General features: G+C 66.0%; 45 protein-coding genes and 1 riboswitch (1 of these 46 running past the window's edge). Of the genes, 30 read left to right on the top strand and 15 right to left on the bottom strand.

The window, feature by feature from the left end:
- The 10 genes from ACE3QM_RS11275 to ACE3QM_RS11230 form a co-directional block, all read left to right on the top strand.
- Positions 1-2065: the 3' end of an SDR family NAD(P)-dependent oxidoreductase gene (locus tag ACE3QM_RS11275; RefSeq protein WP_374421915.1), read on the top strand. The gene continues 4784 nt to the left of window position 1, outside the view; 2065 of the gene's 6849 nt are visible here — the last part of the coding sequence; its start codon lies off the left edge, out of view; the stop codon is at positions 2063-2065.
- A 295-nt stretch (positions 2066-2360) separates the two neighbouring features.
- A complete protein-coding gene (locus tag ACE3QM_RS11270; protein WP_374421913.1) occupies positions 2361-6671 on the top strand; it encodes a beta-ketoacyl synthase N-terminal-like domain-containing protein in 4311 nt (1436 codons plus the stop codon).
- Complete coding sequence (locus ACE3QM_RS11265; RefSeq protein WP_374421910.1) at positions 6672-9764, top strand: PfaD family polyunsaturated fatty acid/polyketide biosynthesis protein; 3093 nt, start codon at positions 6672-6674, stop codon at positions 9762-9764.
- Complete coding sequence (locus tag ACE3QM_RS11260) at positions 9761-10525, top strand: SDR family NAD(P)-dependent oxidoreductase (protein ID WP_231461342.1); 765 nt, start codon at positions 9761-9763, stop codon at positions 10523-10525. The genes ACE3QM_RS11265 and ACE3QM_RS11260 overlap by 4 nt, the downstream gene beginning before the upstream one ends.
- A gap of 222 nt (positions 10526-10747) precedes the next feature.
- Entirely contained in the window at positions 10748-12004 is a 1257-nt protein-coding gene (locus ACE3QM_RS11255) for a thioester reductase domain-containing protein (protein WP_048410695.1), read from the top strand.
- Between the two features lie 211 nt (positions 12005-12215).
- Positions 12216-12848 carry a hypothetical protein gene (locus tag ACE3QM_RS11250; RefSeq protein ID WP_048410694.1) on the top strand — a complete coding sequence of 211 codons (633 nt, stop codon included), beginning with the start codon at positions 12216-12218 and terminating at the stop codon, positions 12846-12848.
- Positions 12830-13609 carry an amidohydrolase gene (locus ACE3QM_RS11245; protein ID WP_048410693.1) on the top strand — a complete coding sequence of 260 codons (780 nt, stop codon included), beginning with the start codon at positions 12830-12832 and terminating at the stop codon, positions 13607-13609. The genes ACE3QM_RS11250 and ACE3QM_RS11245 overlap by 19 nt, the downstream gene beginning before the upstream one ends.
- A 94-nt stretch (positions 13610-13703) precedes the next feature.
- The gene (locus ACE3QM_RS11240; protein ID WP_048410692.1) at positions 13704-14651 is read left to right on the top strand and encodes an ABC transporter ATP-binding protein; all 948 of its coding nucleotides are present in this window, start codon (positions 13704-13706) and stop codon (positions 14649-14651) included.
- On the top strand, positions 14644-15753 hold the full coding sequence (locus ACE3QM_RS11235) for an ABC transporter permease (protein ID WP_048410691.1): 1110 nt from the start codon (positions 14644-14646) through the stop codon (positions 15751-15753). Before ACE3QM_RS11240 ends, ACE3QM_RS11235 begins: the two co-directional genes overlap by 8 nt.
- A gap of 402 nt (positions 15754-16155) precedes the next feature.
- Entirely contained in the window at positions 16156-18321 is a 2166-nt protein-coding gene (locus tag ACE3QM_RS11230) for a penicillin acylase family protein (RefSeq protein ID WP_374421902.1), read from the top strand.
- On the opposite strand, the gene ACE3QM_RS11225 is transcribed toward ACE3QM_RS11230, so the two are convergent.
- The gene (locus tag ACE3QM_RS11225; protein ID WP_374421899.1) at positions 18318-19235 is read right to left on the bottom strand and encodes a LysR substrate-binding domain-containing protein; all 918 of its coding nucleotides are present in this window, start codon (positions 19233-19235) and stop codon (positions 18318-18320) included. The two genes, ACE3QM_RS11230 and ACE3QM_RS11225, sit on opposite strands and share 4 nt — an antisense overlap.
- 199 nt (positions 19236-19434) lie before the next feature.
- On the opposite strand from ACE3QM_RS11225, the gene ACE3QM_RS11220 reads away from it, so the two are divergent.
- The 10 genes from ACE3QM_RS11220 (at position 19435) to ACE3QM_RS11175 (ending at position 28508) form a co-directional block, all read left to right on the top strand.
- The gene (locus ACE3QM_RS11220; RefSeq protein WP_374421897.1) at positions 19435-20319 is read left to right on the top strand and encodes a MaoC family dehydratase N-terminal domain-containing protein; all 885 of its coding nucleotides are present in this window, start codon (positions 19435-19437) and stop codon (positions 20317-20319) included.
- A gap of 18 nt (positions 20320-20337) precedes the next feature.
- Complete coding sequence (locus ACE3QM_RS11215) at positions 20338-21498, top strand: acyl-CoA dehydrogenase family protein (RefSeq protein ID WP_048410689.1); 1161 nt, start codon at positions 20338-20340, stop codon at positions 21496-21498.
- Positions 21499-21532: 34 nt separating this feature from the next.
- A complete protein-coding gene (locus tag ACE3QM_RS11210) occupies positions 21533-22711 on the top strand; it encodes a CaiB/BaiF CoA transferase family protein (RefSeq protein WP_374421893.1) in 1179 nt (392 codons plus the stop codon).
- 12 nt (positions 22712-22723) lie between these two features.
- A complete protein-coding gene (locus tag ACE3QM_RS11205) occupies positions 22724-24100 on the top strand; it encodes an MmgE/PrpD family protein (RefSeq protein ID WP_374421891.1) in 1377 nt (458 codons plus the stop codon).
- Positions 24097-24936, top strand: coding sequence for a CoA ester lyase (locus ACE3QM_RS11200; protein WP_374421889.1), 840 nt, complete (start codon positions 24097-24099; stop codon positions 24934-24936). The genes ACE3QM_RS11205 and ACE3QM_RS11200 overlap by 4 nt, the downstream gene beginning before the upstream one ends.
- A gap of 17 nt (positions 24937-24953) precedes the next feature.
- The gene (locus ACE3QM_RS11195) at positions 24954-25346 is read left to right on the top strand and encodes a Zn-ribbon domain-containing OB-fold protein (protein ID WP_374421886.1); all 393 of its coding nucleotides are present in this window, start codon (positions 24954-24956) and stop codon (positions 25344-25346) included.
- Complete coding sequence (locus ACE3QM_RS11190) at positions 25343-26518, top strand: thiolase (RefSeq protein WP_374421884.1); 1176 nt, start codon at positions 25343-25345, stop codon at positions 26516-26518. The genes ACE3QM_RS11195 and ACE3QM_RS11190 overlap by 4 nt, the downstream gene beginning before the upstream one ends.
- Positions 26519-26536: 18 nt before the next feature.
- The gene (locus ACE3QM_RS11185) at positions 26537-27457 is read left to right on the top strand and encodes an SDR family oxidoreductase (RefSeq protein WP_231462656.1); all 921 of its coding nucleotides are present in this window, start codon (positions 26537-26539) and stop codon (positions 27455-27457) included.
- Between the two features lie 132 nt (positions 27458-27589).
- Complete coding sequence (locus tag ACE3QM_RS11180) at positions 27590-28042, top strand: MaoC family dehydratase N-terminal domain-containing protein (RefSeq protein WP_231462657.1); 453 nt, start codon at positions 27590-27592, stop codon at positions 28040-28042.
- Between the two features lie 34 nt (positions 28043-28076).
- Positions 28077-28508, top strand: a complete 432-nt coding sequence (locus ACE3QM_RS11175) for a MaoC/PaaZ C-terminal domain-containing protein (RefSeq protein WP_231462658.1) — start codon at positions 28077-28079, stop codon at positions 28506-28508.
- A 143-nt stretch (positions 28509-28651) separates the two neighbouring features.
- On the opposite strand, the gene ACE3QM_RS11170 is transcribed toward ACE3QM_RS11175, so the two are convergent.
- From ACE3QM_RS11170 to ACE3QM_RS11140, 7 genes are all read right to left on the bottom strand, one after another.
- Entirely contained in the window at positions 28652-29371 is a 720-nt protein-coding gene (locus ACE3QM_RS11170; RefSeq protein WP_374421878.1) for an ABC transporter ATP-binding protein, read from the bottom strand.
- Positions 29364-30077 (bottom strand): ABC transporter ATP-binding protein, encoded by a 714-nt coding sequence (locus ACE3QM_RS11165; RefSeq protein WP_231462660.1) that lies wholly within the window; start codon positions 30075-30077, stop codon positions 29364-29366. The genes ACE3QM_RS11170 and ACE3QM_RS11165 overlap by 8 nt, the downstream gene beginning before the upstream one ends.
- Complete coding sequence (locus ACE3QM_RS11160) at positions 30064-31038, bottom strand: branched-chain amino acid ABC transporter permease (protein ID WP_231462661.1); 975 nt, start codon at positions 31036-31038, stop codon at positions 30064-30066. The genes ACE3QM_RS11165 and ACE3QM_RS11160 overlap by 14 nt, the downstream gene beginning before the upstream one ends.
- Entirely contained in the window at positions 31035-31907 is an 873-nt protein-coding gene (locus tag ACE3QM_RS11155) for a branched-chain amino acid ABC transporter permease (protein ID WP_231462662.1), read from the bottom strand. Before ACE3QM_RS11155 ends, ACE3QM_RS11160 begins: the two co-directional genes overlap by 4 nt.
- Positions 31908-31934: 27 nt before the next feature.
- Entirely contained in the window at positions 31935-33092 is a 1158-nt protein-coding gene (locus ACE3QM_RS11150; protein WP_374421875.1) for an ABC transporter substrate-binding protein, read from the bottom strand.
- A 34-nt stretch (positions 33093-33126) separates the two neighbouring features.
- Positions 33127-34350 (bottom strand): CaiB/BaiF CoA transferase family protein, encoded by a 1224-nt coding sequence (locus ACE3QM_RS11145; RefSeq protein WP_374421873.1) that lies wholly within the window; start codon positions 34348-34350, stop codon positions 33127-33129.
- A gap of 188 nt (positions 34351-34538) precedes the next feature.
- A complete protein-coding gene (locus ACE3QM_RS11140) occupies positions 34539-36839 on the bottom strand; it encodes an acyl-CoA dehydrogenase (protein ID WP_374421870.1) in 2301 nt (766 codons plus the stop codon).
- A gap of 177 nt (positions 36840-37016) precedes the next feature.
- Positions 37017-37161: riboswitch (yybP-ykoY riboswitch) on the top strand.
- 56 nt (positions 37162-37217) lie between these two features.
- Between ACE3QM_RS11140 and ACE3QM_RS11135 the strand changes: the two genes are divergently transcribed.
- Positions 37218-38198: a sodium:calcium antiporter gene (locus tag ACE3QM_RS11135; protein WP_231462666.1), complete on the top strand. Its 981-nt coding sequence runs from the start codon at positions 37218-37220 to the stop codon at positions 38196-38198.
- Between the two features lie 290 nt (positions 38199-38488).
- Here ACE3QM_RS11135 and ACE3QM_RS11130 read toward each other — a convergent pair whose 3' ends face one another.
- On the bottom strand, positions 38489-38758 hold the full coding sequence (locus tag ACE3QM_RS11130; RefSeq protein WP_374421867.1) for a hypothetical protein: 270 nt from the start codon (positions 38756-38758) through the stop codon (positions 38489-38491).
- A 167-nt stretch (positions 38759-38925) separates the two neighbouring features.
- Complete coding sequence (locus ACE3QM_RS11125; RefSeq protein ID WP_374421865.1) at positions 38926-39243, bottom strand: DUF3761 domain-containing protein; 318 nt, start codon at positions 39241-39243, stop codon at positions 38926-38928.
- A 352-nt stretch (positions 39244-39595) separates the two neighbouring features.
- On the opposite strand from ACE3QM_RS11125, the gene bla reads away from it, so the two are divergent.
- A complete protein-coding gene (bla, locus tag ACE3QM_RS11120) occupies positions 39596-40483 on the top strand; it encodes a class A beta-lactamase (RefSeq protein WP_374421863.1) in 888 nt (295 codons plus the stop codon).
- A gap of 82 nt (positions 40484-40565) precedes the next feature.
- Here the strand turns inward: bla and astE are convergent, their stop codons facing one another.
- Positions 40566-41570, bottom strand: a complete 1005-nt coding sequence (gene astE / locus ACE3QM_RS11115) for a succinylglutamate desuccinylase (RefSeq protein ID WP_231462669.1) — start codon at positions 41568-41570, stop codon at positions 40566-40568.
- A gap of 655 nt (positions 41571-42225) precedes the next feature.
- Here astE and speA point away from each other — a divergent pair.
- The 3 genes from speA to ACE3QM_RS11100 all read left to right on the top strand — a co-directional run bounded on the left by speA (position 42226) and on the right by ACE3QM_RS11100 (position 45624).
- Positions 42226-44106 (top strand): arginine decarboxylase, encoded by a 1881-nt coding sequence (speA, locus tag ACE3QM_RS11110; protein ID WP_374421860.1) that lies wholly within the window; start codon positions 42226-42228, stop codon positions 44104-44106.
- Between the two features lie 268 nt (positions 44107-44374).
- On the top strand, positions 44375-44833 hold the full coding sequence (locus ACE3QM_RS11105; RefSeq protein ID WP_053074359.1) for an RICIN domain-containing protein: 459 nt from the start codon (positions 44375-44377) through the stop codon (positions 44831-44833).
- 356 nt (positions 44834-45189) lie between these two features.
- Entirely contained in the window at positions 45190-45624 is a 435-nt protein-coding gene (locus tag ACE3QM_RS11100; RefSeq protein ID WP_048409700.1) for a hypothetical protein, read from the top strand.
- Between the two features lie 45 nt (positions 45625-45669).
- Here the strand turns inward: ACE3QM_RS11100 and ACE3QM_RS11095 are convergent, their stop codons facing one another.
- The gene (locus ACE3QM_RS11095; protein ID WP_048409699.1) at positions 45670-46530 is read right to left on the bottom strand and encodes a LysR family transcriptional regulator; all 861 of its coding nucleotides are present in this window, start codon (positions 46528-46530) and stop codon (positions 45670-45672) included.
- A gap of 136 nt (positions 46531-46666) precedes the next feature.
- Between ACE3QM_RS11095 and ACE3QM_RS11090 the strand changes: the two genes are divergently transcribed.
- The 3 genes from ACE3QM_RS11090 to ACE3QM_RS11080 all read left to right on the top strand — a co-directional run bounded on the left by ACE3QM_RS11090 (position 46667) and on the right by ACE3QM_RS11080 (position 47996).
- Positions 46667-47116, top strand: coding sequence for a multidrug/biocide efflux PACE transporter (locus tag ACE3QM_RS11090; protein ID WP_048409698.1), 450 nt, complete (start codon positions 46667-46669; stop codon positions 47114-47116).
- 94 nt (positions 47117-47210) lie between these two features.
- Positions 47211-47663, top strand: coding sequence for a multidrug/biocide efflux PACE transporter (locus tag ACE3QM_RS11085; RefSeq protein WP_231462671.1), 453 nt, complete (start codon positions 47211-47213; stop codon positions 47661-47663).
- Positions 47664-47996 carry a multidrug efflux SMR transporter gene (locus ACE3QM_RS11080; RefSeq protein ID WP_231462672.1) on the top strand — a complete coding sequence of 111 codons (333 nt, stop codon included), beginning with the start codon at positions 47664-47666 and terminating at the stop codon, positions 47994-47996.
- A 95-nt stretch (positions 47997-48091) separates the two neighbouring features.
- Here the strand turns inward: ACE3QM_RS11080 and ACE3QM_RS11075 are convergent, their stop codons facing one another.
- From ACE3QM_RS11075 to ACE3QM_RS11065, 3 genes are all read right to left on the bottom strand, one after another.
- Positions 48092-49927 (bottom strand): amidohydrolase, encoded by a 1836-nt coding sequence (locus ACE3QM_RS11075; protein WP_374421854.1) that lies wholly within the window; start codon positions 49925-49927, stop codon positions 48092-48094.
- Positions 49928-50086: 159 nt separating this feature from the next.
- Positions 50087-51973 carry an amidohydrolase gene (locus ACE3QM_RS11070; RefSeq protein WP_374421852.1) on the bottom strand — a complete coding sequence of 629 codons (1887 nt, stop codon included), beginning with the start codon at positions 51971-51973 and terminating at the stop codon, positions 50087-50089.
- Between the two features lie 186 nt (positions 51974-52159).
- Entirely contained in the window at positions 52160-53386 is a 1227-nt protein-coding gene (locus tag ACE3QM_RS11065) for a diguanylate cyclase (protein WP_048411111.1), read from the bottom strand.
- Between the two features lie 117 nt (positions 53387-53503).
- On the opposite strand from ACE3QM_RS11065, the gene ACE3QM_RS11060 reads away from it, so the two are divergent.
- Positions 53504-56335, top strand: coding sequence for a valine--tRNA ligase (locus tag ACE3QM_RS11060; RefSeq protein ID WP_374421848.1), 2832 nt, complete (start codon positions 53504-53506; stop codon positions 56333-56335).
- A 149-nt stretch (positions 56336-56484) separates the two neighbouring features.
- Positions 56485-57483, top strand: a complete 999-nt coding sequence (locus ACE3QM_RS11055; protein WP_374421846.1) for a hypothetical protein — start codon at positions 56485-56487, stop codon at positions 57481-57483.
- Positions 57484-57671: the final 188 nt, after the last annotated feature.

The following is a 57671-nucleotide window of genomic DNA, read 5'->3' as shown; positions in this document are numbered from 1 at the left end:
GCAGCCCTCGCTGGCGCAGCCCGGCCCCGGCCGCGCGTGCTTCTTCGTGGCCAGCCAGTTGGACGGCGAGCTGGGCACCGCCCGGCGCGCCGCCTTCCCGGTGGCCGCTGCCAGCGTCAGCGGCCTGTGCAAGGCCTTGAACATCGAGTGGGAAGACGTGTTCTGCCGCAGCGTGGATTTCGATCCCAAGTGCGGCAGGAACGCCATCGCCGCGATGCTGCTGGAAGAGCTGCGCGACGTGCAGTCCGACGTGGCCGAAGTGGGCCGCGGCGCCAAGGGTGAGCGGATGACGCTGGGCTTCGAGGCGGCGCCGACCGACCCGCAGGCCGTGGCCGGCATCGACGCCAAGACCGTGTTCCTGGTCACCGGCGGCGCGCGCGGCATCACCGCCGAGTGCGTGATCGCGCTGGCCAAGCGTTATCCGGCCCGCTTCGCGCTGCTGGGCCGCACCCGCATCGACGCGCCGCTGCCGGAATGGGCGGAGGGCGGCGGCGAAGTGGCCGAGCTCAAGGCGCGCGCCATCCGCCACCTGCAACAGCTGGGCGAGACGGTGACCCCGGTCAAGGTGGACGCCTTGCTCAAGGAGCTGCTGCAACTGGCCGAGGTGCGCGCCACCATCGCCAGCATCGAGCAGGCCGGCGGCCAGGCCATCTATCTGGCTTGCGACATCGGCGACGCCAAGGACGTGGCGCGGGCGGCGGCGGAGGCGCAGCGGCAGCTGGGTCCCATCCGCGGCATCATCCACGGCGCCGGCAACCTGGCGGACAAGCGCATCGAGAAAAAGACCCCGGCCGATTTCCGCTCGGTGTTCCACACCAAGGTGAAAGGGCTGGAGAACCTGCTGGCGGCGGTCAAGCCGGACGGTTTGCGTCACCTGGTGCTGTTCTCCTCGGTGTCGGGCTTCTTCGGCAACGCCGGCCAGACCGATTACGCGATGGCCAACGACGCGCTGAACAAGTTCGCCTATCTGTACCAGACCCTGTACCCGAAACAGCAGGTACGCAGCATCAACTGGGGTCCGTGGGACAGCGGCATGGTCAACGACGTGCTGAAGAAGGCCTATGCCGACCGCGGCCTGGCCATCATCCCCACCGCCATCGGCGCGCAGTTCTTCGTCGATGAGTTCGCCGCCGGCCTGGTGCCGCAGGTGATCGTCGGCGGCGGCAGCTACAAGGTGGGGCGCAAGCAGAAGACCCTGCCGGCGCTGACCCGGGTGGAGCGCGAGCTGGACCCGGCCGTCAACGGCTTCCTGGGCGACCACGTGGTGGGCGGGCAGCCGGTGCTGCCGGCCACCGCCGCGGCCGGCTGGATGGTGCAGCTGTGCGAAGACCTGTTGCCGGGCTACCGGCTGGAGACGCTGGCGGACTTCCGCGTGCTCAAGGGCGTGGTGTTCGACGCCGGCGAGCAGCGGCGCTTCATCGCCGAACTGCGGCCGGTGGCCGAAGCCGGCGGCAACGGCGACCGCCACACGCTGGAAGTGAGCATCTTCAACCAGGTGGACGGGGCCGCGCTGAACCGTTACCAGGCGCGGGTGACCATGAGCCGGCTGGCGGCGGAAGCGCCGCTGGACGGTCCGCAGGCGCCGGCGGGCGCGCCGCTGGAGCATGCGCCGCTGTACGGCGACATGCGCGACGGCGCCTGGCTGTTCCACGGCCCGGCCTTCCGTGGCGTGCAGTCCTTGTTCCGTCTCGACGGTCAGGGTCTGCAAGCCGGCGGGCGGCTGAGCGCCACGGCCGGGCAGGGGCAGTTCCCGGTGAACTCCTTCAACCCCTACCTGGCGGACGTGGCCTTGCAAACGCCGCTGATCTGGCTGATGTCGCAGTCGGACAAGGCCGGGCTGCCGCTGCAGATCGCCGAGTGGCGGCAGTACGCGCCGCTGGCTTTCGACCAGGCCTTCTATCTGAGCATGGCGGTCACGGCGCAAACCGCGACCACTCTGCTGGCCGACGTCACCGTCCACGGCGCCGACGGCAAGGTGTACAGCAAGCTGTCCGGCTTGCAGTTCACCGTGTCGAAGAAGCTGCGGCAGCTGATGTGCGACCCGGAGGCCAGCGTGGCGGTGTGACGCGAGCACGGCGGCGCCCGCGGGCGCCGCCGGTCCGGAGCGCGGCGACGCGTTCCGGCAATACAGCCGAGTCGTGGTGGCGGAGGGGTCGCCTTGCCGCCGCCGCGCTCGAAATCGGCCCGCGCCGGTTCAATCCTGATCCCGCGCCGCCGCCCGCCGCCTCAATAGCGGCCGGCGGCGGAGGGGGACGGTTGCGCCCAAGGTTTGGGAATGTTGGCTCTACTTTCAGGATCTGTTGACGTTTGTTTTTCGCGGGGGAATGCAAACGTCAACAGATCCAAGACATGGATGCACTATGGAAGAAATCGCCATTATCGGATTAGGCTGCCTGTTTCCAGGCGCCGAAACGCCAGAACAGTACTGGCGCAAGCTGCTGGAGCGGCAGGATTGCACCTCGGAATTGAGCCGGGAAGAGCTGGGCGTGGACCCGGCGCTGTATCGCCATCCGGTGCCGGGCACCGCCGACAAGATCGCCTACAACAAGAACGGCCATGTGCGCGGCTTCAAGCTGGACGCCGGCCGCTACCGCCTGCCGGCCGCTCAGCTGGAGGCGCTGGACCCCTTGTTTCAGTGGACGCTGTACGCGGCGGAACAGGCTTTGATCGACGCTGGCCAGGGCGCCGCCCACAGCGCCGAGGCGCTGGCGCGCTGCGGCCTGATCATCGGCAATATCGGCATGCCCACCCATGCCGGCAAGAAGCTGCTCAATGGCTTCTACCAAGGCATCCTGGAGCCCTATGTCCAGGAACTGCTGCAACGCGAGGATTTCCATTTCCGTCAGCCCTGGCAGGCGGAAGGCTTGTCCGATCTCAATCTGATGACCGGCAGCCACAACGCCACGCTGGCGGCCCAGGCGCTGGGCCTGGCCGGTCCCAGCTTCGCGCTGGACGCGGCTTGCGCCTCGGCCTTGTACGCCATCCGCGTGGCCAGCTATTACCTGCAGAGCGGCAAGGCCGACCTGATGCTGGCCGGCGCGGTCTGCCACGCCGACCATATCTACATCGATCACGGCTTCAACGTGCTGCAGGCCTTCCCGGCCGACGGCCAGTCGGTGCCGTTCGACCGCAATTCCCAGGGCCTGAAGGCCGGCGAGGGCGCCAGCGTGATCGCGCTCAAGCGCTACGCCGACGCGGTGCGCGACAAGGACCGCATCTACGGCGTGATCGAATCCATAGGCCTGTCCAACGACGGCGGCGCCAAGCATATCCTGGTGCCCGACCTCAACGGCCAGCTGCTGTCGCTGAAGCGCGCCTACGACGGCGTGGACAAGAACATCGACTATCTGGAATGCCACGCCACCGGCACCCCGGTGGGCGACCAGGTGGAGCTGGGCTCGGTGGAGACCTTCTTCGCCGACCAGGCGCAGCGGCCGCTGATCGGCGCCAACAAGGGCAATATCGGCCACATGCTGACCGCTTCCGGCATGGCCAGCATCCTCAAGGTGCTGCTGGCGATGCGCAGCGGCGTGATTCCGCCGACGCTGAACGTGGAAGACATGGTCAGCACCCCCAATGGTCAGCTGGACATCAGCCACGTGGTGCGCGACACCACGCCGTGGCCGCAGCGCGGCCAGGCCAAGCGCGCCGGCATCAATGCCTTCGGCTTCGGCGGCGTCAACGGCCACATGGTGCTGCGCGAACACCGCGCCGACACGCCGGTGACCGCCTGGCCGCAACTGCCGGCCGAGCAGCAAAGCCTGGCCATCATCGGCGTGGGCGTGGCGCTGGCCGACACCGAAACCCCGGACGCCCTGTTGCGGACGGTGGCCGAGGGCCGCAGCCACTTCCGCCCGCTGCCGCGCACCCGCTGGCTGGGCCTGGAGCAGCGCGTCGATGTGTTGGGCGCGCGCGGCTACCGCCAGGCGCCGGCCGGCGCCTATATCGAGCAGTTCGACTTCGACTGCAAGCGCTTCAAGCTGCCGCCCAAGGTGGTGGGCAGCCATCTGCTGTCGCATCTGTTCCTGATGCCCATCGCCGAACGCGCCTTCCACGACGCCGGCTACCAGCTGGATGGCCACAAGCGCAATATCGCCGTCATCGTCGCCGGCGATGTCGACTACAGCTGCTCGCGCTATCAGGCGCGCAACGAGATGGCCTGGCAGGTGCGCGACAGCCTGGCGCACAGCGGCATCTCGCTGAGCGAGGCGCAGACCGCGGCGCTGGAAACCATCGTCAAGGACAGCCTGTTCCCGGAACCGTATCCGGAAGGCATCACCGGCGGCATCGGCAATGTGGTGGCCAGCCGCATCGCCGCCCACCTGAAGCTGGACGGCCCGGCCTTCTCGCTGTGCGCGCATGAAAACGCCGCCTTCAAGGCGATAGAGCTGGCGCAATTCATGTTGTCCGAGCAATTGGTGGACGCGGTGATCGTCGCCGGCGGCAGTTTCGCCGGCGGTCTGGAAAACGTGTTGTGGGCGCCGCGTCGCGGCGCCGGTCATGCCGAAGTGCCGGTGGGCGAGGGCGGCGGCGTGGTGGTGCTCAAGCGCGAGCAGGCGGCGCTGGAAGCCAAGGACCGTATCTACGCGGTGATGCGCGGCCTGGCCATCGGCCATGCCTGCGGCGACAGCACCGAGTTCCAGCCGGTGGCCGACGCGGTGGCGCGCTCGGCGGCGGCGGCCTTGCGCCAGGCCGGCGCCGATCCGGCTGCGGTGGGCTATCTGGAACTGAGCGGCGGCGCGCTGGCCAGCGACAATCTGGTGGAACTGGACGGCCTGACCCGGGTTTACCGCGACAGCCGCGTCGCCGCCGGCTCGGTGGCCGCCAACTACGGCCAGCTGGCCTCGGCCCAGGGCATTGTCAGCGTGATCAAGGCCGCGTTGTGCCTGCATCACCGGCAACTGCCGGCGGCGGCGGCGCTGGCCGCCTATCCGGCAGACGCCTTGCGCGCCGCCTTCGGCACGGCCAAGACCGACGCCGCTTGGCCGGCGCCGGCCGACGGCCTGCGGCTGGCGGCGGTCAACAGCCTGGGCCTGGACCGTGGCTATGCCCACATGATTCTGCAAGAACCCAGCGAGGCCAATCGCCAGGAAGCGAAGACGCCGGCGCTGCCGGCGGCGGCGGGGCCGGGCCTGGTCGCCACCGTGCACACTGGCCGCGAGCACACCATCGCCGAGATGATAGTCAACGACGCCAACCGCGCGCTGTTCGGCACGACCCGGCCCTGGCTGCGCGCGCAGCCGGCGGCGGAAGCCGCGCCGCCGCAGCCGGCCGACGGCGAGGCGCCGGTCTTGCAAAGGCAGCACAGCCGCCAGGCGCAGACCCAGCTCAGCTATCTGCAGGCGGAGCAGCGCTTCTACCAGCGCATCGCGCAGCTGCTGGGCGCTGGCGCGCCGGCCGGCCAGCGCCGCGCGGTCAAGCCCAAGGCCGTGCCGCCGCGTCCGCGCCCCTTGTTCGACGAGGCGCAGCTGGTGGAGCTGACCGACGGCTCCATCGCCAAGGTGCTGGGCCCGGATTACGCCGAGGCCGACAACTACCCGATCCGCACCCGCATGCCGTCGCCGCCGTATATGTTCGCCTCGCGCATCACCGCGCTGTCGGCGCAGCCGGGCAAGCTGGAGCCGTGCTTCATCGAGTGGGAATACGATCTGCACCCCGACGCCTGGTACGTGTCCGACGGCCTGGTGCCGGCCTTCGTGTCGCTGGAAGCCTCGCACGCGATGATCGTCGCCTTCACCTATATCGGCTGCGACCAGCTGTTCAAGGGCGAGCTGCGCTACCGGGCGGTGGACAGCCAGACCACGGTCTACGGCCCGCTGCCCAAGGCCGGCGAAGTGCTGCGCGGCCGGGTCAACATCAAGTCCTTCCTCAAGGTGGGCAAGAGCGTGCTGATCGCCTACGAGTATCTGTGCTACGTCGGCGATAGGCTGAGCTTCAAGCTGGAGGCCAATTCCGGCTTCTTCCTGCCCAAGGAAATCGAGAAATCCAAGGGCGTCAACACCGCGCCCTATCTGAAGGCCAAGCAGCCGGCCGAGCCGTTCCAGCCGCCGCTGCGCTGCCTGCGCGAGTCCTTCGACAACAGCCATATCGAGGCCCTGCAGCGCGGCGACTTCGTCGCTTGCTTCGGCGACGCCGCCTACGCCACGCCGCGCGCTCCGCGCTTGTACGCGCCGGCGGCCAAGATGCTGGACCGGGTGGTGTCCATCTCCGCCTCCGGCGGCGCCTTCGGCCTGGGCGAGGTGGTGGCCGAGCGCGACATCGACCCCAGCCACTGGGTGTTCCGCGCCCACTTCAAGAACGACCCGGTGATGCCCGGCACCTTCCTGGTGGAAGGCTGCGAGCAGCTGGTCAAGTTCTACCTGTGCTACCTGGGGCTGTACTCGCTGCCGGGCATGGTGCCGCACGCGCTCAGCCCGCACAGCTACAGCGCCAAGTTCCGCGGTGAAGTGAAGTGCGAGGCCGACACCCTGCGCTACCGGCTCACCTGCAAGTCCATCCACTGCGATTACCAGGCCGACGGCCAATTGGAGCGGATGGCGCTGGTCTTCCTCGCGGAAATCATCTACCGCGGCAACGTCATCGGTATGTGCGACAACCTAGGCGCCGGCTTCAGCCGCGCGCCGGCAGCGGCGGACGCTTCGGCGCCGGCGCTGACAGCGATAGAGGCATGAATGAACCAAGACAAGCTTTGCGTGGCGCCGCGCTTCGCGGCCACGGTGTACAAATGGCAGGGCCATGCCGGCAAATTCCAGCAGACGCCGGAACAGGCCCAGGCCCAGTTGCTGGAGCTGGCGCGGCCGCTGCACGTGCTGCGCCAGCAGGAGGCGGTGCTGCTGGAGCCGGCCGGGGGGCTGGCCGGCAACGGTCAGGTGGATTGCCTGGGCATCGTGCCGGCGATGCTGCCGGAGTACTTCGGCGATCCGTCCTTCCTGCGTGACTATGGCGTGCGTTTCGCCTATTACGCCGGCGCGATGGCCGGCGGTATCAACTCCGAGGACATGGTGATCGCGCTGGGTTCGCGCCGCATCCTCAGCGCCTTCGGCGCCGGCGGCCTGACCCTGGAGCGCATCGGCAGCGCCATCCGCCGCATCAAGCAGGCGCTGCCCAATGGCCCGTACGCGATCAACCTGCTGCACAACCCCAGCCAGCCGGACTGGGAGATGAACTGCGTCAAGCTGTTCATCGAGCAGGACGTCAAGGTGGTGGAGGCCTCGGCCTACGTCAATCTGTCCGCCGCCATCGTCTACTACCGGGTCAAGGGCCTGGAAGCCGGCGACAAGGGCGCGGTGATCCGCCGCAACCGCGTGATCGCCAAGGTGTCGCGCCGCGAAGTGGCGCAGCACTTCCTCAGCCCGGCGCCGGAGAAGATCGTGCGCAAGCTGCTGGCCGACGGCCTGATCAGCGAGCGCCAGGCGGAATTGGCCAAGAAAGTGCCGATGGCCGACGACATCACCGTGGAAGCGGATTCCGGTGGCCACACCGACAACGGCTTGCTCAGCTGCATCTTCCGCTCCATCGCGGAGCTGCGCGACGAAATCTGCGCCGGCCGGGGCTACCCCTTCACCGTGCGCGTCGGCGCCGCCGGCGGCATCGGCAGCCCGCACGCCACGCTGGCGGCGTTCTCGCTGGGCGCCGCCTACGTGGTCACCGGCTCCATCAACCAGGCCTGCGTCGAAGCCGGCACCTCGGACCCGGTCAAGCAATTGCTGGGCAAGGCCAAGATCGCCGACATGGCGATGGCGCCGTCCGCCGATATGTTCGAGCTGGGCGCCAAGGTGCAGGTGCTCAAGGGCGGCAGCATGTACGCGGTGCGCGCGCAGAAGCTGCACGGCCTGTACAAGCAGTACCCCGGCCTGGAGCAAATCCCGGCCGCCGAGGTGGCCAGCCTGGAACAGCAGGTGTTCCGCCAGCCGCTGGCCCAGGTGTGGGCCGACACCGAGGCCTTCTTCGCCGGCCGCGGCAACCAGACGCTGATAGACGCCGCCAACGCCAATCCCAAGAAAAAGATGGCGCTGCTGTTCCAGTGGTATCTGGGCCAGTCCTCGCGCTGGGCGATTTCCGGCGTGGCCGAGCGCGCGGTCGATTACCAGATCTGGTGCGGCGCGGCGATGGGCGCGGCCAACGAGTGGCTGCAAGGCAGCGAGCTGGCGCCGGTGGCCAAGCGCAAGGTGGCCGACATCGCGGTGGAGCTGATGGCCGGCGCCGCCTATCTGAGCCGCGTCGCCGCCTTGCGCCAGCTGGGCGTGTTGACGCCGCAGCGGCTGGACCGCTACCGCCCGCTCAGCGCCCGCATGGCGGCGCTGGACGAGGACGACAGCGGTCCCGAACCCGAATTGAATGACATCCCGTCATCAACCGTAGCACCAACCGTAGCATCACAGGGCAAGCAAGAGGAGAGCAGGAATATGGAAGGCAATACCAAGCTGTCGCTGATCAAATCCAAGGACTTTTACAAGCAATGCTGGGAGCTGCTGCCGGGCGGCACTCATTACAACTTCGGCGACCCGGAACGGCCGCTGGTGGTGCCGTTCAATCGCGGCCGCAACTCCCGGGTCTGGGACCTGGACGGCAATGAACACCTGGACCTGTTCTGCAAATTCGGCGCGCTCTTCGTCGGCCACCACAACGAGGCCTATAACGAAGCGCTGATCCGCTACATGCAGAAAGTGACCTCGGTGGACACTTGCGACCTGGAAGTCGAAGTCTGCGAACTGATGGTCAAGCACATTCCTTGCGCCGAGATGATCCGCTTCTGCCTGAGCGGCACCGAGGCGGTGCAGAACGCGCTGCGCCTAGCGCGCGGCTTCACCGGCAAGCAGCGCTTCATCCGCTTCCACGGCCACTACCACGGCAACGCCGACAACATCATGGGCGGCCGCAAGCGCCAGGACCTCAGCTTCCCGGTGCCGGAAACCTTCAAGGGCGACCTGCTGGACACCCTGGGCCGCGCCGACGGCGCGCTGGAAGACCAGTCCTTCATGCTGCCGTGGAACGACATCCAGGTGCTGGAAGCCACCATCGAGCGCTACCACAATGAAATCGCCGCGGTGCTGATGGAGCCGATCTGCGTCAACGGCGGCGGCATCTTCCCGCGCGAAGGCTATCTGGAGCGCGCCAAGGAAATCTGCGAGAAGTACAACATCGTGCTGATCTTCGACGAGATCATCACCGGCGTGCGCCTGGGTCTGTCCGGCGCCCAGGGCATCCTCGGCGTGACCCCGCACCTGTCCACCTTCGGCAAGGCGCTGGGTGGCGGCTCGATGCCGATCTCCGCCATCGCCGGCCGTCGCGACATCATGGACCTCTACACCCGCGGCAAGGTGATCCACGCCGGCACCTTCAACGGCTATCCGCTGGGCCTGGCCGCGATCAAGAGCACCTTCGAGCTGATCGAACAGGATCCGGGTTGCTACGAGCGCATGGGCCGCTTCACCGAGCAGATCTCCGACATCTTCGTCAAGGCCGCTCACGCTAACGATCTGCCGCTGGTGGTGCAGGGCATGCCCACCGCGCTGGTCTACCACTCGCAGGACACCATGGTGGACCGCTCCGAGGGCTACAGCGACAAGGTCAAGTTCTGCGACATCATCATCCGCGAGATCTCCAAGCGCTACGGCATCCAGTTCTCGCCGCTGTCGCGGATCTACTCCAACCTGCTGATGAACCAGGACGATGTGCGCTTCTTCGAAGAACGCATCTTCGACGCCATGGCCAACGCCCGCAAAGTGATCGACATCGCCTTCAAGGAAGGAGAGGTGGCGTGACCCGGCAAGTCGCGGTCGTCACCGGCGCCGCGGGCGGCTTCGGCAGCGCCATCGTCAAGTCGCTGCTGGACGTGGGCTACGCGGTGGCGGCCACCGATGTGGACGCGGCCGCGCTGGAGCAGCTGGGCCGGGAGCTCGGCTGCCCGGACAGCCTGCGCGGCTTCGTGATGGACGTGACCGATTCCGCCAGCGTGGACGCCGCCAGCGCCGCCATCGTCGAGCGCATGGGGGTCAACATCACGGTGTTGGTCAACAACGCCGGCGTCATCGGCCGCGGCTACTGCACGGCGGAGAAGAGCGGCGAACTGGCGCGGCGGGTGTTCGACGTCAACCTCAACGGCGCCTTCAACGCCACCGCGGTGTTCTCCCGCCACATGGCGCGGCTGAAGTACGGCCGCATCATCAACATCGCCTCGGTGGCCGGCATCTGGGGCGCGGCCGGCGGATCGGCATACGCCGCGTCCAAGGCCGGGCTGATCAAGGCGTCGGAGTCCTGGGCGCGGGAGCTGGGGCCGCTGAACATCAGCGTCACCGCGATCGCGCCGGGCATCTGCAAGACCAAGATGCTCAACCAGTTCGTCGACCGCCAGATGGTGGAGCAGTCCGACGACGCCATCGTCAAGTCCATCGTGCCGGTGGGGCGCTGGGGGCTGCCGGAGGACATCGCCGAGGTGGTCACTTTCCTGGCCACCTGCAAGACCAACTATCTGAACGCCACCGTCATTCCGCTGGATGGAGGCATGCGGGTAGGAACCTTGTAAGAACGTGTTTGCGATCTGCCGCGCGTCGGCGGGATGGATGGAAATGGGCGTTGAAACCAAGCTCAGTGCTCATGTACCACGTGTACATTCCGCTTTTTCGCTCGTTTTCGCCTCGTCTCGCCTTGGCTCGCGAGATCGTAAACAGGTTCTGCCGCATCGCGTGACAGGAGGCCGGCCGTGCCGGCCCCCGACTGGAACCAAACCAAATTCAGAGGTGAAGTCATGGATTACCGAGCCAAGACCAGCGTCAAGAACATCGTGCTGACCGGCCCCACCGGCGTGCTGGGCGGCCGTTTGCTGCAGGAAATACTGGCCACCACCGACGCCAACGTGTATTGCGTGGTGCGGGCTGAGAACAAGGACGCCGCGCGCGCCCGCATCGAAGACGTGCTGTATTGCTACGACGAGGGCCGCAAGCTGTCCACCGAGGCCTGGCGCATCATCCCGGTGCTGGGCGACATCAGCCAGCCTATGCTGGGCCTGGACGCCAGCGCCTACCGCGACCTGGCCCACCTGGCGGACCTGGTGCTGCACTGCGCCGCCAACGTCAGCCTGGTGGCTTCCTATAACAAGATCGCCCCGGTCAACGTGGGCGGCACCGCCAACCTGATCGAACTGTGCCTGGCCGGCAAGGCGCCGCTGGTGTTCACCTCCAGCTTCAGCATGGTGGGCGACAAGCTGTACCAACCGGACTTCGTGCTGCATGAAAGCGATCTGGACGTGGGCCAGGGCTTCGTCAACATGGATTACGAGCGCTCCAAGTTCACCGCCGAGCGCATGGTGCACGAGGCCGGCGAGCGCGGCCTGGACTGGGTCATCGTGCGTCCGGGCAATATCTGGGGCGACAGCCGGACCGGCTGCTACCCGCTGAAGCAGACCAAGGTCAAGGGCATCTACTATGAAATGCTCAAATCGCTGGTGGAAACGGGGCTGACCTTCGCCTCGGACGAAGCCTTCGACATCTCCCCGGTGGACTACGTGGCCCAGGCCACGCTGTTCGCGGCGATGAATCTGCAATCCAGCAATCGCCGCACCTACAACCTGACCAATCCGCGTCCGATCAACTACGACGGCATCGTCGCCCGCCTGCGCGGCTACGGCTACACCCTGCGCGACGTGTCGTCCAAGGACTACTTCGAAGCGCTGCAAGAGGGCCGCATGCACCGCGGCGGCACCGGCTACCGCTCCACCTTCACCGATCTGATGGCCATCTTCTACGACGGCAGCGATTGCAAGGAGCACGCCAAGTACGACACCAGCGAAATCCAGGAACTGCTGGCCAACACCGAGATCCGCTGCCCGGACTCCGATCAGGCGCTGTTCGGCCGCTATCTGGACTATGCGTGCAAGGTCGGCTTCCTGAACGCCCCGGCGGAGCAGGCGCCGCTGGCGGAAATCAAGCGTCACACCAGCATGGCCGGCGGCTATATGGAGAGCCTGTACGACGCCGACCTGAGCGACGCGGCGGCGGTGCGCTGAGATGCTGGCCGACGAGGAAGCGCTGATCGAAGCGCCGGGGGAGCTCGAAAAACCGTCGCGAGCGGTTCGAGAGCAAGACGCACCGCGCGCAGCGACCGAGATAGTACAAGGAGTACAGCGAGGGAGCGAGCACGGAGCAACGCAGCTATCGGACCGCGCAGCAGGTTTTTCGAGCTCCCCACCTGTCGCGGAACTGCTGCTGGACTACCAGGTGCTGAGCAACGGCGAGCCGATAGGCCGGCTGCGCACCGAGCGCCGCCGCGGCTGGCTGGATGATCTGCCGGTGCTGCAAGTCAGCAACCGGATGGACCTGCGCTGCAGCGGCCTGTGGTTCGATTACTCGCTGCAATCGGACGAGAGCATGGACTTCGGCGCCGACGGCCTGTGCCGTTACGCCGGCGTCTCCGACGAGGACGGCGACAAGACCGTGATCAAGGGCCGGCTGCGCCAGGGCGTGCTGACCCTGCGTTTGCACGACGGCCAGCTGGAGGTGCGCCGCTTCAAGCAGGGCGATTTCGACGCCAGCAGCGAAGACGCCGCCGAGCGCTTCCTCGCCGGCGGCCAGGCCGAGGCCACGCTGCGGGTGCTGGATCTGGAGCACTTCGACATCGACGAAGTCCGCTACCAGCGGCTGCCGGACGAAACGCTGGACCTGCTGGGCCAGCCGCGGCAGGCGAGGGTGGTGGCCTATCAATCAAAGCGGCGCAAGATCAGCGGCACCGGCTGGTATCTGTCCGACGACGGCGGCGAAGTGCTGGTGCGCCAGAGCAGCCGCGAACGCGGCGACCACAACGAAGTGATATTGACCGATTGGGAAAGCAAACCATGCCAAATCAAGACTTAGCCGTCACCCTGGTGCAGAGCGACATCGCCTGGGAATCGGTGGATCAGAACCTGCAGCGGATGGAGCGCCACCTGAGCGCGGTGAACGACAGCCAGCTGATCGTGCTGCCGGAAATGTTCACCACCGGCTTCAGCATGCGGCCGGAGAAGATCGCCGAAACCATGGACGGCAAGGCGGTGCAATGGCTGCGCGACACCGCGCGCGCCAAGCGCGCCGACCTGGTGGGCAGCGTGGCGATAGAAGATCAGGGTCGCTACTACAACCGCCTGCTGTGGGCCAAGGCCGACGGCAGCCTGTTCAGCTACGACAAGAAGCATCTGTTCAGCTTCGCCGGCGAGCACGAGCACTACACCGCCGGCGACGCGCCGCTGATCGTCAAGGTGGATGGCTGGTCGGTGGCGGCCTTTGTCTGCTACGACCTGCGCTTTCCGGTCTGGTCGCGCAATAACAAGAGCCAGTACGACCTGGCGCTCTACATCGCCAGCTGGCCGGAGCGTCGTTCCAAGCACTGGCAGACGTTGCTGCCGGCGCGGGCGATAGAAAACCAGGCCTTCGTCATCGGCGTCAACCGGGTGGGCGTGGACGGCAACGACATCCGCTACAGCGGCGATTCCATGCTGATAGACCCGCTGGGCGACACCCTGTACCACGGCCGCCAGCTGGAAAGCGTGCATCAGGCCAGGCTGTCGCGCGCGCAGCTGGACGATGTGCGCGCCCAGTTCCCTTTCCTGAAGGATGCGGACCGTTATCAACTCGTTTGACCGCGCGGCGGCAATGAAAAGAGGCGGATGACTCCCGCGGCTGCGCGGAGTTTTCCGCTGTTTCGGTTCTCCTTCGGCTCCTACGGAAAGTGAAATGCACCAAGCCACAACAAGAGAAAAAGTCATCGAATTCCAGTCGGTGACCAAGCGCTTCAACGACTACACCGCGGTCAACGACGTGTCGCTGGACATCTATCGCGGCGAATTCGTCGCCCTGCTGGGGCCCAACGGCGCCGGCAAGACCACGCTGGTGGAAATGCTGGAGGGGCTGAAACAGCCGGAGGCCGGTTCCATCCGCATCCTCGGACGCAGTTGGCAGAAGGACGAAAGCTATCTGCGCCACCGCCTGGCCGGGGTGCTGCAGGAATCGCTGTTCATCAACAAGCTGCGGGTGGACGAAACCGTCAACCTGTTCGCCAGCTTCTACCGCCGGCCGCGCAGCCGCGCCGACGAGGTGCTGGAACTGGTGGAGCTGATTCCCAAGCGCAAGGTGATGGTGGAAGGACTGTCCGGCGGCCAGCGCCAGCGGCTGGCGCTGGCCATCTCCATCCTCAATCAACCGGAGATACTGATCCTGGACGAACCCACCACCGGCCTGGACCCGCAAGTGCGGCGCGGCACCTGGGACATCCTGCGCAAGCTCAACAAGGAGCTGGGCTCCACCATGTTGCTGACCACCCACTACATGGAAGAAGCGGAATACCTGTGCGACCGCATCTGCATCATGCACCAGGGCCGCATCCTGACCCAGGGCACGCTGGACGAACTGCTGGCCGCTCACGAGCCGGGCGAAGTGGTCGAATACCGGGTCAAGAGCGGCGCCGGCGGCGCCGAGCCCAAGCACAAGGACAATATCATCAGCTACAGCTACGACCAGGCGTCCGCCAAGGCGCGGCTGCTGGTGCGCAACGGCTCGGCCTTCCTGTTCCGCCTGTCCGAGTTCATCCGCGAACAACAAATCGACATCGACGAAATCATCGTGCGCAAAAAAACATTGGACGATTTATTCCTGTCACTGGCCGGCCGAGGTTTCCATGAATAACGCCTTGCTCAATCTGATCATCACCCAATTCCGCCAATACCTGCGCGAGCCGCAAATCCTGTTCTGGTCCTTCGGCTTCCCGCTGCTGCTGGTGTGGCTGCTGGGCGTGTCCTTCTCCGGCGGCGAAATCAAGGAGCGCACCATAGGCGTGGTGCTGCCGGCCAATGTGCAGGAGCAGGCCGCGGTGCGCGCGTGGATCAGCAAGGTGGAAGCCCGCAACCAGCCGCTGTCCAGCGTCATCAACGCGGACGAAATCAAGCGCGACCACCTGATACGGATGAAATACCGCTTCCAGTACTACCCGGACCGCGAATCGGTGTTGCGCGGCCTCAAGCGCGGCGATGTGCAGGTGTTCATGGAGCCCAGCGCCGACAGCGGCAAGCGCATCTACTACCTGGACCCGCAGAACAACGAGGCGCTGCTGACTTACTTCTTCCTCGGCGACGACCCGGACGCGCTGAGCCAGGCGGTGGACAAGAATATGTCGGTGCTGGACAGCCCCGGCCTGCGCTACATCGACTTCCTGGTGCCCGGCCTGGTGGCGATGGCGGTGATGGAAACCTGCCTGATCGCCGTCGGCTGGTCGCTGATCGAAAAACGCGCCACCCGCGTCACCCGGCAGATGCGCATCACCCCGATGCGCAAGACTGACTTCCTGCTGGCCCACGTGCTGGCCTGCCTGGTGTTCAGCCTGCTGGAAACCCTGGTGCTGTATCTGTTTGCCAGCAGTTATTTCGACGTGCACGCCCAGGGCGGGGCCTTGCCCTTCATCGTGCTGCTGCTGGCCGGCAATGTCTGCTTCGCCGGCATCGCCATCCTGGCCGCCTCGCGCGCGACCAAGGCGCAGACCGCCAACGGTCTGCTGGAAATGACCATCCTGTTCCTGGTGATCTTCTCCGGCATCTTTTTCAGCTACAAGCACTTCCCGGACTGGATGGTGGCGGTGATCGAGGTGCTGCCGCTGACCATGCTGGCCGACGGCATGCGCATGATCTTCGTCGAGGGCGCCGGGGTGCTGGAGATCGCGCGTTCGGCGGTGGTGCTCACGCTGATCGGCATTGCCGGCTTCGTCAGCGGCGCGCGGGTGTTTCGCTGGTATTAGGGGCATGAGGCATCCGCTGCGCGGATGATGGTTTTGATTGCCGGGGCGGTCCTGACCGAGCGAGGCAAGCGTAGCGTCGCGAGGGAATAAGGCAGGAAGGGGAACAACGCGGCCAAATTCCCCTATCACTGAGCGAATCAAGGATTCGCTCAGTGATGGCGCGCTAACCTCGCGCTGCTCGAACAGGCAGCCGCTTAAAACGAGCGAAGCGAAGTTTCTGCGTAGCTAAAACCTCGGGCCTGCCACCCGGCGGCAGACTTGAAGGGACTTTGGGCGCGTTGGATACGAGCTTCCTTTCTTGCTGGCCAGTTCCGTTGTTTCAAGAGTGTGAAGAACCGAGCATCGCTGTTGAGCATGCTGGCCGACAGCTCATTGTTAAGTTGTCAAAAAGGAGGAAAGGTAGTGAAACGCTTGATCCTCGCCCTATTGGGCATCGCCATGCTGTCCTTGCTGACGGCCTGCGAACTGGACGAAGACGGCAAGCCGCGCGGCAGTCAGGTGCTGTGGGACCGCAGCGGCGTGCCGCACATCTACGCCGCGCGCGCCGACAGCCTGGCCTACGCCTTCGGCCGCGCCCAGATGCAGGCGCACCCGGAACTGCTGCTGCGCTTGTACGCCCAGGGGCGCGGCCGCGGCGCCGAATACTACGGCGCGGTGTTCGAGGCCGGCGAGCCCTTTCCCAGCAATATGGCGGAAGTGGACCGCCTGGTGCGCGCGATGGGTTTCCCCGAGCGTTCCAAACAATGGCTGCAACAGCAAAGCCCGCGCATGCGCGCCTACCTGGATGCCTTCGTCGCCGGCATCAACGACCAGGCCGCCGCCAGCGGCGGTCTGAGCCCGGCGGCGCGCGCGGTGTTGCCGGTGCGCAGCGAGGACGTGCTGGGCCACACCCTGCGTATTTTCTTCGGCTATCTGAGCGGCTCCACCGCCACCGGCGCGGCCAATTGCTCGCTGATCTACCCGGACGCGGTGGCCACCCCCATCAATCTGATCGGCGGTTCCAACGGCTGGGCGCTGGGGCCGGCCAAGAGCCGTTCCGGCAACGCCATGCTGCTGGCCAATCCGCATTTGCTGTGGGGCGGCAGCCATACCTGGTTCGAAGCCCAATTCAAGAGCCCGGAATACGATATCTACGGCGCCACCCTGGTGGGTCTGCCGGTGATGCGCATCGGTTTCAACCAGCGGTTGGGCTGGGTGCACACCGTCAACACCCAGGACGGCTGCGACCTCTACCAGCTCAAGCTCAGCGGCCAGCAATACCTGCTGGACGGCGTGGCGCGCGACTTCGACACCAAGCGCGAAACCATGTATATCCGCCAGCCGGACGGCAGCCTGCAAGCCGAGCAGCTGACGCTGCGCCGCGCCGAGCAGGGCCCGGTGTTCGACAAGGACGGTCAGAGCTACGCGCTGCGCATCGTCGGCGTCGACCAACTGCAGACCCCCGGCGTGCTGGAACAATGGTGGGACATGGCGCAGGCGCCCGACTTCAATGCCTTCCGCAAGGTCGTGGCGCGGCTGCGCAACCCCTACCACAACATCATCTACGCCGACGCTCAGCGCAATATCTGGGCGGCTTTCGGCGGCCTGACCCCGCGCCGCGCCGGCGGCGACGCCGCCTTCTGGGCGCAGCCGGTGGACGGCAGCCGCGGCGATCTGATCTGGCGCCAGGCGCTGCGCCTGGACGAATTGCCGCAGGTGCTCAACCCGGCCAGCGGCTGGGTGCAGAACTCCAATAGCGTGCCCTGGTATATGAGCAAGCCGGCGCTGGATCCGGCCGCCTACGCCGCCTATCTGTCGCCGCGGGCGTCGCCGCTGCTGCGCGAACAGCGCGGCATCGAGTTGATCGAGCAAACACCGGCCTTCACCCTGGACACGCTGCTCAGCGCCAAGCACGACACCAGGCTGCTGCTGGCGGACCGGGTGCTGGATGATTTGATCGGCTATGCGCGCGCCTCCGGCGACGCCGGCCTGATCGCCGCGGCGCAAGTGCTGGCCCAATGGGACCGGCGCAGCGACGCCACCAGCAAGGGCGCGGTGCTGTTCGCCGCCTGGGTGGCGGCCTCCGGCGGCGAAGACGGCTTGCGCTACCGCCAGGAAGCGGACCCGGCGCAGCCCTACAGCACGCCGGCCGGCCTGCGCGACGCCGGCTTCGCGCTCAGCAAGCTGGGCGCGGCGGCCCAGGGGCTGCAACAGGCAGGCGTGCCGCTGGACATCGCCTTCGGCGAAGTCTACCGGCTGCGGCGCGGCCCCGCTGGCGGCGCGGCGCGGCTGGACCAGCCGGCCAGCGGCGGCGCCGAGGGTCTGGGCGCCTTCCGCACCTTCAGCTATATCGGCGACAGCGACGGCCGCCAGCGCGCCATCTTCGGCGATACCTTCACCGCGCTGGTGGAATTCGGCCGGCCGCTGCGCGCCAAGGTGATCAACACCTACGGCAACAGCAGCCAGCCGCAATCGCCTTACTACGGCGACCAGATGGCGCTGGCGGCGCGGAACGAAATGCGCGACGCCTTGCTCAAGCGCGAGCAGGTGGAAGCGGCGCTGGCCAAGCGCGAGTGGTTCCGTTACTAGCGGGCGCGCGGCGGCAGCGCTTCGCCGCGGCCGTCGGCCTCCAGCATCGCGATCAGCTGACGGGCGAATAGCGGCAGCTTGTCCAGTTCGCGCACGCAGATCAGCAGATTGCGCACGGCCCAGACATTGCTCAAGCGCACCAGTTGTAAGTCCAGGCTGCAGGCGTGGCGGCGCGCCGCCGATTCCGGCAGGATGCCGATGCCGACATCGGCGGCTATCATCCGGCACACCGCCTCGAAGCTGCTGACCTGAGTGCGTATCTTCAGCGGCCGCCGCAGCTGGGTGGCGGCCTGGGTCAGGAAGGAATGGATGGCGCTGCCCTCGTGCAGCGCGATGTAGTCGTAATCCAGCGTGGCGGCGAAATCCAGCGAGCGTCGCCGCGCCAGCGGGTGACGCGCGGCGGCGGCCAGCACCAGCCGGTCCTGGCGGTAGGGCATCACCTGCAGGCCGGAGGTGTCCGCGCTGTCGGCGACGATGCCGATGTCGGCGGTGCCGTCGCGCACCGCGCGCACGATGTCGCGGCTCAGCCGTTCGCGCAGATCGGTGTTCACATCGGGGTGGCTCAGCAAGAAGGCGCTCAACACCGGCGGAATGAACTCGGTGATCGCCGTGGTGTTGGCCAGCACCCGCACATGGCCCTTGATGCCGGTCGCGTATTCCTGCAAATCCCCACGCAGGCTTTCCAGTTGATTCAGCACCTTGCGCGCATGGTGCAGCAGCGTGCGTCCCGGCGGCCGCAGCGACACGCCCTGGCTTTCCCGGTTCAGCAACTGCACGCCTAGGGCCTGTTCCAGATGCTTGACGCGCATGCTGGCGGCCGGCAGCGACAGGTGCGCGCGCGCGGCGGCGCGGGTCAGGCTGCTTTCTTCCGCGATGAAGACGAATAATCTCAGATCGACCAAATCAAAATGCATGCCCATGGCTCGATTCATCCTCCTGTTGCCGTGTCCGGCGCGGCCGGCGTAGAACAGGTTTTCAGTCGCCGCGCTTAAGCCGTGCCTAAATCCGGCTTCGGCAAATGCGAATTGTCAGTTGGCGCGGGTCTGTTCATGCTGGACCGCATTCCTTTTCATCCATCGTGGCCGGCGGCCCGTTGCCGGCAAGGGACGATCCATGCCTGACATTAAACATGTGAATCAATGGTTGGGAAAGAGCGAGCGGCGTCATGACACGCTGGCGCCGGCTCCGGCCATCGCGTTGGCGGCGCTGCTGGGACGAGAAGGGACGCCGCCGGCGGCGGGCGATGCATTGCCGCCCTTATGGCACTGGCTGTATTTCCAGACCCCGCCGCGGCTGGAGGCACTGGGCACGGACGGCCATGCGCGGCGCGGCGGCTTCCTGCCGCCGTCGGCGCTGCCGCGGCGGATGTGGGCCGGCGGCCGCGTGGAATGGCTGCAGCCGCTGCGGCTGGGGGAAGCGGCCAGTCGCTACTCCTGCATCGTCGCCATCCAGGACAAGCTGGGCCGCAGCGGTCCGCTGCAATTCCTGACGCTGCGCCATGAAATCAGCGGCGAGAACGGCCTGGCGCTGGTGGAGGAACAGGATCTGGTGTATTGCCGCGCGCCGGAGGGCGCCGCGCCGGCGGTGGCGGAGGCGATGCCGGCCGCGCCATGGCGGCGCGCGCTGCGCGCCGACGATGTGCTGCTGTTCTGCTATTCGGCCCTGACACTGAACACTCACCGCATCCATTACAGCCGCGATTACGCGGTGGAAAGCGAAGGCTATCCCGGTCTGGTGGTGCAGGGGCCGCTGCTCGCCACGCTATTGCTGGAGCTGTGTCGCCGACATGCGCCGGCCTACCGGCCGCGCGGCTTCCATTTCCGCGCGCTGCGGCCCTTGTTCGCCGACAGCGACATCAGCCTGGGCGGCAGGCCGGAAACAGACGGTCGCGTTTCCCTGTGGGCGTGGAACGCGGCCGGGCAGCCGGCGATGGAGGCGGGCCTGAGCCAGGCGGCCACGAGGCTCAGCGCGTCGGATGGCGTGGCCAGCGGCGCGTGACGCGGAAAGGACGAGACGATGCAAACCAGCCAGGATACTTACCAGGAGTTGCGCGCGGCTGTGCGCGCGCTGTGCGCGCAATTTCCCGATGCCTATTTCCGCATGATCGACCAGCAGCGCGGCTATCCCGAAGCCTTTGTCGCGGCGCTGACCGAGGCCGGCTGGCTGGCGGCGCTGATCCCGGAACAATACGGCGGTTCCGGCCTGGGCCTGACCGAGGCCTCGGTGATCCTGGAGGAAATCAACCGCTGCGGCGGCAACTCCGGCGTCTGCCATGGCCAGATGTACAATATGGGCACGCTGCTGCGTCACGGCTCCGAGCGGCAAAAGCGCGACTACCTGCCGCGCATCGCCAGCGGCGAGCTGCGGTTGCAGTCGATGGCGGTGACCGAGCCCGGCGCCGGCAGCGACACCACCCGCATCCAGACCCGGGCCGTCCGCCACGGCGACCATTACCGCGTCAGCGGCCAGAAAGTGTGGATCTCCCGGGTCCAGCATTCCGACCTGATGATCTTGCTGGCGCGCACCACGCCGCTGGAGCGGGTGAGCCGGCGCTCGGAAGGCATGTCGCTGTTCCTGATCGATCTGCGCGCGGCGGTGGGGCACGGACTGAATGTGCGGCCCATCGCCAATATGGTCAATCACGAGACCAATGAACTGTTCTTCGATGAGCTGGAGGTGCCGGCGGAAAACCTGATCGGCGAGGAAGGCCTGGGCTTCCGCTACCTGCTGGACGGACTCAACGCCGAGCGGGCGCTGATCGCCGCCGAATGCGTGGGCGACGGCCGCTGGTTCATCGACCGCGTCGTCGGCTACGGCTGCGAACGCCAAGTGTTCGGCCAGCCCATCGCCCGGAACCAGGGCGTGCAATTCCCCATCGCCCGCGCCCACGTCCAACTGGAAGCGGCCAGCCTGATGCGCTTCGAGGCCTGCGCCCGTTTCGACGCGCGGCAAAGCTGCGGTGCCGAGGCCAATATGGCCAAGCTGCTGGCCTCGGAAGCCTCCTGGGAAGCGGCCAATGTCTGCCTGCAATTCCACGGCGGTTTCGGCTTTGCCTGCGAATACGACATCGAGCGCAAATTCCGCGAAACCCGGCTTTACCAAGTCGCGCCCATTTCCACCAATCTGATCCTGGCCTATGTGGCCGAACATGTGCTGGGCCTGCCGCGCTCGTTCTGAGCGCGGCGGCGCAGACGGCTTGAAGGAGTCCGCGATGAGGCCTTTGCAAGGCATGACCGTGCTGGCGCTGGAACATGCGGTCGCCGCGCCGTTCGCCACCCGGCAGTTGGCCGATCTGGGCGCGCGCGTGATCAAGGTGGAGCGTCCCGGCGGCGGCGATTTCGCGCGCGCTTACGATGAGCGCGTGGCCGGCATGTCCTCCTACTTCGCCTGGCTCAACCGCTCCAAGGAAAGCCTGACGCTGGACCTGAAGCGCCCGGAGGCGGCGGCGGTGCTCAGCGCGCTGCTGGAGCGGAGCGATGTGCTGGTGCAAAACCTGGCGCCGGGCGCGGCGGCGCGGCTGGGCCTGGCGGCGGTCGGCCTGCGCGAGCGCTGGCCGCGGCTGATCGTCTGCGACATCTCCGGCTATGGCGATGACGGCCCCTATGCCGGCAGGAAGGCCTACGACCTGCTGATCCAGGCCGAGGCCGGCCTGCTGTCGGTGACCGGCGGCGCCGACGGGCCGGCCCGCGCCGGCATCTCGGTGGCCGACATCGCCGCCGGCATGTACGGCTACAGCCATATCCTGGCGGCGCTGCTCCTGCGCGAGCGCGACGGCGCCGGCAGCCATATCGAGGTGTCGATGCTGGAAGCGCTGACCGAGTGGATGGGCAACCCGCTGTACTTCGCCTACCGCGGCCAGCCGCAGCCGGAACGCAGCGGCGCCAGCCATCCCAGCATCTATCCCTATGGGCCGTTCCAGGCCGGCGACGGCCAGTGGCTACTGTTCGGCCTGCAGAACCCGCGTGAATGGCGGCGCTTTTGCGAACAGGTGCTGCAACGGCCGGAGCTGGCGGACGACCCGCGCTTCGCCGCCAATCCGCGGCGCCACCAGCGGCGGGCGCAGCTGCAAGCCATCATCGACCAGGTGTTTTCCGGCCTGGATTCCGAGCAACTGCTGAGCCGGCTGGAGCGGGCCGGCATCGGCTGCGGCCGCGTCAACGCGATGGCCGATGTCTGGCGTCACCCGCAATTGGCGGCGCGGCGGCGCTGGCGGCAGGTGGATTCGCCGGCCGGGCCGATACCGGCGCTGCTGCCGCCGGGCGTCAGCGACGGCTTCGACTACCGGATGGACGCGATCCCGGCGCCGGGACAGCACAGCGAGGCGATTCTGCTGGAGCTGGGCTATGCCGCCGGCGACATTCAAGGCCTGCGCGAGCAAGGCGTCATTTGAACAGGAGCGGCGATGAGCGCGATACACGAGAGCGGTAGCGCCGGGCTGGCGGCCTTCGCCGCCGAACTGAGGCCGGAACAGGTGCCCGAGCCGGTCTGGCGCCGGGCCGAGGAACTGCTGCTGGACTGGTTCGGCAGCGCGCTGGCGGGCAAGGGCGCGCGGCCGGTGGCCAGTGTCGCCGACTTCGCCGCCGCGATGGGGCCGGCCGACGGCGCGGCGGAACTGCTGATTTCGCGGCGGCGCAGCTCGCCCTTGTTCGCCGCCATGATCAACGCCGCCGCCTCCCACGTGGCGGAACAGGATGATGTGCACAATGGAGCGGTGTTCCATCCCGGCGCCGTGGTGTTTCCGGCCGCGCTGGCCGCGGCGCAAGCCTTGCGCCGTTCCGGCGCCGAGCTGCTGCTGGCGGCGATCGCCGGCTACGAGGCCGGCATCCGCGCCGGGGAATGCCTGGGCCGCTCCCATTACCGGGTGTTCCACACCACCGGCACCGTCGGCGGCATCGCGGCGGCGGTGGCGACGGGCCGGCTGCTGCGGCTGGACGCGCGGCAAATGAACCACGCCATCGGCACCGCCGGAACCCAGGCCGCCGGCCTGTGGGAATTCCTGCGCACTGCCGCGGATTCCAAACCGCTGCACGCCGCCCATGCCTCCGCCAGCGGCCTGGCCGCGGCCTACCTGGCGCGCGACGGCTTCCGCGGCGCCGAGCGGATATTGGAAGGTACCCAGGGCATGGCCGCCGGCATGTCCCGCGATGCCGACCTCAGCCGGCTGACCGACCAGCTGGGGCAGCGCTGGGCCTTGCTGGAAACCTCGTTCAAATACCACGCCTCCTGCCGGCACACCCATCCGGCTGCGGACGCGCTGCTGCAGCTGATGGGGCAGCACGGCCTGAGCGCGCGCGAAATCGTCCGCGTCAACGCCAAGGTGCATGTCGCGGCCTTGGAAGTGCTGGGCGCGGTGGCGCGGCCGACGACGGTGCACCAGGCCAAGTTTTCCATGGGCACGGTGCTGGGGCTGATCGCCTGTCACGGCGCCGCCGGCATCGCCGAGTTCGAGCGTGCGCTGGACGATACGGCGGTGGCCGACTTCGCCGCCAGGGTGGCGATGGAGGCGGACGCCGAAGTGGAAGCGGCCTATCCGCGGCGCTGGATCGGCAAGGTGGAGGTGCTGACCCGCGACGGCCGCCGGCTGGAGAGCAGGGTGGAACAGCCCAAGGGCGACCCCGGCAACACCCTGAGCCGCGCCGAGCTGGAAGCCAAGGCGATGCGGCTGGCGGCTTTCGGCGGCGCGGCGGGTCCGGAGGAAATGCGGCTGGCCCTGGCCCGGCTCTGGGACATGCGTGGCGCGGCGGTGGTGGGCAGCCTGCTGCCGGGAGAGCGCGAATGAGGCCGGCCGGGGCGTGGCATTCCTGCCTGTTCGTGCCCGGCAACCGGCCGGAGCGCTACGCCAAGGCCGCCGCCTCCGGCTGCCACGCGGTGATCGTGGACCTGGAGGACTCGGTGCCGGCGGCGGACAAGGCCGGCGCGCGCGACGCGGCGGCGGGCTGGCTGCGGGAAGGCTGCGGCGCTGTCGCGCGGCTGCTGCGCGTCAATGCCGCCGATAGCGCCGACTTCGCCGCCGATGCCGAATTATGCCGGGCGGCGGCGGTGGACGGCGTGGTGCTGGCCAAGGCCGAGAGCGTCGAGCAACTGGACGCGCTGGCGGCCGGCGCCCCCTTGCTGCCGCTGATCGAAACCGCGCGCGGTCTCGCCGCCGTCGCCGCCATCGCCGCGCATCCGCGGACGGCGCGGCTGTTGTTCGGCGCGCTGGACCTGCAACTGGACCTGGACATCGAAGACGAGGACGAGGGCCTGCTGTTGTTCCGCTCGCAGCTGGTGCTGGCCTCGCGGCTGGCCGGCCTGCCGCCGCCGCTGGACGGCGTCACCGCCACGCTGCGGCCGGAAGCGCTGAGCCGTGATGCGCGGCGGGCGCGGCGGCTGGGCTTTGGCGGCAAGCTGTGCATCCACCCCGCCCAGGTCGCCGCGGTCAATGCCGCCTTCCTGCCGTCCGAGGCGCAGCTGGCCTGGGCGCGGCGGGTTTGCGCGGCGGCGGAACGCGCCGGCGGCGGCGCCACGACGCTGGACGGCGTCATGGTGGACCTGCCGGTGCTGCGCCGCGCCGAGCGGGTGCTGGCGGCTGCCGGCGCGGAGCAAGCGCGGACCTGTCGTTTTTCCAAACCTTGACCTTGAGGAGCATGGACGTGGCAACAGCATGGCAAAGCATGGGGCCGGAGCAGGCCTATCAACAGGCGCTGGGCGCCGGGGTGTTTCAGATTCAGCATTGCGCCGCCTGCGACCGGCACGTGTTCTATCCGCGCGTGAGCTGCCCGCATTGCGGCGGCCAGGAACTGGGCTGGGTGCGGCCCAGCGGCGCCGGCATCGTGTATTCCAGTTCGGTGGTGCGCCGCAAGCCGGAGCAGGGCGGCGATCTGAACATCGCGCTGATCGACCTGGACGAGGGGGTGCGGCTGATGAGTCGGGTGGACGGGCTGGCGCCGGAGCGGGTGCGCATCGGCATGGCGGTGCGCGCGCGCATTGTCGACGAGCAAGGCCAGCCCTTGCTGGTCTTCGTGCCGGCGGGAGCCGCGGCATGAGCGCGGCGCGGAATCTGCGCGGCGCGGTGGCCATCGCCGGCGTCGGCGTGGCCGGTCTGGGCGAGGCCAAGGGCCGCAGCGAAATGGAAATCCTGGCCGAGGCCGCCGCCGGCGCGATCGCCGACGCCGGCCTGAAACTGGCCGATATCGACGGCCTGGCCACCGCCAGCGTCAACGCCACCATGTGGGGCCTGCCGGTGGCGGAATACCTGGGCCTGCGCCCGCGTTTCCTGGACAGCACCATGCTGGGCGGCTCCAGCTTCGTCGCCCATCTGCAGCCGGCGGCGCTGGCCTTGCAGGCCGGCCTGTGCGACGCGGTGCTGGTCTGCTACGGCAGCACCCAGCGCACGGCGACATTCGGCCGCAAGGCCAGCAATCTGGCGCGGCGCGTGCTCGATCCCATGCCTTATGAACATCCCTACCAGCCGGAACTGCCGGTGACCGCCTACGCGCTGGCCGCCGCCCGGCATATGCACCAGTACGGCACCCGCCGCGAGCACCTGGCCGAGGTGGCGGTGGCGGCCCGGCGCTGGGCGCAGCTGAACCCGGAAGCCTATGCGCGCGAAGCGCTGAGCCTGGAGCAGGCATTGGCGGCGCGCATGGTGGCCGATCCCTTGTCGGTGCGCGATTGCTGCCTGGTCACCGACGGCGCCGGCGCCTATGTGCTGGTGCGCGCCGAGCGCGCGCGCGATCTGCCGCGGCCGCCGGTGTATCTGCTCGGCGTCGCCGCCGCCACCTGGCACCGCCAGATCTCGGCGATGCCGGACCTGACCGTGACCGCGGCGCAGGAGTCCGGCGCGCGCGCGCTGGCGATGGCCGGCTTGCGAGCGGCCGACATTGACGTGGTCCAGCTTTACGACGCCTTCACCATCAACACCCTGCTGTTCCTGGAGGACCTGGGTTTCTGCGCCAAGGGCGAGGGCGGGCCCTTCGTCGCCGACGGCGCGATCGCGCCTGGCGGCCGCCTGGCGGTCAACACCAATGGCGGCGGCCTGTCCTGCGTGCATCCGGGCATGTACGGCGTGTTCCTGGTGATAGAGGCGGTGCGGCAATTGCGCGGCGAGTGCGGCGCGCGCCAGGTGGCCGGCGCCGCCACCGCGCTGGTGCACGGCAATGGCGGCACGCTGTCGTCGCAAGCCACCGCGGTGCTGGGCGCGGCCGCAACCCTATGACGGCTCAAGGAGGGCAAGATGGAAAAGCAAGCGATGCTGCAGGACAAAGTGATGGTGGTGACCGGGGCCGGCGGCGGCATAGGCCGCGACATCGCGCTGGCGCTGGCGGCCGAGGGCGCGCGGGTGGTGGTCAACGACATCGGCGCCGCGCTGGGCGGCGAAGGCCGCGACGCTGGGCCGGCGCAGCGGGTGGCGGCGGAAATCCGCCAGCGCGGCGGGCAGGCGCTGGTCAATACCGACAGCGTGGCCAGCGCGGAGGGCGCGGCGGCCATCATCGCCGGCGCGCTCCAGGCTTTCGGCCAGGTGGACGGCGTGGTCAATAACGCCGGCATCCTGCGCGACCGCATCTTCCACAAGATGGGCGAAGACGAGTGGGACGCGGTGCTCAAAGTCCATTTGTACGGCGCTTATTACATGAGCCGCGCCGTCGCGCCGCATTTCAAGGAGCGGATGAGCGGCAGCCTGCTGCACATGACTTCCACCTCGGGGCTGATCGGCAATCTGGGCCAGGCCAATTACGCCGCCGCCAAGCTGGGCGTGGTGGCGCTGTCCAAGTCCATCGCGCTGGACATGCAGCGTTTCCAGGTGCGCTCCAACTGCATCGCGCCGTTCGCCTGGAGCCGGATGACGGGCTCCATTCCGTCGCAGACCGAGGCGGAGCAGGCGCGGGTGGAAAAGATCCGCCAGATGACGCCGGCCAAGATCGCGCCGCTGGCGGTCTTCCTGCTCAGCGACGCGGCGCGCGGCGTCAACGGCCAGGTGTTCTGCGTGCGCAATAACGAAATCTTCCTGATGAGCCAGCCGCGGCCGATGCGCTCGGTGCAGCGCGGGCAGGGCTGGACGCCGCAGACGATAGCCGAGCACGCGATGCCGGCCTTGCAGGCTTCCTTCGTCGCGCTGGATCGTTCGGCCGATGTGTTCAGCTGGGACCCGGTGTGAGCCGGCGAAAACCGCTGAAGAAGCGGAGTTTACATCGGGTCAATGAGCATTTTGAGTTCGTACTCACCGTGCAACGGCTCACCAAGCGCGGCAGACTTTGAACAGGCTTTTAGCCGCTCTTTAGGAGGAGATATGTTGGACTCCCGCCATATCGGCCACGTGCTGACGCCGCACCGCGCGGTGGTGGAGGCCGGGCGGCTGCGGTTTTTCGCCAAGGCCACCGGGCAAAGCGATCCGGTCTATTTCGACCAGGCCGCGGCCGAGGCCGCCGGCTATCCGGCGCTGTTGGCGCCGCCGACCTTTCTATTCTGTCTGGAACTGGACGCGCCGCAGCGGGGCGAGGCCTATCGGCTGCTGGACATCGGCTTTCAGCGGATTCTGCATGGTGAACAGCGTTTCGACTATCGGCGCCCGGTGTTCGCCGGCGATGTGCTGGATTACGCCAGCCGCATCGCCGACATCTATGTCAAGCGCAGCCGCTCCGGCGGCGAGCTGGGCTTTCTTGAAATCGAGACCACGGTCAGCAAGGCCGACGGGCAAGCGGTGGCGGAGCTGCGCCGGATCACCGTGGTGCGGCCGGCATGAGCCGGCGCAACGGAGCCATGTCATGGAGTCTGTGATGAACGATGTGAAGGATTGGCGCCGGGTTCAGGCCGGCGACGCGCTGCCCGTTTTTGACGCGCCGGCGATCAGCCGGACCACGCTGGCCTTGTTCGCCGGCGCTTCCGGCGACCATAACCCTATGCATATCGACAGCGATTTCGCCCGCGCCGCCGGCGAGGACGATGTGTTCGCCCACGGCATGCTGGCGATGGCCTATCTGGCGCAGGTGCTGACGCGCTGGGCGCCGCAGCCGGCCTTGCGCAGCTACCGCGCCCGCTTTGTCGCCATCACCCGGCTGGGCGACAGCCTGCGCTGCGAAGGCTGCGTGCTGCGCGTGTATCAACAGGACGGCGAGCAGCGCGCGCAGCTGCAACTGCGCGCGGCCGACCAGCGCGGCGAGACCAAGCTGATAGGCGAGGCGGTGGTGGCCCTGGCCGCGCCGGCCTAGAGTCTGTTTACGATCTGCTGCGCGTCGCGGGGCATTACGCGGTGAGTACGGCTTCGAAATGCTGATATACCACTTGTGCATTCCGCTTTTTCTCTCGTTTTCGCCTTGTCTCGCTCCTGCTCGTGAGACTTTTGAACAGGCTCTTAGCCAGCCGCCGCCGCGCCGCGGCTGAAATAGAGATCGTGCAGCGCGTCCAGTTCCACCTCGGCGGCCGCTTGCGACAGCAGCACCTTGCCGCTCTGCATCAGGTAGACATGATCGGCCACGGCCAGCGCGCCGCCGGTGTTCTGCTCCACCAGCACAATGGTCTTGCCCGCCCGCTTCAGCTCGGCGAGGACGGCGAACATTTCGCGCACCACCACCGGCGCCAGTCCCAGCGAGGGCTCGTCTATCAGCAGCAATTGCGGCTCCGCCATCAGGCCGCGGCCCAACGCCAGCATCTGCGCCTCGCCGCCGGACAGCGAGCCGGCCGCCTGGCGGCGGCGCTGCGCCAGCTTGGGAAACAGCGCGTAGACCTGGCGCAGATTGTCGTCCGCGCGCGGCCTGGCCTGCGGCGCGAACGCGCCCATGAGCAGGTTGTCCTCCACCGTCATGTCCTTGAACACCAGCCGGCCTTCCGGCACCAGGATCATGCCGCGGCCGGGCATGTCCCAGGCCGGCGTGTCGCGCAGGGAATCGCCGCGCAGGAGGATATCGCCGCCCTGTATCGGCAGCAGGCCACTGATGGCGCGCAGCAGCGTGGTCTTGCCGGCTCCGTTGGGGCCGACGATGGCGGTGAGCCGGCCGGCGGCGAAACTCAGGTCTACATCCCACAAAATGGTGATGGCGCCGTAGCCGGCGCGCAGGCGCTGGACTTCAAGCATGCTCGTCTCCGGTGTAGCTGCTGATCACGCGCGGATCGCGAAACACCGCGTCCGGTTCGCCGTCGGCGATCAATTCGCCGAAATTCAGCACGCAGACGCGCCGGCACAGCCGGCGTATGGTTTCGATATCGTGCTCAATCAGCAGGATGGCCAGCGCGTACTGCTGTTGCAGCCGCTGCAGCAAATCCATGAAGCGGCGCTTGCCCTGGGTCTCCAGGCCGGCCAGCACCTCGTCCAGCAGCAATAACCTGGGCTGGGTGGCCAGCGCCTTGCCCACCTCCAGCGCCTTCAGTTCGCTCAGGCTCAGCTCGCTGGCCGCCTGGCGCTCGGCCTTGGCGCGCAGCGCCAGCAATTCGAGGATGCGGTCGATCTGCTCGCCGTCGTTGCGGCCGGCGCCGAAGCGCTGCGCCACTTGCAGGTTTTCCCGCACCGTCAGCTGGTGCATCGGCTGCGGCACCTGGAAGGAGCGGCCTATGCCCAGCCGCGCGCGCGCATGCAGCGGCAGCGGCAGGATGTCGCGCGACTGGAACAGGATGCGGCCGCCATGCGGCCGGACCAGACCGGATACGGCGTTGAACAAGGTGGTCTTGCCGGCGCCGTTGGGGCCGACCAGGCCGACCACCTCCTGCTCGGCGATCTCCAGGCTGACGTTCTTGAGCGCGGCGAGGCCGCCGAAGCGGATGCTGAGGTCTTCAAGCTTCAACATGGGCGGCCTCCTGGTCGCGGCGGCGCCGGCGCAAGCCGGCCAGCAAGGGCAGCAGCCCGCCGGGGCTGACGATGATCATCAGCGCCAGCAGCGCGCCCAGCATGATTTCATGGCCTATGGGCAGCAGGCTCTTGAACAGCAGCTGATCCGCCAGGTAGACCACCGCCGCGCCGAGCAGCGGCCCGGCGATGCTGCGGTAGCCGCCGAATATCGCCGCGATCACCGGGATGATGGTCCAGGAGCCGTCAAAGGCGTAATCCGGCTCCAGGAAGTTGATGGTATGGGCGTTGAAGGCGCCGACGATCCCGGTCATCGCGGCGGAGATCAACAGCATGCCGGCCTTGAGCCCGGCGCTGTTGACGCCCACCACCCGGGTGGCGTCCTCGGATTCGTGCATCGCCTTCAGCGCCAGGCCGTGATCGCTGTCGCGCAGCCGGCGGTAGAGCGCGACGAATAGCAGCACCACGGTCAGGATCACCAGATAGGCGCCGACCTTGCTGGATAGATCGAAACCGGCGACGCGCGGCAGCGGTGGAATGCTGGACAGGCCGCCGGCGCCGCCGGTCAGGCCGCGCCACTCGGTGGCGAGGATGCGGAAGATCTGCGAATAGGCGAGGATGGCCAGAGCGAAATAAGGGCCCTTCAGCCGCAGCGCCGGCAGCATCGCCAGCGAGGCGACGGCGGCGCCGACGCCGCCCAGCAGCATGGAGGGCAGCACCGGCCAGCCCAGCCGCAGCGTCAGCAAGGCCGACACATAGGCGCCGACGCCGAAGAAGGCGGCATGGCCGAAACTGACCATGCCGCCCAGATTGCCGAGCAGCGCCCAGGCCAGCGCGATGCCGCCCAGGATCAGCGCCGACACGATCAGGCTCATCAGGTAGAGCTGGCGGCCCAGCACCAGCGGCACCAGCAGGTAGAGACCGAACAGCAGCGCGATGGTCCAGCAAGTGGATTTCTTCATCCTCGTCTCCCTGTCACGCCGAACAGGCCGTTGGGCATCAGGAACAGCACCAGCAGGAACAGCAGCATGCCGGCCAGCTCCTGCAGCGCGGAACTGAACAGCGTGACGGTCAGCGATTCGGCGATGCCCAGCAGCAAGGCGCCCAGCAGCACGCCGGGTATCGAGCCGGTGCCGGCCAGCACGGTGATGACGAAGGCCTTGACCGTCAGCGAATGGCCCATCGCCGGCTGGATCACGCCGCTGCTGTAAATGGCGACGCCGGCGCAAGTGGCCAGCGCGCCGGACAGCAGGAAGGAGGCCAGCTCGGTCTTGCGCGGGTTGACGCCCATCAGCTTGGCGGCCTCGCGGTTGCCAGCCACCGCGCGCAGCGCGCGGCCGTGCCAGCTGCGGCCGAGCCACAGCCAGACCGCGCCTATCAGCGCCAGGCTGATACAGAAGAACAGCGCCTCGCTATTCATGCTGTACAGCGGGCCCAGCACCAACGCCTGCTGGAACCAGGCGTTGGCGCTGGAGCGCACGTCCGCCTTCCAGATCAGCAGGATGGCGTTGGTCAGCATGATGCCGATGCCGTAGCTCAGGATCAGCGAATTGAGCTCGCGCTCCTGGCGGATGCGGTCCACCAGCAGGTAGACCAGCGCCGAGCCGATGCACACCACCGCCAGGGCCAGCGGGATGGCCAGCAAGGGGTTGAGCTGCAGCCGGGTTTCGGCGGCGTAGGCGATATAGGCGGCCAGCAGCACCAGTTCGCCGTGCGCCAGGTTGATGATCTTCATGGTGCCGAACACCAGGGCCAGCCCCAGCGCCACCAGGGCGTAGGCGCCGCCGACCAGCATGCCGGAATACAGCGCCTGCAGGATGAGTTCCATCATGGCGGTCGTCCTCGCGGGATGGGCAGCTCACCACGGCAGCGCCGGATAGCGCGGCTTGGCGGTGGCGTAGTCGGCGGGCCAGACGATGTCGATGTCGCCATTGGCGCGGAACTGCCCCATGTGAGCGGTGTAGTTGAGGTTGTCGCCGCGGGCGTCGAAGCGCACCGGCCCCAGCAGCGTCCGCTGCTGGCTGCCGCGCAAGGTGTTCACCAGCGCGCCGGGCTTGCCCAGCACGCCGGCCTGCTCGGTCTTGGCCAGCGCCTCGAACAATAGGCTGGCGATCGCGTAGCTGGTCTGCGCATGGTAGGAGGCGCTGCTCTTGTAGCGTTGGCGGTAGGCCTGGTCGAATTCCAGCGCCAGCGGATTGCTGCCCACCTGGGTGGGCAGCACGGTGGCGCCGTAGACATTGGGCAGCAGTTCCGGGAAGGCGGCGGCCATCTTGGGCGTGGCCAGCGCCCAGGCGCCGACCAGGGCCTTGACCGGCGGCTTGAGCACGCGCGCGGCGCGCAGGATGCCGGCGTAGTCGTTCTCATAGGCGATCATCACGATGGCCTCGCTGCGGTCGCGCAGCTTGATCTTGTTGACGATGGGCTTGAAGTCCTTCACCGCCGGGTCGAAGGGATGCATGACGGTGGCGACGCCGGCGGCGGCGAGAATGGTCTTGAGCTTGCCGGCCAGATCGCTGGTGGCGTCGCGGGTGGAGTAGACGATGGCGGCGGATTTGACGCCCAGGCTGCCGAGCAGGCCGCTCATGCCGCGGGCGTAGCCGGGGTTGTTGCTGATGCGGAAGAAACTCTGCAAGCCGCGCTTCACCATGTCGTCGCTGGTGCCGCCGGGCGTGACGAAGGGCACGCCGGCGCGGTTGGCGGCTTCCGAGGCCGGGCCGGTGATATTGGAGATGGTGCCGCCGACGATGGCGTTCACCCGCTGCGCGGCCAGCTTTTCCACCGCCGCCACCGCCTTGGCCGGCGAGGACTCGTCGTCGACCACGCTCAGCAGCACGCGGTGCTGCGGGTAGCGGCGGGCGAACACATCGGCGGCGATCTGCACGCCGTGGTTCATCTCGCTGCCGGCCAGGGCCAGGGGGCCGGTCAGCGACAATTGCACGCCGACCTTGAAGTCGGCGGCGCCGGCGCGGCCGGCGATCAGGGCCGCGCTCAGCGCGGCGCTCAAGCGGATTCGCATGGTGGTTTCCTCCTTTTATTGTGGCGCGTCCGGCTCAGCCTATGGCGGCGTCGGCGCGCAGTTGCGCGATCTCCTCCGGCGTTTTCCGCAACAGCTCGCTGAGGATCTCGTCGGTGTGCTGGCCCAGCCGCGGCGGCGGCCGCCGGTAGCGCGGCGGGGTGGCGCAGAGCCGCAGCGGGCTGGCGACCGTGGCGCAAGCGGCGGCGTCCGGCTGCTCGATGCGGGCATGCATGCCGCGATGACGCACTTGCGGATCGGCGAATACCTGCTGGTAGTCGTTGATCGGGCCGCAGGGAATGGCGGCGTCCTCCAGCCGCCGCAGCCAGTCGGCGCTGGAGCGCGACAGCAATGCCTGCTCCAGCTGCGGCACCAGATCGGCGCGGTTGACGATGCGCAGGCTGGCGCTGGCGTAGCGCGGGTGCTCCGCCAGCTCGGGTCGTTCTATCGCGCGGCAGAAGCGCCGCCACTGGCCGTCGTTGCCGGCGGCGACCACGATGTGGCCGTCGCTGCTGGCGAACACCTGGTAGGGCACCATATTGGGATGGGCGTTGCCATGGCGGCTGGCCGGCTTGCCGGTGTGCAGATAGGCGTTGGCGTGGTGGCCGCCCAGCGCCACGGTGCAGTCCAGCAGCGCCAGGTCTATGTATTGGCCAACGCCGCTGCGTTCGCGCGCTTGCAGGGCCGCCAGGATGGCGATGTCGGCGTACAGGCCGGTGACCATGTCGGCCACCGCCACGCCCACCTTCTGCGGGCCGCCGCCGGGCAGTTGGTCGCTCTCGCCGGTGACGCTCATCAGCCCGCCCAGGCCCTGGAACACGAAGTCGTAGCCGGGCTTGTGCGCATAGGGCCCGCTCTGGCCGTAGCCGGTGATCGAGCAATAGATCAGGCGCGGGTTGAGCGCGCGCAGGTCGGCGTAGGCCAGGCCATAGCGCGCCAGGTCGCCGACCTTGTAATTCTCTATCAGCACATCGCAGCCGGCGGCCAGTTCGCGCACCAGGCGCTGGCCGGCGGCGCGGGAAATGTCGATGGCGATGGAACGCTTGTTGCGGTTGGTGGACGCGTAGTACAGCGAGTCCGGCTGTTCGCCGTTGCGATGAGGCAGCCAGGGCGGGCCCCAGTGGCGGGTATCGTCGCCGCAGCCGGGGCGCTCCACCTTGATCACGTCGGCGCCGAGGTCGGCCAGGTTCTGGGTGCACCAAGGACCGGCCAGAATCCGAGACAGATCCAGCACCCGGAGATGGGACAAAGCGCTGTGCATAAGCCTGATTTCTCCTTTGGAATGAGGGTGGCGCCGCCCTTGGCGCCGGTGCGCGATCTGCTGCGCGGGGCGAGGCGACGTCACACGGCGAGCACCTCTTCGCAATGCTCATGGACTCTGCGTGCATTCCGCTTGCTCAGCCGTTCTCGCCTTGTCTCGCGCTTGCCCGCGCGATGTTGAACAGGCTCTCAGGCAGGCAGCCGCAGCACGTGGCGCGCCAGAATGTTGCGCTGGATCTCGTTGCTGCCGCCGTAGATGGTGGCGGGGGTGGCGTTGAACAGCAGCGCAGGCGCCTGGCCGCCCGCCGGGTCCGCGCCGGCCCAACTGCCGTATTCCCCGGCCAGATCCATCAGCGCCAGGCTGATGCGCTGATAAGTCTCGGTGGCCCAGATCTTCAGCGCGGACACCGCCGGCGGCAGCGCCTCCCCGCGTCGGACCATGGCGGCGAAGTGCTTGTACAGCGCGCCCAGGTCCGCCACGTCCAGCTCCAGCCGCGCGTAGCGGTCGGCGAAGACCGGGTCGTCGAAGCCGCGGCAGGCGCGCGCCTGGGTGGCCAGCTGCGCCAGCGCTTGCCGCGCCTGCTTGGGGCTGCCGAGGAAGATGCGTTCGAAGCCCAGCAGCGCCTTGGCGATGCCCCAGCCCTGGTTCAGCCCGCCGACCAGATTGGCGGCGGGCACCCGCACCTGGTCGAAGAACACTTCGCAGAATTCCTGGTGGCCGGCCAGCGTGGTGATCGGGCGCACGGTGATGCCGGGGCTGTCCAGCGCGATCAGCAGGAAACTGATGCCGGCCTGGCGCTTGGCCTGTTTGTCGGTGCGCACCAGGGTGAAGATGTGGGTGGCGTCCTGGGCCAGCGTGGTCCAGGTTTTCTGGCCGTTGACGATGAAGTCCGCGCCGTCGGGCACCGCCTCGGTGCGCAGCGCCGCCAGATCGGAACCGGCGTTGGGCTCGGAATAGCCCTGGCACCAGATGTGCTCGCCGGACAGGATCTTGGGCAGATAGCGCTGCTGCTGTTCCGCGCTGCCGTGCTGCAGCAACAGCGGGCCGACCATGATGATGCCCTGGTCCGGCGCGCGCGCCACGCCGTAGCGTTCCTGTTCCTCGATGAAGGCCAGCTGCCGCGCCGGCGACAGACCCATCCCACCGCAGGCCTTGGGCCAGGCCGGAGCCGCCCAGCCCTGGCGCGCCAGCGTCTGGTGCCAGTCGCGGATTTCGTGCCAGTGCAGCCGCCGCGACGGATGGCGCAGCGCCGGCGGATAGTGGCGGGCGAAGAAGGCGCGCAGCAAGTCGCGGAATTCGGATTCGGGCATGGCCTCCCAGTCGGCGTCGCGGGGGAAGTCGCTCAGCGCCGGCGGCGGCGTTTCCGCCGCGGCCGCTTGCGGCGGGCTTAGCCGCCGGTAACGCCGGCGCTGCTGCTCGGCATTGCCCAGCCAGGCGTTCAGGTGCAGCGCGCGCTTGAAGTAGAGGCCGATATCGCATTCCTCGGTGTAGCCTATGGCGCCATGCAGCTGGATCGCCAGCCGGCCCATGCCGATGGCGGCGTCGGCGCAACGCGCCTTCAGCCGGCTGATGCGCGCGCTGTCCAGCCGCGCCGGCTCCGCGCGCTCCTCCAGCGCCTCGTCCAGGCTGGCCGCCGCCAGCTCGATCTGGATATGAGCGTCCACCAAGCGATGCTGCAGCGCCTGGAAACTGCTGATCGGGCGGCCGAATTGCTCGCGGCTGGCCAGATAGGGCAGGGTCAGCGCCAGAATCTGGCGCGCATTGCCCAGCAGCTCGGCGCTTTGCGCCAGGCGCGCGGCGTCGTTGGCCTGGCACAGCGCGTCCCGCGCGGCGGGGCCCGCGGCCAGCAGATGGCTGTGCGGCACCGGCGCCTGTTCCAGCGTCAGGCTGCACATCAGGCTGCCGTCTATGCCGGGGCAGCGGTCTATGCTCAGGCCGGGCTGGTCGGCCGGCAGCCACAGCAGCAGCCAGCCCTCGTCGCCGCGCGCGCTCAACAGCCAGCCATGCCGCTCCGCCGCCGCCGGCAGCGCGAAAGTCTTGCCGCCGCTGAGCCAGTAGCGCTGGCCGTCAAAGGCGGCGCGGGTGTCCGCGGTGTCCTCGTCCTGCTGGCCGGCGCGCTCCTGCCAGGCCAGACCCGGCAGCAACTGCCCGGCGGCCAGTTGGGCCAGCAAGTGCGAGCGCAGCGGGCTGTCCGGGCAGGCGGCGAGCGCTTGCGCGGCCTGCACCGCCACCGCGGTGAACGGTTCCGGCAGCAGCGCGCGGCCGGCTTCCTCGGCGATGACGGCGGCTTCGGCCAAGCTCAGGCCCAGGCCGCCGTCGCTTTCCGCCAGCAACACCGCCAGCCAGCCGGCATCGGCCAGTTCGCGCCATAGCTCCGCGGAATAATCCAGCTGGCTGTCGCGTCTGCTGCGGACGCGGCGGCGGTGGTCGTCGCGGCTGAGCAGTGCGCGGGCGCTGTCGCGCAGCTGCGTCAAAACATCGTGCTTCATGTCCAACTCCTTGTCTTTATCCATCGCAAGATGGACGGACATAGACTCGGTGATCTCGTTAGCGAGGACAATTCGCATTTGACGAAGCGAGGATTTGGCTGTGCTTAAGCGCGGTCGGCGCGCGGATCATGACGCTCGCCTAGGTTTGCGCCATCGCGGCCGGGCTGGCACAATGGCGCCGTTGTCATTGGGGAGTAGCCATCTTCGGCCCAGCCGGAGAGGCCGCGTCAACAAACTTGGGGGCAAGCCCCCATGGCGCGGTCAGCGGCCGGCATTGCCGGCGCCGCCAAGCGAGACCTTTGGCCACGATGCGTTTGCCGCCGGGCAAGCCGCGTCGTTGCGCCATTGTCCATCCGCTTGCCCGGCCCAAGACTATCCATGCTGTTGACCCTGTCGTTTCTGCTCGGCCTCGCCGTTCTGATCTATCTTTCCTGTCAATACTTCGTCAACGCCATCGAATGGTGCGGCCGCCACCTGAATCTGGGCGCCAGCGCCGTCGGCACCGTGCTCGCCGCCTTCGGCACCGCCTTGCCGGAAAGCGCCGTCACCTTGACCGCGATGGCCTTCGGCGGCACGCCGCAGCATCAGGACATCGGCGTCGGCGCCGCGCTGGGCGGGCCGCTGGTGTTGGCCACGCTGGCTTACGCGGTGGTGGGTTTCGCGCTGTGGCGCCACCGCGGCCGGCTGGGCCGCGCCAATTACCTGCTGCGCGTCGATCATCGCCGGCTGGCCGGCGACCAACTGGCGTTCTTGCTGATTTTCGCGTTCAAGGTGGGGCTGGGCCTGCTGGCGTTCTCGATCAAGCCCTGGCTGGGCGTGGTCTTCCTGGCCGCCTATGCCGCCTATGTGTGGCGCGAGATCCGCAGCGCCGACACCGCGCCGGAAGAGGAAGAGCTGGACGCCTTGAAACTGCGCGCCGGCGGCGGCCTGGGCTGGGCGGCGGCGCAGGCGCTATTGGCGCTGGTGGTGATCGCGGCGGCGGCGCATGGCTTCGTCGCGCAGCTGGAAACGCTGGCCGGACACTGGGGCATGGCGCCGCACCTGGTGGCCTTGCTGCTGAGCCCGGTGGCCACCGAGCTGCCGGAAATCATGAATGCGCTGATCTGGCTGCGGCAGGGCAAGGAGCGGCTGGCCTTGGCCAATATCTCCGGCGCGATGATGATTCAAGCGACGATTCCCAGCGCCTTCGGCCTGTTCTTCACTCCGTGGCTTTTTGACAGCGTCTTGCTGTGGTCCGGCCTGGCGACGATGGCGGCGATCACCGGACTGTGGCTGCTGTTCCGGCGCGGCAATGTCGATGGCCGCTGGCTGGTGGGCGCGGGCGCGGTGTATCTGCTGTTTGCCGGCTGTCTGGTGTGACTTGAGAAACTGGTTCCCAAGAACCTGTTCAAAGTCTGCTGCGCTTCGTGAGCCGTTGCACGGTGAGTACGAGCTCAAAATGCTCATGTACCACTTGTACATTCCGCTTTTTCGCTCGTTTTCGCCTTGTCTCGCTCTTGCTCGCGAGACTTTGAACAGGCTCTAAGCCCGGCGCGCTTGGGTGCGAGTCTTTGCGCAGACTCAGAGGGAGGGTATTGAAAACAGCGGGGCAGGCGCTGGTTGAGTGGATGCCCCGGTGCTTGCCGCCGCGATTTGGGCGCGGGCTGCCGTTATTTCTTTTCTTCCAGCAAAATAGAAGCGGCTTTGACTGAGTTCTCTACATTGACCCGGGAAAAATCATCCAATTGGCACTGTTTGAGCACCTCGCGTCTATCCTTGATGAAATCGATGCGCTCCAGGATGCTCATTCTTTGCAGCTTGCCCTTCCAGTTTTCGATGGAAAACTGATTTCTGGAGTTATTATATTCATCGCAATTAATAGGCGATGCGGCCGCATGGAAGGACATGGCGGCAAGGAAAAGGGCGACGAAGTACTTCATTTGATTTCTCTCGACTAGCTTGACGTCAAATTATACTGAGTGGCTTTGGGTATGCGCAATGCGATGGCGTTGCGGCCGAGAAAGCGGAATGCACAGGTGGTGCATGAGCATTTTGAGCTCAGTTTCAACGCCGTATCGCCGCAGCGCAGCAGACTTTGAATAGGTTCTCAGAGCCAGGCCGCCACGCCGCCGTGATGCGAGCAAGTGCCGCGCCGGTGCTGGCTGAAGCTGTAGCTGCCGTCGCGGCAGCGCGCGCTGGCGCCGGCCGGCGCCTTGCCGGAGCGGGTGTGCGCCGGGCTGTGCACCTCCACGCCGTCGGAATTGGTGTAGCTGCCGTGTTCCAGCAGCTGTTCTTGTGCCGGCGCGCTGGAGTGGCGCGGCGGCGTTTTGGCCTGGACCGGGGCGGCCAAGAAGGCCAGGCTCAGGCCGATGACGGCGGCGCAGCGTCGCCAGCCGGCAATGGGGAACTGTGAGAGATTTGTCATGTCATCCGAAAAGTGAATAAATCGCGGGCTTGCGCAGCGAGTTTTAACGCGAGTAATGATAGGTTTTTAATTCTACTTCATTGTCATGAAAAATGCTGGCAATGGATTTGGGGAAATGGAATGAACCGCGGCATGGATCTGACCATGCCGCTCAGAACCGGCTTAGGACGTGTTCACGATCTCGCGAGCCAAGGCGAAACAAGGCGTTGCGGCTGCGAAAGCGGAATGCGCAGGTGGTAAATGCGGCACTCGCCGTGTCACGCTTCACGACGCGCAGCGGATCGTAAACAGCTTCTAAGAGCCTGTTCAAAGTCTCGCGAGCAAGAGCGAGGACGGGTTCTCAGGGAGACATATGGAAGACTTTAAGCAAAGACGCGGCCTGCTGGCTGCGCTGGCGGTTTCGCCCTGGCTGCTGGCTTGTGTCAGGCCGCCGCTGCGGCAGCCGGGCGAGGCGCCGCTGTCGCGGCAGTTGGCGGAACTGGAGCACAATGCCGGCGGCCGTATCGGCGTGGCGGCGCTGGAGGTGGATAGCGGGCGGCGGGTGGCCTACCGCGCCGATGAGCGCTTTCCGATGTGCAGCACCTTCAAGCTGCTGCTGGTGGGCGCCGTCTTGCAACTCAGCGCCGCGCAGCCGGACCTGCTCTACCGCCATGTGAATTATCAGCGCGAGCAACTGCTCCGCTATTCGCCCATCACCGAGCAATACGCGGAGCAGGGCATGTCGGTCAAGGATTTGTGCGACGCGGCGATGCGCTTCAGCGACAATACCGCCGCCAATCTGCTGTTGGGCCTGCTGGGCGGGCCGGAGGCGGTGACCCGTTTCGCGCGCGCGCTGGGCGACGGGCTGAGCCGGCTGGATCGGATCGAACCGGAACTGAACTCCGCCACGCCGGGCGATCCGCGCGACACCACCACGCCGGCGGCGATGGTGTCCAATCTGAACTCACTGCTGTTTTCCTCGCTGCTGCCCGAGCGTCAGCGCGTCTTGCTGCGCGACTGGCTGTTGAACAGCACCACCGGCAATCTGCGCATCCGCGCCGGCTTGCCGGCGGAATGGCGGGTGGGCGACAAGACCGGCAGCGGTGGCAATGGCGCCACCAACGATGTGGCGGTAGCCTGGCGGCCGGGCAAGTCGCCGCTATTGCTGGCGGTGTATTACTGGGGCTCGTCGGCGTTGCCGGATGAACGCAATGCGGTGGTGGCCGCGGCGGCGCGGGTGGTGGTGGCCGAATTCGCCTGAGCGGACACCTGGCGCTGTTTGGCGCAGACATGAAAAACGCCGCGGTCAAACCGCAGCGTTTTGCTGTCCGGCGTCCGCCGGCTCAGTCCGCCGGCAACTGCGCCGGAGCTACCACGATGCCGGCGCGCAGGCCGGGCTTGACCGTGGGGTTGGGGAACAGGATGCGCTCCTCGCCGCCGGCGGCCACATAGCGCTGATCGCCGTCCTCGGCGATTAGATAGCCGTCCGGCAGCGCGGTGAAGTTCTCCACCTCGTCGGCCAGGTGCAGGCGGAAAGCCTCGCTATGCTTGACGATGTCGTATTTGGCGCGGAACAGCGGCAGGTCGCCGTCGCGGTAGTCCGGCAGCTTTTGTTCCGGCTCGGCCAGCAGCCGGCGCAGCGCCTGTTCGATGCCGGAAAAGCGTGACAGATCGTTTTGACCGAAGGGCCGCGCCTTGCCCAGCTCCAGCGTGAAGGCGTCGGCCTGGCAGTGGCGGCTGGAGAAATAGCTATAGGTGTTGGCCGGCTGGCTGTGCAGCAGCACGGTTTCCACCTGGCAGCTCTTCAGCCAGGCCAACTGCGCGCGGCTGTGCGGGCGTTCGTGCAGATACGGGTAGATGGCGAACTTCTCGAACACCGAGCCGCGGATCGCGGTGTGCAGGTCGTAATGCCAGCGGCGGCCGCGCGCCGCGGCGAAGAAATCCGCCGCCGCCTGTTCCAAGCGCGCCGCGCGCGCCGCCTCACGCGCTTCCGGCTGGCGCGCGTGCGCGCCGTTGAACAGCCGGTTCATATCGTAGTCCAGGTAGCGCTTGCCCAGCCGCATCGCGTCCAGATTGCCGAAGACCACCAGCAGCCGGCAGCGCAGCGCCTGCTTGCCGGCCGCGATGTCGGCGAGAATGGCGTTCAGCACTTCCACCGGCGCGGTTTCATTGCCGTGCACGCCGCAGGACAACAGCAGCGCGTCCGCGGCGGCGGTGGCGGGCGTCAGTTCGACGATGCCGTAATCCAGCCAGCGCGCCTGCACGCCGGAGGGCAGTTGCCATTCCGCGGTGGCGGCGGAGGCGGGGTTCATGGTCCAGGACAGGAAATCGTGGTGATGCTCGCGCATGGGCTGACTCTTGGCTCGCGGCTGGTGATGACCGGGGCATTGTAACCAGAGCCGGCGCGACCGGTGGCGGCGCGTGGCGCAGATTTGAAAAAACATGCCGTGTTTGGGCTAAAAGCCTTGTCCGGCGCGGCTTGGCATGCCGGGCGGCGCTGTGGTTTTTTCGCGTGGCCGCATGGGGGGGCGAGGTTGGCTTTTGTTGAATATTTTGGACAAGTCCATTGTCGCGGCGCCGCGGCTCGCGCCCGGTGGAGCGGCTGGATGTTGCCATGCAGCAAATATAGCGGTCTGTTTTTGCTGGAGCCTTGCCCGGCAAGGCTTGCCGCGTGGCCCGGAGCGGGCTTGTCGATTAAATTGGACATGCGGATTTTTATACATTTTTTTACTTGTCAAGCCGCGTGATGTTGTTACAATCCGCGCTCGTTTGCAGCTTTGCAAACCTACAATTCAATTGTTTCGCTCCGACATCCCAGGCCCACATAAAAGCTGTTCAGCCCGAAAGCCGCGCACTAAGGAGCGGGGTTATCCATCATAAGGATGCTCCTGCGGCTGGCTCATCGCTTTTTCGGCGGCGGCCTGGGCGCGTCCTTTGGGAATCCCTGTTCTCTCCCTTTGCGCGGGGTGCAGGGCTTTCCGTCAGTTCTTGAGGGGAAAACTCATGGCTTGGTCTGTGGCTGATAGCCGGGCGTTGTATGGCATCCGGCATTGGGGAGCGGGGTACTTCGACATGGGCGCCAACGGCAATATCGTTGTGCGTCCGAATGTGCGCCAAGACAAGGAAATCGATCTGCACCGCCTGGTGGGCGATCTGGCCGGCAAAGGCCTGGATCTGCCGCTCTTGGTGCGTTTTCCCGATATCCTGCAAGATCGCGTCACCCGTCTGTGCGCGGCCTTCGACAAGGCCATCGCCGAACAAGGCTATGGCAACCGCTATACCGCCATTTATCCGATCAAGGTCAACCAGCAAGAAGCGGTGGTGAAGAGCATCATCGCCACGCCGGACGTGTCCATCGGCCTGGAAGCCGGCTCCAAGCCGGAACTGATGGCGGTGCTGGCGCTGGCGCCCAAGGGCTGCACCATCGTCTGCAACGGCTACAAGGACCGCGACTACATCCGTCTGGCCCTGATGGGCGAGCGTCTGGGCCATCAGGTGTTCATCGTCATCGAGAAAGAGTCCGAAGTGGACCTAGTGATCGATGAATCCCGCAAGCTGGGCATCCGCCCCAATATCGGCATGCGCGTGCGCCTGTCCTCGCTGGCGTCCAGCAAATGGGCGGACACCGGCGGCGAGAAGGGCAAGTTCGGCCTGTCCGCCGGCCAGCTGATTTCCGCCGCCGACAAGCTCACCGCCGCCGGCCTGGCCGACTGCGTGCGCCTGATGCACTTCCACATGGGTTCGCAAATCGCCCATATCGGCGATTACCGCAGCGGTTTCGGCGAGGCCATCCGCTACTTCGCCGAACTGCGCGCGCTGGGCCTGCCCATCGACCATGTCGACGTGGGCGGCGGCCTGGGCGTGGACTACGACGGCACCCATTCGCGCAACGACAGCTCGATCAACTACGATATGGACGAGTACGCGCACGTGATCGTGTCCATGCTGTCCGAGTTCTGCGGCGAGAACGGCATTCCGCATCCGCGCATCCTGTCCGAATCCGGCCGCGCGATGACCGCCCACCACGCGGTGCTGATCATGAACGTGACCGATGTCGAGCGCCTGCCGGACGAAGTGCCGCAGGTGGACGACCTCGCCGCGCTGTCGCAGCCGGTGCGCAAGCTGTTCGAGCTGGTGCAGCTCAACGACGACGACCTGGTCACCGAAATCTACTACCGCGCCAGCCACTATGCGTCGGAAGTGACCGATCTGTACGCCGCCGGCCGTCTGTCGCTGAAGGAAAAAGCGCTGGCCGAGGACGTGCACGCCGCGCTGTGCCGCCGCCTGCACCGCCAACTGCAAGCCAGCCAGCGTTCGCAGCGCCAGGTGTACGACGAGCTGACCGATCGTCTGGCCGACAAATACTTCTGCAACTTCTCGGTGTTCCAGAGCCTGCCTGACACCTGGGCCATCGACCAGATCCTGCCGATCACCCCGCTGCATCGTCTGAACGAGCAGCCCACCCGCCGCGCGGTGCTGCAGGATCTGACCTGCGATTCCGACGGCAAGCTCAAGCAGTACGTGGATCAGCAGAGCATTGAATCCAGCCTGTCGGTGCACGAAGTGAAGCAGGGCGAGGAGTACCTGATCGCGGTGTTCCTGGTGGGCGCTTACCAGGAAATCCTGGGCGACATGCACAATCTGTTCGGCGACACCGACTCGGTCAACGTCTATGTGCGCAATGGCGGCGAGCTGGAATTCTCCGGCGTGGAAGAGCATGACACCATCGAAGACATGCTGCGCTATGTGCACCTGTCGCCGGAGGACATCCTCAACCGCTACGAAGCCAAGTCGCGCGCCGCCGATCTCAGCAGCGAAGAGCGCAGCCTGTTCTTCGCCGAGTTCTGCCGCGGCCTGAAGCAGTCGTCCTATCTGTCGGTCTGATTCACGCCTTCAGAAAGAGTAAAACAGCCGGGCTTAGCCCGGCTGTTTGCGTTGGTGCCGCTTAGTTTTTTGTGGAAACAGACCATACCTCGCGGGATGAATTTAAGCGTTTTCACTTAATCCATGCCTAAGTTGGTGTTTCTGATCGGGTTTTTAGCTGAATTTCACGCCGGGCGCGGCCGGTTTCGGGCCGGCGCTTGCAATACGGGCAAACCTTGCTAGTTTGAGAAAGCCAATAATTGATTGGCATAAACATGGGGGTTGCCATATGTCTTTCTCTAGCGTTCCTTACTTCCTGACCTATAGCCAAAACACCGCGCTGGGCATTACCGCCAAAGATTCGATGAGCGGTTCCCAGCTGTACCTGCAGCCCATCCAGGGCAACTTCCTGTCGCTGTTCAACATCGACTTCGCCAACGGCGTGTTCGCGCTGGCCACCAGTGGCAACCAACTGGTGATCGACATTTCCGACCTGTCCAGCGGCAAGCCCTTGGTGCTGCGTCCGTACAACCCGTCCTCGCTCAGCCAGCAATGGGATCTGTTCTCCCGTCCGGGCTTTATCTCCAGCCGTCAAAACAACAATCTGGTGATAGACAACCAGAGCCGCGGCGGCGTGGGCAGCCTGATCTGGCTGTACGAGTTCAACGCTTCGCCGGCTCAGCAATGGGCGCTCAAGCCGCTGACCTCGGCGCAACGCTCGGAACTGGTGCTGGAAACCGCTGAATAAGCGCGGGGCAAAAATCGCGGCGGCGGGCGCAAAGAGCGGTTCAAGGTCTTGCGAGCGAGGGCGAAACAAGGCGAAAACGAGCGAAAATGCGGAATGTACGAGTGGTGCATGAGCATTTTGAGCTTGGTTTCAAGCCGAAGCGCAGCAGACTTTGAACAGGTTCTAAGAATGTGTTTACGATCTTGCGAGCTAAGGCGAGACAAGGCGAAAACGGCTGAGAAAGCGGAATGTACAAGTGGTACATGAGCATTTCGAAGCGGGCACTCATCGCACAATGTCTCTACCGACGCGCAGCAGGTCGTAAAGCAGGTTCTAAGGCCCGCCGCCGCTTTTTGGGTTCATGCAAGGAGCAAACGATGGCTTTCAGCAGCACTTCGTATTTCATCACCTCGGCCTATTTCCCGGATTACGCGATTGTGGCCGAGGATTCGAGCAAGGGCTCCCGGCTCAGCCTGCAGCCGTTCCAGAACAATTTCGCCGCCTTGTTCAATATCGATTTCGACCAAGGCTTGTTCGCCTTGGCCACCAGCGGCAATCAATTGGTGATCGCCGCCAATGAAGTGGCCGACGGCTCACCCTTGCAACTGGATCTGCTGCCGGAGCCCGCGCTGCCCAGCCAGCGCTGGGATGTGTTCTCCCAGCCCGGCAACATCGTCAGTCAGGCCGATCGCACCCTGGCCTTCGGCTTCGGCATGGAAAAAATCTTCCCGCCGGCCTTGCGGCTGCGCAAACTGCATCCCGGCCGGCCGCCAATGTGGATTCTGCGGCCGCTGACCGCGCCTGGCGCCTGAGTCCTCGGCGCCCGCCGTGCCTGGCGTCATGGCGCGGCGGCCTGGTCAGGAGCGCAGCAGCTGCTCGCGCACCCAGTCGGCGGCCAGGCCCAGCGGCCGCCGCCGCGACCACACCAGATCGATATGGCGCGCCTTGGGCCAGCCGGGCGCGCGCAGCTCATGCAGCCGGCCGGCGCCGAAGGAGTCCGCCAGCCAGCGCGGCAGTTCGGCCCAGCCGGCGCCGAGGATCGCCATTTCCAGCAGCATCAGATAGCTGGGCGCGAACCAGCAGCGCCGGCTCAGCGTGTCCGGCTTGCTCTCGGTGTAAGTGTTCAGCCGCAGCTCGCGGTGGAGGCTCAGCGCCTGGCGGTCCGCCAGCTCCAGCGCCGCCAGCGGATGGCCGCGCGCCACGTAGAGCGCCACCTCGCTGACCTCGCCCAGCGTGGCGTGGCCGATATCGGCCGGGTATTGCTCCTGCGCCGCCATGCAGCCCAAGTGGGCGCGTCCGGTCTGGATCAAGTCCAGCACATCGTCCTGCTCGCCCACCAGGCATTCCAGCTCCAGCGCCTCGAACTGCTGTTCCAATTGCCGCGTCACCTCCTGAAAGCGCGAGGACTGATAGGTGTCGGACAACACCAGGGTCAGCCGCGGCTCCAGCCCGGCGGTCAGCAATTGCGCCTGCTGGTTCAATTCATCGCCTATCGCCAGCATCTGCCGCGCATAGCCCAGCAGGTGGCGGCCGGCCTGGGTCAGCGCCGGCTGGCGGCTGCCGCGGTCGAACAACTGCACCGCCAGGTCGATTTCCAGATTGGCGATGGCCTCGCTGATGGTGGACTGGCTCTTGCCCAGCCGCCGCGCGGCGGCGGAGAAGGAACCCAGTTCGGCGGCGTTGGCAAACGCCGCCAGCGCGTCTAGCGACATGCTCATATCGGTTTCTCCGATTTAATCCATCTTTATCCTATCCGAAAAACCAATAAAAATCGCGTCATTGTCTTGCTAATCAAGCCGCGGCGCAGCAGATCGCAAACTGCTGCCAAGCGCCGTGGCGGATCAAGGAGAATCGATGCAAGTAAAGAAATCCTGGCTGGAACGCGCCTTCTACGCCGTGACTTACGAACTGTGCGCCATCAGCCTGCTGATGTTGTTGGCCACGTTGCTGCTAAAGCAGGACACCGCGCAGATCGGCGTGCTGGCGCTGATGATGACCAGCGTGGCGATGTCGTGGAACATCGTGTTCAACAGCCTGTTCGAACGCTGGGAGCGCCGCCGCGGCTGGGCGCGCACGCCGGCGCTGCGCGTGGTGCACGCGCTGCTGTTCGAGGGCGGGCTGGTGATCCTGCTGGTGCCGCTGGCGGCGTGGTGGCTGCAGATCAGCTACTGGCAGGCTTTCTTGCTGGACATCGGCTTTTTCCTGTTCTTCCTGCCCTATACCTTTGTCTTCAACTGGCTGTACGACGGGCTGCGCGCCAGCCTGCTGCGGCGCCTGAGCCGCGCGCGCGCCGGTCTGGCTTGATGTATCGGTTTTGCCGATGTTTATTATTTTTCAACCATCCGAAAAACCAATCAGAATAGCGGCTGTCCTTATACGGTCATGATTGGGAAATAACATGAACAAACAAAAATCCTGGCTGGAACGCGGCTTCCACGCCGTGATGTACGAACTGTGCGCGATGGCCCTGCTGGTGCCGCTGGCCTCCCTGGTGATGGAACAAAGCCTGCTGCACATGGGCGCGCTGGCCTTCATGATGTCGACCGCGGCCATGCTGTGGAACGTGGTGTTCAATATGCTGTTCGACCGCCTGGAAGCGGCGATGGGCTGGAGCCGCACCGTGGGCGTGCGCAGCTTGCACGCGCTGATGTTCGAAGGCGGGCTGGTCTTCATGCTGGTGCCGCTGGCGGCCTGGTGGCTGAACGTCAGTTACTGGCAGGCCTTCCTGCTGGATTTGGGCTTTTTCGCCTTCTTCCTGCCTTACACTTATGTATTCAACTGGCTGTACGACACGCTGCGCGCCAAGCTGCGCGAGCGCGGCGGCAAGCCCTGCGCCGAACTGGAGTCTTGAATGAAAACCTGGTTGTTCCTGGCCGTCGCCATCGTCAGCGAGGTGATCGCCACCTCCTCGCTGAAAGCGTCCGACGGCTTTACCCGGCTCGGCCCGTCCTTGCTGACCGGCGCCGGCTATGTGCTGGCCTTCTACATGCTGTCGCTGACCCTGCGCCAGATCCCGGTGGGCGTGGCCTACGCGCTATGGTCCGGCGTCGGCATCGTGCTGGTTTCCATCGTCGGCTGGGTGCTCTACGGCCAGAAGCTGGACGCGCCGGCGATGATAGGCATGGGCTTGATCATCGCCGGGGTGCTGGTGATGAATCTGATGTCCAAGTCGGTGGCGCACTGATAAGGTTCGCGTCAAGCCCGCCGTGAGCGGGGAGGGCGCAGCGCAAAAACCGGCCGGATGATTCCGGCCGGTTTTATTTTGCGCGATAGCGCCGCTCAGTGGGTGTTGGGATTGTGATAAACCGGCTTGCCGGCCAGCCAGGTCTGATGCACGCGAATGTCGCGCAGCGATCCGGCCGGCACCGCCGGGTCCAGCGGGTCCTGTTCCAGGATGGCCAGGTCCGCCAGCTTGCCCGGCTCCAGCGAGCCGACGATGTGGTCCATATGGCACTGCCAGGCCGCGTCCAGCGTCACCGCGCGCAGCGCGGAGACGCGGTCCAGGCATTCCGCCGGGTTCAGCGGCTGCTGCTCCGGGTCCGCCTCCATCACTCGCGTCACCGCTTGCTCCATCATCCGCAGCGTGCCCAGCGGCGACACGAAGTGATCGGAATGCAGGCTGATGCGCAGGCCGGCCTGGAGCGCGGATTGACAGCGGTCCAGCATCTGGGCGCGCTCGCGGCCCAGGATGGTGGTCTTGAATATCTGGCCCCAGTAGCCGACATGGCCGATCAGGAAGCTGGGCGACAGCTTCAGCCGCGCCATGGTGGCGATGCTGGCGTCGCTCAGCAGCGAGCAATGCTCGATGCGCGAACGCAGCGTCAGCTTGGGATTGAGGGTGCCGTCTTCGCTGGTCTTATCGAACAGCGCCAGCTCGAAGCTGGCCAGCACATAGTCCAGCGCCTGGTCGCCGTTGGCGTGCACCAGCACCGGCCAGCCGGCGTTCAGCGCGCGTTGCAACTGGGCGGCGAAGGTGATCGGCGGCTCGAAGTTGAACAGGCCGCGCGGCGAGACGCCGGGCACGCGGTGCTCAGCCGCGCAGCAATAATCCTCCGACTGGTAGCCGGTCAGGCCCTGGTTGGAACCGTCGGCGATCAGTTTCAGCGCGCGGACGCTGAAGCGGTCGTCGTCGTGCTTGTTATGGTTGAGCTGATAGGTTTGCAGCCACTGCTCCTGCAGCCAGTCCGGGTTGCCGTATAGCGCGGCGCCGATGCGCACCGGCGCCAGCGGGCTTTGCGCAAAGGCGCGCACCAGGGTGATTTCCAGCGGCCCCAGGCCGGCGCCCAGGCCGGCGTCGAACAGCGTGGTGATGCCGTTGGCGGCGGCGTCGTTCAAAATCTCCTGCACCTTGCCCAGCAAATGCGGCGCGGCCAGGCCGGGGATCACCGCCAGCACCTTGGCGACGTCGGACTCGGTGGTCACGCCATTTTCCTTGGGGTCCAGCCCGGCCAGTTTCACCGCCGCGGAGTTGGCATAGCCCAGATGGCCGGAGGCGTTGATCAGGAAGATCGGCACCTCCGCGCTGATGCCATCGAGGAAGTGGCTGTCCGGCTCTTTCCAGGGGCTCATCAGCGACGGATCCACGCCGAAGCCGGTCAGCCAGCGCGGCGCGCCGCTGACAGTGTGGCCGCTATGGCTGGCCAGCTCGCCGCGCAGCTGTTCCGCAACCCAGTCCAGATTGTAGCCCGGCCGCAGGACCTGACCCTGGAAGGGGCTCAGATTGATCCAGTTGCGGTACAGCGCGCTGGGCAGGATGTGCATGTGCGGATCTATCATGCCGGGCAGCAAGGTCTTGCCGTGCAGATCGATGCGCTCGGCGCGCGGCTGGGCGCGCATATCGGTTTCCACCTGCTGCAGGCTGCCCACGGAAACCACCTTGCCGTGGGCGATGCCCAGCGCGTCTACCCGGCTGGGCTGGCCGCCTTGCAAGGTGTAGATGGTGCCGCCATGGAAGATGGCCGCGTCCTGGTGCAGCGCCAGCTTGGCGCGTTCCGCGGCGACGCGGACCAGATTGGCCAGGCTTTCGGTCCAGTTGTGGTGTTGCAGGGCGTCCAGTTGCATGGACAGGCTGGGCAAGGTGCAGCACGCGCAGCCGGGCTGATGGGGTTGGGACATGAGGCGCTCCTGTGCATGGCGTCATGATTGACGGCGCGGCGACGCCGCGCACAGGATAATGCTATGCCATTTGCAATATTGCGTGGCTGACAAAAGCTGAGCAAAGCGGCCGCGCCTGAGCGCTGCATCACCGCCGTGCGGCAGACCTTGAACAGGTTCTCAGGCCGGCGGCGCCGTCTCCGTCGCGCAACCCAGCTTGGCATGCAGATGCACCGGCGCGCCGGAGCGCCAGGTCTGCAACACCGCGATATCGCGCAGATTGCTCAGCGCCGGGTCCAGCGGGTCCTGCTCCAGCACCACCAGGTCCGCCAGCTTGCCCGGTTCCAGCGAGCCCACCAGATGGTCCATATGGCATTGCCAGGCCGCGTCCAGCGTCACCGCGCGCAGCGCGCTGAGCCGGTCCAGCCGCTCCGCCGGGTTCAGCGCCGGCTTGGCGCCGGCCTGTTCCGGCGCCGCCTCCATCGCGCGGAAGATCGCCTGCTCCATCATGCGCAGGCCGCCCAAGGGAGTGACGAAGTGGTCGGAATGCAGGCTGACGCGCAAGCCGGCGCGCTTGGCGGACAGGCAGCGGTCCAGCAGCTTGGCGCGCGCGTCGCCGAGTATCGTCTGCTGGAACGCATGGCCCCAATAGCCGACATGGCCGATCAGGAAGCTGGGCGACAACTGCAGCTGCGCCATCTGCGAGATATGCTCATCGGTCAGCAGCGACGCATGCTCGATGCGGTGGCGCAGCCGCTTGCCGACGCAATCCGGCCGCGGCGGCGCCGACGGGTGGTTCAGCGCGTGCTCGTAAGCCTGCAATACCTCGTCGATGGCCTTGTCGCCGTTGGCGTGCACCATGGCCGGCCAGCCGTGCTCCACCGCCTGCAGCAAATGCGGCGCGAAGGTGCTGGGCGGGCGGAAATTGAACAGGCCGGTGGCCGGCACATTGGGCACCTGATGCTGCGGATAGCATTTATAGGCCTCGCTCTGATAACCGGTCAGCCCCTGATTGGAGCCATCCGACACCAGTTTCAGCGCCTTGATGCTGAAACGCTTGTCCTCCACGCCGTCCAGGTCCGGGCGGAACATGCGCGTCCATTCATCCATCTGCCGGGTTTCATTGGCGAACAGCGCGGCGGCGATGCGCACCGGGTTCAGCGCCGTCTGCGCCACCAGCTCCAGCAGGATCACCTCCAGCAGCCCCTTGCTGGAGCCCAGGCCAGCGTCGAACAGCGTGGTATTGCCCATGGCGGCCGCCTGGTGCAGCACCTGGTCTATGCTGGCGAGCAGGGCGGCCGGAGACGGCGAGGGCAGCGCCGGCATCATCTGCAATACCTGCTCCTCCACCAGCACGCCCTTGCATTCCGGGCTAATGCCGGCCTTGGCCAGCGCCGGCGCATTGGCGTAGCCGATATGGCCGGAAGCGTTCATCAGGAAAATCGGGTGCTTGTCGCCAAACTGCGCGAACCAGTCCAGGTCCGGCTCGGTCCAGTCCCGCATCAGCGAAGGGTCGATGCCGAAGCCCAGCACCCAGGCGGGGCCGTCCTTGGCCTTGTGCTGCTTTTTGGGATCGGCCAGCGCCGCGCGCACCGTGTCCACCACCCCGGCGATGCCGTAGTCCGGCCGCAGCCGCTGGCCGGCGAAGGCGCCGACATACTGCCAGGTGGCGAACAGCGCGCTGGGCAGGATGTGCATGTGCGGATCGACGAAGCCGGGCAGCAGCGTCGCCCCCTCCAGGGACATCTCCTCCGGCTTCTTGAAACCGGCGGCGCTCATCGCCTGCTGCACCTCCTCGCGGGAACCGGTGGCCACGATGCGGCCCTTGGCGATGCCGACGGCGTCCACCGTCTGGCGGCCGCTGCTGGCCAGGGTGTGGATGGGGCCGCCGTAAATGATCAGCGTTTGCGGCGGCGCGGGCGGCAATCGCTTCTTTTCCTGCTGGCGGATCAGCCGCTTGGCCTCATCCTGCCAGTCCGGACGCTCGAACAACTCATCGTTCAGCTGCGCCAACAAGGGGAGGGAGCAGCAGGCGCAGCCTGGTCCGTGCGGATGACGATGGCTCATGGCGGATATCCGGTTGAAGCGCCGGCTCCGGTGGTAGCGCGGGGCAGCGCGGAGAGTACGGAAAAAGCGATGTCATTATAGTTGGCGCCCCGGCGCAAAAAAATGTCGAACTGGCCATTCGGGCGGGGGCGGGCGGGGGGCTTATCGGGCAGGGCGCGCGGAAGCCGGCGGGCTTTGCACCCGCGCTCAGCCGCCGCACACCTGATTGCGGCCATGCTGCTTGGCGTGGTACAGCCGCTCGTCCGCCAGCTTCAGCAAACGGCTGATCTCCGGCATGTCCGACGCCGCCACGCCTATGCTCACCGTGTAGCGCAGCCCGCCCTTGACCGTGGTCAGAATGCAACTTTCCAGCGCCACCCGCAGGCTTTCCAGCCGGCACACCATGTCCAGCTCGATGGGACAGGGGCTGAGGATCACGAACTCCTCGCCGCCGAAGCGCGCGACGATGCCGTCCGGGAAAAACTGCTCCATCAGCCGCGCGGTATTGCAGATCACCTGATCGCCGACATCGTGGCCGTATTGATCGTTCACCTGCTTGAAATGATCAATGTCCAGCACCGCCACCCCGTAGCCGCTTTTCAACTGCATCACCTGCTCGAAAAAATGGCGGCGGTTGGACAGCCCGGTCAGCGGATCGCGGTCCGCGGTTTCCTTCAAGGACTCCAGGTTCTCCACAAACTCCACATTGCGGGTGATGCGGCAGAAGAACTCCTCGAAATTGAACGGCTTTTGCAGGAAATCATCCGCCCCGGCCTTGATGAAGCGCGTGGTCATGGTGGGGTCCTGGTTGCCGGAAATGCCGATGATGGCCAGGCGGTCGTGGTCCAGGAAGCGGCGTATCGTGCTGGTCATGCGCACCCCGTCCATGCCCGGCATATCGTTGTCGCTCAGCACCAGCTTGATGTGCTTGTCGCGGTGCAAGATCTCCAGCGCCTGCTTGGCGTCCTCCGCCTCCAGCACCTGGTAGCGGTGGCGCTCCAGGTTCTCGCGCAGAAACTGGCGGTAAGACGCGGAATCGTCCACCACCAACACCTTGATGCCCGGGTTCTTGCGGATGCGGGTCAGCATCCGCATCACATAATCAAAAGCCGCCGGGCTCTCCTTGCTGACGTAATCCACCACCGGCAGCTGCAGGATGCGGTCGCGCACCTCGCCGTCGTTGCGCGAAGTCAGCACGATGGTGGGAATGGCCTGCTGGAACAGCAGCGGCAAATGCTCGCCGCCGGGCGAATCCGGCAAATTGTAATCCGCCACCGCGGCAAGGAAAGACTGGCCGGACGCCAGCGCCTCGCGCACCTCCAGCAGCGAACACACCGGCACCGGCGTAAGGCCGATTTCCTCCACCATGCGGCACAAGGGGCGGATCAACACCATGCTGTCCTCGATCACCAAAACGCGCGTTTCTTCGCTCATCGTCCGCTTATCCCGTTGCTGCTGTCTGATCCGCCTGCGCCGGTTCTCGGAGAACGCCCCAAAACCGGGTATAATCGACCCATTTTTTCCATTCTAGAAGAACTACGATTCATCACCATGGAACTTGCCAAAAGCTTTGAACCCGGCGACATCGAACGTCGCTGGTACGATCAGTGGGAACAGGCCGGCTACTTCAAGCCCAGCATGGACACCGCCAAACCGTCCTTCGCCATCCAGCTGCCGCCGCCCAACGTCACCGGCACCCTGCACATGGGCCACGCCTTCAATCAGACTATTATGGACGGTCTGACCCGGTATTACCGGATGAAAGGCGACAACACCTTGTGGGTGCCCGGCACCGACCACGCTGGCATCGCCACCCAGATCGTAGTGGAGCGCCAACTGGCAGAGCAGGGCGTCAACCGCCACGAGCTGGGCCGCGACGCCTTCACCGCCAAAGTGTGGGAATGGAAAGAGCAATCCGGCGGCACCATCACCAGCCAGATGCGCCGCGTCGGCTGCTCCGTGGACTGGGACCGCGAATACTTCACCATGGACGACACCCGCGCCGAAGTGGTGACCGAAGTCTTCGTCCGCCTGTTCGAACAAGGCCTGATCTACCGCGGCAAGCGCCTGTCCAACTGGGACTCCAAGCTGGGCACCGCCATCTCCGACCTCGAAGTGATCTCCGAGGAAGAAGACGGCCACATGTGGCACATCAAATACCCGGTGGTGGGTAGCGATGAGTTCGTCACCGTCGCCACCACCCGTCCGGAAACCCTGCTGGGCGACGTGGCCGTGGCCATCGCCCCGGACGACGAACGCTATCAGCACCTGCTGGGCAAGCAGCTGGAACTGCCGCTTACCGGCCGCCAGATCCCGGTGATCGCCGACGAATACGTGGACAAGGAGTTCGGCACCGGCTTCGTCAAGATCACCCCGGCGCACGACTTCAACGACTACCAAGTGGGCAAGCGCCACAGCACCCAGCTCATCAACGTGATGAGCCTGGAAGCCAAAATCCTGGCCAAGGCGCAGATCTTCGGCTTCGACGGCAGCGCCCAGGGCGTGATCGAACTGCCGGCCGCCTACGCCGGCCTCAGCACCCAGGACGCGCGCAAAGCCATGCTGGCGGACCTGCAAGCCCAGGGCTATCTGCTGGACACCAAGCCGCACAAACTGATGGTCCCGCGCGGCGACCGCACCGGCACCGTGATCGAACCGCTGCTGACCGACCAATGGTTCGTCGCCATGGACAAAGTGGCGCTGGACAAAGACGGCAATCCGGACCCCACCGGCCAGTCCATCGCCGCCAAGGCGATTGAAGCCGTGGAAAGCGGCGAAGTGCGCTTCATTCCGGAAAACTGGGTCAACACCTACAACCAGTGGATGAAGAACATCCAGGACTGGTGCATCAGCCGCCAACTGTGGTGGGGCCACCAAATCCCGGCCTGGTACGACGAAGACGGCAACATCTACGTGGCCCGCAGCGAGGCCGACGCCCAGGCGCAAGCCCCGGGCAAGACCCTGCGCCGCGAACAAGACGTGCTGGACACCTGGTTCAGCTCCGCCCTGGTGCCGTTCTCCACCCTGGGCTGGCCGCAAGACACCCCCGAACTGCGCGCCTTCCTCACCTCCAACGTGCTGGTGACCGGCTACGAAATCATCTTCTTCTGGGTAGCCCGGATGATCATGATGACCAAGCACTTCACCGGGAAGGTCCCGTTCCGCGACGTCTACATCCACGGCATGGTGCGCGACCACGAAGGCAAGAAGATGTCCAAGTCCGAGGGCAACGTCATCGACCCGGTGGACCTGATCGACGGCATCGCGCTGGAACCGCTGGTGGCCAAGCGCACCACCGGCCTGCGCCGCCCGGAAAAAGCCCCGGCCATCGCCAAGGCCACGGAAAAACTGTTCCCGGAAGGCATCCCGGCTTACGGCACCGACGCGCTGCGCTTCACCATGGCCAGCTACGCCACCCTGGGCCGCAGCGTCAACTTCGACTTCAAGCGCGCCGAAGGCTACCGCAACTTCTGCAACAAGCTGTGGAACGCCACCCGCTTCGTGATGATGAACGTGGAAGGCAAGGACTGCGGCCAGGACGAAAGCCTGCCGCTGGAATACTCCTTTGTTGACCAGTGGATCATCGGCCGCCTGCAACAGGCCGAGATCGACGTCACCAACGCGCTGGAAACCTACCGCTTCGACATCGCCGCCCAGACCATCTACGAATTCATCTGGAACGAATACTGCGACTGGTACGTGGAACTGGCCAAGGTGCAACTGCAAACCGGCAACGAAGCCCAGCAGCGCGCTACCCGCCGCACCATCGTCCGCGTGCTGGAAGTGGCGCTGCGCCTGACCCACCCGCTGATGCCCTTCATCACCGAAGAGCTGTGGCAGACCGTGGCCCCGCTGGCCAACGCCAAGACCACCCCGTCCATCATGCTGGCCCCGTGGCCGGTGGCGGACGCCGCCAAGATCAACGCCGCCGCCAACAGCCGCATGGACGCGTTCAAGGACATGGTCAACGCGGTGCGCAATCTGCGCGGCGAAATGGGCATCGGCCCGGCCGTCAAAGCGCCGCTGTTCATCGAAACCGGCGACGCCACGGTGGCGGACTTCGTGCCCTACCTCAAGCTGCTGGCGCGCCTGACCGAAGGTTCCATCGTGGCCGCGCTGCCGGAAGACGACGCCCCGGTGGCCATCTCCGGCGACGCCCGCCTGATGCTGAAGGTGGAAGTGGACAAGGCCGCGGAAACCGCGCGCCTGAGCAAAGAGCAGGGCAAGGCGGAAGCCGAACTGGCCAAGCTCACCGCCAAGCTGGAGAAGCCGGGTTATGTCGACAAAGCCCCGGCCCATCTGGTGGAGCGCGACAAGGCGCAGTTGGCCGAGTTGAACGACAAGCTAGACAAGATCAAGGTGCAGTTGGCCAAGTTGGCTTGAACTTAAGCCTGATCTGGAAGTGAAGAAACCCGCCGAGAGGCGGGTTTTTTAATTTGGTTGAAATTGTTGCAGGCAATTAAATGGATGAAATTGTATGTCATATGCAATATAATTTCATGTTTGTTTTTGTATTCTAGGGTGGGGTTAATATGGGTGATTTGGGTGAGCTAATAGCTTCTTTGCGAAGTTTTAAAAATCAATCATTAGATGAGCGGCTAACCGCATTGGTTGGGGAGTTGGCTGATCTTTTGGAAAGTGGGCGTGAGAATGTTGCCCGTTTGCATGTGGTTGCTGAAAATGATTTATTTGTTTTCGATGATGAAAACTCTTATGCGGAATCCGTGGCCAAGTTTGCATGGCCCTACTTCTTGGATGGTTTGGAAAAAGATTCTGGAAGGCTTTTGTCAACATCTAATAATGCGGTAATGCGCTATATTACATGGGCTAAAAAATGTACGGGATCACCAAATGTGGTTTTTTTTCTGAATCAGATGGTTGCTGAATGGTTGGCTAATAAACGTAAAAATGATGATGAAGAGTTGAGTTCAAACTTTGAAAGTTTAAGAGTGAGTGTAAGTGCGAGTGAGGGACGGTTTGATAAGCTTGCACAAGAGCATCATTTGGCGAAAAAAGAATTTGACTCGCTAGTTGTTAAATTGCAGGGCTTTTTGGGGAGCGCTAATTTTGCTAGATTTTCCGAGGGATTTACTGATTTAATAGCTAGTGTTGAAGAAAGAAATGCTGCAGAACGGAGACGTATGTTATGGCTGGGATTGCTGATGTTGTTGATTCCAATTGTGGGCTTATTTTTACCTTTTTGGTCTAGTGATTCTGGGTGGGTAGGGTATTTATTGCATGCGCTCCCTCTTGCTACTTTTGAGCTGATTCTGTTTTACTTCTTTAGAATGTCTTTGATGGATTGGAAGAGTACGTCGGGACAGGTTCTTCAGTTGAAAAATAAAAAATCATGTCTCCAATTTATTGAAACATATATTGATTTTAAGAAGGAAAGGGGTGATGTTGGGTTGGAGAAGTTTGAGGCGTTGATTTTTTCTGGTGTTGTGGCTGATGAGGCGAAAATACCTTCTGTTTTAGATGGTTTAGATCAGGTGGTAAACGTGCTAAAGGCATTAAAGTCCAGTAAGTGATGCATTGTGGCATCCGCTACGCGGATGATGATTTAGGGCCGGTTCCGCTCGGCGAACGGAAAGGGGAATTTGCGCGGCCAAATTCCCCTTTACCCCAAAGGCCGCCCTGCAAGCCTGGCCTGCGGCTTCCCGCCGGGCCCCGTCAGGCCCGAGGCGCGGCTGAACTCGCAGCGCGCTAACGTCGCGCT

Origin of the sequence: Chromobacterium sp. (assembly GCF_041912965.1) — a bacterium.
GTDB lineage: Bacteria > Pseudomonadota > Gammaproteobacteria > Burkholderiales > Chromobacteriaceae > Chromobacterium > Chromobacterium aquaticum.
The sequence above is the reverse complement of the archived record's forward strand: the minus strand, read 5'-3'. Positions and strand labels throughout refer to the sequence as shown.

Bases quoted from the DNA above. Each gene is read 5' to 3' on its own strand.
- ACE3QM_RS11270 (WP_374421913.1), top strand. From the start codon at position 2,361: ATGGAAGAAATCGCCATTATCGGATTAGGCTGCCTGTTTCCAGGCGCC.
- ACE3QM_RS11265 (WP_374421910.1), top strand. From the start codon at position 6,672: ATGAACCAAGACAAGCTTTGCGTGGCGCCGCGCTTCGCGGCCACGGTG.
- ACE3QM_RS11255 (WP_048410695.1), top strand. From the start codon at position 10,748: ATGGATTACCGAGCCAAGACCAGCGTCAAGAACATCGTGCTGACCGGC.
- ACE3QM_RS11245 (WP_048410693.1), top strand. From the start codon at position 12,830: ATGCCAAATCAAGACTTAGCCGTCACCCTGGTGCAGAGCGACATCGCC.
- ACE3QM_RS11240 (WP_048410692.1), top strand. From the start codon at position 13,704: ATGCACCAAGCCACAACAAGAGAAAAAGTCATCGAATTCCAGTCGGTG.
- ACE3QM_RS11235 (WP_048410691.1), top strand. From the start codon at position 14,644: ATGAATAACGCCTTGCTCAATCTGATCATCACCCAATTCCGCCAATAC.
- ACE3QM_RS11225 (WP_374421899.1), bottom strand. From the start codon at position 19,235: ATGCATTTTGATTTGGTCGATCTGAGATTATTCGTCTTCATCGCGGAA.
- ACE3QM_RS11220 (WP_374421897.1), top strand. From the start codon at position 19,435: ATGCCTGACATTAAACATGTGAATCAATGGTTGGGAAAGAGCGAGCGG.
- ACE3QM_RS11215 (WP_048410689.1), top strand. From the start codon at position 20,338: ATGCAAACCAGCCAGGATACTTACCAGGAGTTGCGCGCGGCTGTGCGC.
- ACE3QM_RS11210 (WP_374421893.1), top strand. From the start codon at position 21,533: ATGAGGCCTTTGCAAGGCATGACCGTGCTGGCGCTGGAACATGCGGTC.
- ACE3QM_RS11205 (WP_374421891.1), top strand. From the start codon at position 22,724: ATGAGCGCGATACACGAGAGCGGTAGCGCCGGGCTGGCGGCCTTCGCC.
- ACE3QM_RS11200 (WP_374421889.1), top strand. From the start codon at position 24,097: ATGAGGCCGGCCGGGGCGTGGCATTCCTGCCTGTTCGTGCCCGGCAAC.
- ACE3QM_RS11190 (WP_374421884.1), top strand. From the start codon at position 25,343: ATGAGCGCGGCGCGGAATCTGCGCGGCGCGGTGGCCATCGCCGGCGTC.
- ACE3QM_RS11185 (WP_231462656.1), top strand. From the start codon at position 26,537: ATGGAAAAGCAAGCGATGCTGCAGGACAAAGTGATGGTGGTGACCGGG.
- ACE3QM_RS11180 (WP_231462657.1), top strand. From the start codon at position 27,590: ATGTTGGACTCCCGCCATATCGGCCACGTGCTGACGCCGCACCGCGCG.
- ACE3QM_RS11175 (WP_231462658.1), top strand. From the start codon at position 28,077: ATGAACGATGTGAAGGATTGGCGCCGGGTTCAGGCCGGCGACGCGCTG.
- ACE3QM_RS11170 (WP_374421878.1), bottom strand. From the start codon at position 29,371: ATGCTTGAAGTCCAGCGCCTGCGCGCCGGCTACGGCGCCATCACCATT.
- ACE3QM_RS11165 (WP_231462660.1), bottom strand. From the start codon at position 30,077: ATGTTGAAGCTTGAAGACCTCAGCATCCGCTTCGGCGGCCTCGCCGCG.
- ACE3QM_RS11160 (WP_231462661.1), bottom strand. From the start codon at position 31,038: ATGAAGAAATCCACTTGCTGGACCATCGCGCTGCTGTTCGGTCTCTAC.
- ACE3QM_RS11155 (WP_231462662.1), bottom strand. From the start codon at position 31,907: ATGATGGAACTCATCCTGCAGGCGCTGTATTCCGGCATGCTGGTCGGC.
- ACE3QM_RS11150 (WP_374421875.1), bottom strand. From the start codon at position 33,092: ATGCGAATCCGCTTGAGCGCCGCGCTGAGCGCGGCCCTGATCGCCGGC.
- ACE3QM_RS11145 (WP_374421873.1), bottom strand. From the start codon at position 34,350: ATGCACAGCGCTTTGTCCCATCTCCGGGTGCTGGATCTGTCTCGGATT.
- ACE3QM_RS11140 (WP_374421870.1), bottom strand. From the start codon at position 36,839: ATGAAGCACGATGTTTTGACGCAGCTGCGCGACAGCGCCCGCGCACTG.
- ACE3QM_RS11135 (WP_231462666.1), top strand. From the start codon at position 37,218: ATGCTGTTGACCCTGTCGTTTCTGCTCGGCCTCGCCGTTCTGATCTAT.
- ACE3QM_RS11130 (WP_374421867.1), bottom strand. From the start codon at position 38,758: ATGAAGTACTTCGTCGCCCTTTTCCTTGCCGCCATGTCCTTCCATGCG.
- ACE3QM_RS11125 (WP_374421865.1), bottom strand. From the start codon at position 39,243: ATGACAAATCTCTCACAGTTCCCCATTGCCGGCTGGCGACGCTGCGCC.
- bla (WP_374421863.1), top strand. From the start codon at position 39,596: ATGGAAGACTTTAAGCAAAGACGCGGCCTGCTGGCTGCGCTGGCGGTT.
- astE (WP_231462669.1), bottom strand. From the start codon at position 41,570: ATGCGCGAGCATCACCACGATTTCCTGTCCTGGACCATGAACCCCGCC.
- speA (WP_374421860.1), top strand. From the start codon at position 42,226: ATGGCTTGGTCTGTGGCTGATAGCCGGGCGTTGTATGGCATCCGGCAT.
- ACE3QM_RS11105 (WP_053074359.1), top strand. From the start codon at position 44,375: ATGTCTTTCTCTAGCGTTCCTTACTTCCTGACCTATAGCCAAAACACC.
- ACE3QM_RS11100 (WP_048409700.1), top strand. From the start codon at position 45,190: ATGGCTTTCAGCAGCACTTCGTATTTCATCACCTCGGCCTATTTCCCG.
- ACE3QM_RS11095 (WP_048409699.1), bottom strand. From the start codon at position 46,530: ATGAGCATGTCGCTAGACGCGCTGGCGGCGTTTGCCAACGCCGCCGAA.
- ACE3QM_RS11090 (WP_048409698.1), top strand. From the start codon at position 46,667: ATGCAAGTAAAGAAATCCTGGCTGGAACGCGCCTTCTACGCCGTGACT.
- ACE3QM_RS11085 (WP_231462671.1), top strand. From the start codon at position 47,211: ATGAACAAACAAAAATCCTGGCTGGAACGCGGCTTCCACGCCGTGATG.
- ACE3QM_RS11080 (WP_231462672.1), top strand. From the start codon at position 47,664: ATGAAAACCTGGTTGTTCCTGGCCGTCGCCATCGTCAGCGAGGTGATC.
- ACE3QM_RS11075 (WP_374421854.1), bottom strand. From the start codon at position 49,927: ATGTCCCAACCCCATCAGCCCGGCTGCGCGTGCTGCACCTTGCCCAGC.
- ACE3QM_RS11070 (WP_374421852.1), bottom strand. From the start codon at position 51,973: ATGAGCCATCGTCATCCGCACGGACCAGGCTGCGCCTGCTGCTCCCTC.
- ACE3QM_RS11065 (WP_048411111.1), bottom strand. From the start codon at position 53,386: ATGAGCGAAGAAACGCGCGTTTTGGTGATCGAGGACAGCATGGTGTTG.
- ACE3QM_RS11060 (WP_374421848.1), top strand. From the start codon at position 53,504: ATGGAACTTGCCAAAAGCTTTGAACCCGGCGACATCGAACGTCGCTGG.
- ACE3QM_RS11055 (WP_374421846.1), top strand. From the start codon at position 56,485: ATGGGTGATTTGGGTGAGCTAATAGCTTCTTTGCGAAGTTTTAAAAAT.